The sequence below is a fragment of the Herpetosiphon giganteus genome, assembly GCF_016907925.1.
Taxonomy (GTDB): domain Bacteria; phylum Chloroflexota; class Chloroflexia; order Chloroflexales; family Herpetosiphonaceae; genus Herpetosiphon; species Herpetosiphon giganteus.
In genome coordinates this window covers 229,209-286,879 of sequence record NZ_JAFBCZ010000005.1, presented here as the reverse complement: position 1 = coordinate 286,879, position 57,671 = coordinate 229,209, and the positions used below count along the sequence as shown (strand labels likewise).

The window sequence follows — 57,671 nt, the reverse complement described above, 5'->3', positions numbered from 1 at the left end:
CCCGATGAAAAAGAGCAAATGCAAAAGTTGCTCAAAAAATTGACCATGGGAGTTGAATTGCCCTTGGTGATCGACTCGACCGAGCACGAGGTGATTGACGCAGCATTGCAAATGTATCCAGGCCGCGCAATCATCAACTCGACTTCGCTCGAAGGCGGGCGCGAACAGAAATTCGACAAAACTATGCCGCTCGTTGCCCGTTATGGCGCAGCAATTATCGCCCTGACGATTGATGAAGAAGGCATGGCGCATACTGCCGAAGCCAAAGTTGCGATCGCCAAACGCATGGTTGAGCTGGGCCGCCAAGATTACGGTGTGCAAAATGATGCCTGGCTGTTTGATGCCCTGACCTTCCCATTAACCACTGGCCAAGCAGAATTACGCGAATCGGCCAAAGAAACTATGGAAGGTATTCGCCGCATCAAGGCCGAAATTCCTGGCGCGATGACGGTGCTTGGGGTTTCGAATCTCTCCTTCGGGATTCAGCCGCACGCCCGCTCAGCACTCAACTCGGTCTTTTTGTATCACGCAGTTAAGGCCGGGCTGGATGCAGCGATCATCAACCCAAGCCACGTTATGCCATTTGCCGAAATCTCCGCCGAAACCCGCAAGGTCTGCGAAGATGTGATTTTCAACAGCGATGACGAAGCCTTGCCGCGCTTCATTCAATTTTTCGAAGCTAATGCAGCGGTCGCTGGCGAAGCCAAAGCCGACCCAACCGCCAGCATGAACGCCGAAGAACGCATTCATTGGAAGATTCTGCATCGCAAAAAAGATGGCATCGAAGCCGATATTGATGAATCGCGAGCATGGCGCGAGGCTGGCGGCCAAACCCAAGGCGAAGCAGCAATCGATGTGCTCAATGGCGTGATGCTGCCAGCCATGAAAGAAGTTGGCGATAAATTCGGCGCTGGCGAATTGATTTTGCCCTATGTGCTGCAATCTGCCGAAGTCATGAAGCGTGCAGTTGCCCACCTCGAACAATACCTTGATCGCGTTGAAGGCACAACCAAGGGCAAAGTGGTGCTAGCCACGGTCTATGGCGATGTGCACGACATTGGCAAAAACTTGGTCTACACGATTTTGTCGAACAATGGCTACACCGTTTACGACTTGGGCAAGCAAGTTCCGGTCAATACAATCATCGAAAAAGCACTTGAAGTTGGCGCAGATGCAATTGGGCTTTCGGCCTTGCTGGTCAGCACATCGAAGCAAATGCCCTTGTGCGTGCAGGAATTACACAAACGCAATTTGACCTTCCCAGTGCTGGTTGGTGGCGCGGCGATCAATCGCCAATATGGGCAACGAATTCTCTTCCCTGAGCCAGAAGTGGCCTACACTGGCGGCGTTTTCTATTGTAAAGATGCCTTCGAAGGCCTCGAAACAATGGATAAACTTTCCGATCCAAGCGTGCGCGAAGAGTATATGAGCGTGATGGAAGACGCAGCCCGCGAATCATTGAAAGCGCCAGAACGTGGTCGCACCTTGCTGGAAAAATTGGGCAAAGATAATCCAAGCGGCGCGCGTTCAGCAATTCGCAATGATAACCCCGTGCCAACGCCGCCATTTTGGGGCGTGCAAGTTGCCAAAAAAATTCGGCTCGATGATGTTACGCCATATCTCGACCTGAATACACTTTGGCGCTTGGGTTGGGGCATCAAAAACCTCAAGGGTGCAGAATACGATCGCGTGGTCAACGACGAATTCAAGCCCCGTTTGCGCCGCATGATCGACGATGCCAAGCGCAATGGTTGGTTGCAACCTCAAGCGGTCTATGGTTATTTCCCAGCTCAAGCTGCTGGCGAAGAATTGGTCGTGTACGATCCTAAAGATCGCAAAACCGTTTTGACGCGCTTTGCTTTCCCCCGTCAACCAAGCCGCGAACGCCTCTGCTTGGCCGATTATTTCCGGCCAATCGAGAGCGGCGAGTTCGATGTAGTGGGCTTACAAATCGTAACGATGGGCCATGTCGCAGCCGAGCGGGTTGAAAGCTTGCAAAAAGCCAGCGATTATAGCGAATCGTTCTTCAGCCATGGCTTGAGCACAACCTACGCCGAGGCAGTGGCCGAATTTACCAACAAAATTATTAGCCAAGGCTTAGGATTAAGCTATCAGGCCAAACGCTACTCGTGGGGCTATCCAGCCTGCCCCGATCTCGAGGAGCATACCAAGCTATTTAGCGTCTTGCCAGCCCAAGAAATTGGCGTGAGCTTGACTTCGGCCTTCCAGCTCGACCCTGAGCAAAGCACTGCCGCAATCGTCGTGCACCACCCCGATGCCAAATATTTCTCAATTGGCTCGGTTGCCGAGCGCGCCGAAAGCGACATTGCCGAACTAGCCAATTAATTAAAGGATGAAGGATGAAGGATGAGGGTTGAAAATTAACAGGATGAGCACTTAACGCAGCGGCGCAGAGAAATATTAATTCTCTGCGCCGCTGCATTTAAAGCTAATTCACGAAACGCATCCAAAACGTGTCAGTCTCTATGTTGTATGTTCTCATGCTTCATAATTCATCCCTCATCCTTCATAATTTCCTATGTTCTCATGCTTCATTCTTCATCCCTCATCCTTCATAATTTCCTATGTTCTCATGCTTCATTCTTCATCCCTCATCCTTCATAATTTCGCCTCAAGCGTATGCGTCAAGCCATCATCAACAAAGCTCACGGTAATCGCACCCTCGGCATGCACCCACTCAAGCGGCTGCTCATCAAGCAAAACAGCGTTTGGTGGCAACGAGTGCAAATTCACCACGATTGTGCGTGGTGCTGGCTGCCAAGCACCTTGGCGCGCGGCAATAATCAAGTTAATTGATTGCGCAGTTTCAATGCAGCTAAAATGGGTGGTTGCGCTCAAGCCCTGTTCATACTCAAACGAAATTCCATCATCTTCGTAGAGCGTCCATTCGCTTGTACCGCTGGGATAAACGTCGAGCGTCAAGGGATCAAGCGGAGCCTCCCCAGTATAATTGAGCACTGGGCCAAGCGTCAGAATCGCACCGCCACGCACATACAGCGGCAAACGCTCTAATGGCGCATGTACCAAAATATGCTGCGCCCCAGTAATCCGCTCGCCAGTCCACCAATCGTACCACTCGCCAGCAGGCAAATAGACCGAGCGATATTCAGCGCCAGGCCGAACAATTGGCGCAAGCAGCAGCTGCGAGCCACACAAAACCTGATCATGCAAGGCATGGGTCGCCAGATCAGCAGGATATTCATAAACCAAGGGCCGAATAATTGGCGCGCCAGTCGTCGAAGCCTGATAAAACAACGTATACAAATAGGGCAATAAGCGGTAGCGCAAGCTCAAATACGCGCGGGCAATTGCTTCGGTACGTTCGCCAAAGGCCCAAGGCTCAGCAGGCCGCGTGCCCGAGCACGAATGGCCGCGACAGAAGGGCAGAAATGCGCCAACTTGCACCCAACGTGCCCATAATTCAGGCGAAGCATTCCCGAAAAACCCACCAATATCCACGCCAACAAATGGAATTCCCGAAAGCCCCAAGTTACAAATTTGCGGCAACGTCATTTCCAAATGTTCCCACAACGCCGAATTATCGCCAGTCCACAAGGTTGCCCAACGTGATAAACCAGCAAAACCAGAGCGCGTTAGCACAAATGGCCGCTCATTAGGCCGTAATTGGCGCAAACCCTCATAGGTTGCTTGGGCCATCAACAAACCATACAAGTTATGCACTTCGGCGTGGGTTGTGCGCTCATCAGCAGCGCCTTGGGGTGCGTTTAAGTCAATCGTGCCACCATTGCCGCCGCCTTCACTAAAAGGGCGATCAAAGACGGTTGGCTCGTTCATATCATCCCAGATCCCACGTACGCCTGCATCAACTAATGTTTTATGTAAATTTCCCCACCATGCGCGCACATCAGCCCGCGTAAAATCAGCAAATGCGCTATCATCGGGCCAAACATAGCCACTGAATAACGTTCCGTCAGCTCGTTTAATAAAATAATCGTTGGCAATACCTTCAGCAAAAACCGCGTAATTGGGGTCAGTTTTCACCCCAGGATCAATAATTGTCACGACATTAAAGCCATCTTGGGCCAAATCGTGCACCAATTGGGCTGGCTCATCGAATCGTTCAGGATGCCACGTAAAAACCCGATAGCCATCCATATAATCAATATCAAAGTGGATTGCATCGCATGGAATATTGCGGGCGCGTAATTCATCGGCAATTGCCCGCATTGTGCTGCTTGAATCATAGCCCCAACGACTTTGATGATAGCCAAGTGCCCAATAGGCTGGCAACGGCATTGAACCCAACAATTCACGCCATGCAGCGGTAATATCTGCTGGTGTCGTACCTAAAACCAGATAATAATCAAGATCTGGCCCTTGAGTTTTTAAGCTCAATAACGCAGCATCAGTTGCCCCAACATCAACACTCGAACGAAATGACGTGTTGAAAAATACGCCATAGCACAAATTGGGCTGCAAACCCATAAAAACTGGCATCGTTGCATACATATTATCAATTCGTGGGCCATGATGTGGTTCTGGATCAAGCGTCCAATTTAAAAAATGTTGGCCTGTTTTTTCAAGCCAGCCAGTTCGTTCGCCAAAACCATAAAAATGCTCAGAATTATAAATTTGCTTTGTGACTAGCCAGCCATCAGCGTTGTATGTTGCAGCCGCAACATCACTAAAAAAAGCTTGTTGTTGGCGATTCGTAAACGTAATTCGCCCATCAGCATGTGCAACATTTACCTGTACATCAGTCGTCTCAAGCGTTGTTGTATCGGAATTTTGCACAATTGACCATTCAACAGGCTCCCATGCATCATCAGCCCGATTAACTGCCCACGAACGCCGTGGTAATGGTTGATCATTGCTAAGCGAGACTCGAATCAGCTGTGTGCTACAGATGCTAATTCGCAGGTGTTGGTTTGCCCGTTTAAACAGACAGCTACGCGCATCGCGATGATCAAGTGTAAACATTGATGAATCTTGCAGCATAATTCCTCCAAAATTGGCCAAATCGAAACAAAAAAACTTGACACAAAGCAGAAATCTATATACGATAAGGATATACAGAGTAAGAATATTGAGAATGGCGTGTCGTCAATAGAATAGTATCATTTTCGGAGGCTAAAATCATGGCAGAATTTACACTCTGGTCACCAGAAGAAATGCAAGAACGGGCAAAACCAAAGCGTGCAGTTCAACGTGAAACCCGCGAACGCATTATTGCCGAATATACCGACTATTTCCAAAACGCAAAAGCTGGTTTTGGTGGTCAAGTTGTATTAGGCGATGAAGAAGACAAACGCAAGTTGCGTGCACTTGTGCGCGAAGCTGCAACCCGCAGCAACCTTGTATTACGCTTCCGCCCAATCAAAGACAAAAATCGCATTGAATTTTTGGTGATCGACCCACAAAGCCAACCAGCTCGCAAAACTGGCGCTCGCCGCGGTCGCCCCAAAAAGAAGAGCTAAATAGATTAAAAAGGATGTGGTACATACCACATCCTTTTTTTGATTTAAAAAAACCCCTGTGGAATAATCCACAGGGGCGTTTAATTATTCTTCGGTTGCTGGTTCTTCAGCTGGAGCTTCTTCAGCTTGTGGGTAACCCAAAGCCAAAATCAAGCTTTCAACATCATCGAGGATTTCCACGTTTGCTGGCAAGTTCAAATCTTTAACCAAGATTTGTTGGCCAACTTCAGTCAAGCTGGTTACATCAATATCAATTTGATGTGGCACATCGCCTGGCAACGCGCGAACGCGGACCACTGATTGAGCCAAGTTCAACACAGCGTTGCCACGACTGACCAAATCGTTTTCGCCTTGCAATGCAACGTGAATATCCAAATCAACTGGTTGGTTGACATCAACAACCCGCAAGTCGGCATGGATAATGCGATTGCTGACTGAGTTGCGTTGAACTTCCAACAAGAACGCTGATTGGCGTTTTTGACCAGGGATGCTCAACTCGATCAAGCCGCTATAGCCGGCTTTGTTGATCACTTTGTTGAATTCGCGTTCGTCAACTTGGGCTGAGTAGGGTTCGATCCCACGGCCACAAATCCCAATTGGCAAAATGCCTTGGTCGCGCAAGCCTTGAACCTTTTTGCCAGTAATTTCGCGCGGTTGGAGTTCCAACCGGAGAGTTTCGTTCGCCATTGCTATGCTACTCCATGTAGAGTTAAAATAATCTTAGATCGCTGCAAAACTGCGATAGTGTACCATAAAACAGGGTGTTGTGCAAAAAATCAACCCAACGCCACGTTAAATGCACGTTGGGTCAGCAGTTTTAACCACGTTAGTTAATCAAGATAGCCACGTAATTTCTTGCCAAGGTGTGGGTGACGCAGTTTGCGCAAGGCCACTGCTTCGATTTGGCGAATCCGCTCGCGGGTAATACCAAATTCCAGCCCAACTTCTTCGAGGGTGCGGTAGCGACCATCTTTGAGGCCATAGCGCAATTGAATAATTTTGCGTTCGCGCTCAGGCAATTTTTGCAAAACTTCTTCAATTTGTTCGCGCAACATGGTCATCGCAGCAGCATCAACCGGGGTTGAAACCCGATCATCCTCGATAAAATCGCCCATGCGGCCCTCGCCCTCTTGGCCAACTGGCATTTCGAGCGAAAGCGGATGCATCGAGGCTTCTAAGGTGCGGCGCACTTTCGAAGCGGTTATGCCCATGGCTTCGGCAATTTCCTCAGGCGTTGGCTCGCGTTGCATGGTTTGTTGCAATTTATGCGAGGTGCGCTTCACTTGGCTAATCGCTTCGCCCATATGCACTGGCAAGCGAATCGTGCGGCTTTGGTCGGCAATCGCCCGCGTAATTGCTTGGCGAATCCACCACGTGGCATAAGTTGAGAACTTATGGCCTTTGGTGTAATCGAATTTTTCAACTGCCCGCATCAAGCCAATATTGCCCTCTTGGACCAAATCCATCATGGTCAGGCCATACGAGGTATATTTTTTGGCAATCGAAACCACCAAGCGCAAGTTGGCCTGAATCAGATGTTGGCGGGCAGAGCGGCCAATATCAATATGGCGTTTCAGCGAGATGCGATCGCTATGTTCAAGCAGGCCATCATCTTGCAACAAGGTATCGTTGGCGGCGTGAGCCACTTCCATTTTCTTGGCGAGATCGACTTCTTCAGCCGCAGTTAACAATGGTACTTGCCCAATTTCTTGTAAGTACATGCGCACTGGGTCATCGAGCGCAATATCGGAAAGGTCAGGCAAGGCTCCATCGAGATCGTGGTCGCTATCGAGATCTAAATCAAGATCGAGTTCGGCCACGTTGGGGGCTTCGTCTGCATCAATAACCTCGATGCCGGCTTCTTCGATTTGTTCGTAGAGGCTTTCGAGGGCTTCGATATTCGTCTCTGGCTCTGGCAACACGCTGAGAATATCTTCGCGTTTGATGCGGTTCTGATTTTTTGCCGCAAGCTCCAGTAGCTTGTCAATCATTGAAATGGCTCCTCCGAGGTTGAGTCGCAGGCAAGATGTTGTTATCTAAACTAATGATCGAACGCCGCCCCCCAAGCATCGGCACGAGGCGCGGCGACAGTTTATCTATACAATGCCTGAATGCTAAGGCAAATTGTGGCAATCTCATCGCGGTATTGTGCGTGCTGTGATGCCGTTGCTCGTAAGAACAACAGCATTTAGCCACTCGTTTCACTATAGCATTGTTCCTAGTTGATCGTCAACCCTCTCGAAGTACTTTTTAACTAGCAATCTCCATCTTTTGACTGATCACGTTTAGGAATAATGGATTATTGCACGTTTAAAATAATTCGTCAGCCTCTTGATCAATCAATTCTGGGGTACGTGGCCTGAGACTTGGCCCACGCCGATTGCCCTGCATCATTGCCTCGTAGAAGGTTTTATCGTAGGCACGGGTGCGCATCACCACCGGCATCGGCACAGCATGGCCCAACATCATGGCCTGTTGGCGCGAATCGAGCGAGGCCAACACGGTTTTCAGGCCTTTCGAGCCACCAACGCCCATAAACACTGCGTCAATATCGCGATCATCGTTGAGCAACGCCGTAATCCGCGAACCAAGCTGGCTCATCACTTCGTTGTCAATCGACGATGGCCGTTGATCAACCACCAGCAAGGTCACCGAATATTTGCGCAATTCACGGGCAATTTTGCCAAAAATGGTTTGTTTAGCCAAGCTCGGCGTAAGAAAATTATGCGCTTCTTCGATGGTAATCATTAGTTGCGGTGGCCGATCGCTCGTTTTTTTCGAGGCCAAGAAGGTTTCGGTGCGCCGCACCCATTCATCGTAAATTAGGCGCGTCAGAATGTTTGAAACCAACATATAAGCCAATTCGCTGCGATATTGACCAAATTCGACGACTACATTTTTGCCTGCGAGCAAAGCATCGATAATTTGGCGAATCGATGATTGGCTCGATTTGCGGGTTACAAATTTAAGTTGCTCAAGTTGGGCCAATTTACGCGAAAGCGCCGACATCGACGACATGTTCGCGCCTGTCGATTCAACAAATTCTTTCAGCTGCTCTGTATCTAATTCACGTAGCTTTTGAATCCAATCGTCGCCAAAGCGTTGAGCGCAAATAAACGCCGATTCAGCAGCGGTAGGATTGAGATTAAGCGCATCTTGCAATAATAAAATATCATCAACCCGAACTTCATTCAGGCCAATCGTAATTTCACCATCGTATTTCACGCCGCGTCGCCGCGACGATTCAGGATCGAGGCTGTAAATATAGACTTGGCCAGGAAAGAGCTGGGATAAACCCTTAACTTCTTGAATTTTATCTTCGGTTGTGCCGCTCCAGCCATATTCGGAGTGCATATCGAAAATTAAGTTACTCGCAGCATTATGTTTAATCACACCACATAATAATAATCGTGTTAAGAACGATTTACCAGTACCCGATTTGCCAAAAACGCCATTCGAGCGCTCAACAAAGCGCGCAAGATCGATACATACTGGCACATCCATATCCAGCGGCGTGCCCATTTGAAACTTGCCATCGCCCTCGGCCCCAAAAACCAAGCCAAAATCGTCTTCGCTGGCTTCGTAAATCGGTGCAAAGTGAGCCGGAATCGTTTTAACAGGCCGTGGGGTTTCGAGCGAATCTTCGGGCAACATCAACTGTGGAGTCAATTTAAACGTGCCATAGGTATTGCGCCCAGCCAAGATTTCACGCAACAACGGGTGTTCATCATCAGGCGGATCGGCCAAAATCGAGAGGCTGGTTGCTGCCAACTGCACATCGGTCAACATCGAAAAAAAGCGATTTTGGCGGCCTTGCACCACCATAAATTGACCAACGCGCAAACGCTCAATATCGTAGCGTTCATCTAAACGAGCAGTTAACCCTTCCAGTAACGATCCGCTCGTCACCAGCCCAATCCGTGTTGCTTGTGCCATACTCAAAAACTCCGTACAAACTCGGTAGTTCATTTTAGCACATCTGCGCGACTCCAACAATCCGCGTTTGCTGGTCAGGGGATGCAGAACAAAGAGCATAGAACATAGAGCATAGGATCAGTGGTGATCCAAGAAGGACACGAAGCGTACGAAGCACGAAACCGCGAAGGACGCGAAGGCTAATTTTTTCGCCACAGATTCTACAGATTATGTTTGATTTTGTTCCCAATAGCCCAAAGCCTTTTGCCTTTTGATTTCTGCCTTCTGCCTTCTGCCTTGATTATGTTCTATGTTCTATGCTCTTTGTTCTGCTTCTGACTTGGCTTACATCTTGCTATAAACGTGTGAGCTTTTTTCAAATTTCAAAAAATAGGATGCTTGATCGCTAGGCTACAATAGAGTTAAAGCCGATCAACAAGTTCATAGCAGTATCGCCGCTTGGTGCAAGGAGCAGTTAGCTTATGCAAGCACATGCCGGTCAATCGCTGATTCAACTTCAGCAGGTGACAAAGCGTTTTGGCGATCGCGACGTGGTGCGCGATGTTTCTTGGAATATTCAGCCTGGCGAGATTTTTGGCATCGTTGGGCCATCAGGCTGTGGCAAAACCACGACGGTACGCCTGATGACGGGAGTCTACATTCCCACGAGTGGCTCAGTCAGCGTGCTGGGCAAAGATCCAGCTACATTTAATGCCAGCGATCGCGAGCAACTTGGCTATATGCCACAATTGTTTGTGCTGTACCCCAATTTGAACGTGCTCGAAAATATGCGCTTTGCCGCCTCAATGTATGGTGTTTCATTAACCAAACGCCGCAAACGCATCGACGAGTTGTTGGATTTTGTGGAGCTTGATCAGGCGCGCAAAACCTTGGCTGGCAATATTTCTGGCGGGATGCAACGGCGCTTGCAATTGGCTGCCGCATTAGTCCACGAGCCAGAATTATTATTTGTTGATGAACCAACTGCGGGCATCGACCCTGTGCTGCGTGGCCGCTTCTGGGATCAATTTCAAGAACTCAAGGCGATGGGGAAATCGCTGGTCGTTACCACCCAATATGTCAACGAAGTGGCCTATTGCGATCGGGTTGCGGTGATGCGCGACGGCCAATTGTTACTGGTTGATACACCCGATGGCCTGCGCCGCCGCGCCTTGGGCAGCGATGTGCTGAACATTCGGGTTGATGCCGAAGATTTGCGCAATGCAGTGCGGATTCTGAGCCGCCATCAATTGGTTTTAGGGATCGAACGCCCGCACAATGCCCCGCTTGGCAGCATGATGGTTTACGTTGATGATGCCAGCACCGCTTTGCCCGAATTGATCGCCGCGCTCAATAGCGACCCAACGATCGATACTCGCCAAGTTGGCGAATATAACCCGCCATTCGACGATATTTTTATTACCTTGATGGAACGGCTCGAAACCCCAGTGAGCAAGGAGCACAGCAATGCTTAAAAATCTTGTGCGCATTTTTGCGTTCTGTGCCAAAGAATTAAATGCAATTCGCCGCCAACCCTTACTTTTAGTTGGCTTGATCATCGGGCCGTTTCTGATTCTCTCGTTGTTTGGGGTTGGCTATCAAGGTGAGCAACCAAAGCTGCGAACTGGCATCGTCGTGCCGCCAGGCCACCGCGACGATCCCCAAGTGACTGAATTGCTCAAGCGGATCAGCAACACATTTTTGATTGATCCAGAACGCCATATTTACGAAAGCGAAGCGCCAGCAGTCGCCGCGCTCGAAAACGACGAACTCGATTTGGTCGAAGTGTTTCCTTTGGAGATGACCACGGTCTACTCGACTGGCAAGGCGGTTGATATTCGCTTTATCTATAGCGAAGTTGACCCATTGCTGCGCTCGTGGATTGAATATCTCTCGTATACCCAAATTAATGAACTTAACAAAGGTATGTTGTTCAGCGTGGTTGGCCAAAGCCAGCAGCAAATTGGCACCTTGCGCGATTATGTGAGCGATGCGCGCCAGCAAATTAGCCAATTGCGCGAACAGCTCAGCGGCAACAAGCGCGCCGAAGCCCGCCAAACGATTCGGAGTTTGCGTGAATCTGGGGCATTGCAATTAATTGCCTTATCGATGACCCAAAATGGAGCCAGCGAAACCAGCACTTCAACCCAAAGCCTTAGCTCGTTGCAAGCCTCGCTGGATACCCTTGATCGCGATTTGGCCGCAGGCGGCAGCTTGGAAAAGCAAGAGCAGCAATTAACCGAGCTTGATACGCGACTTAGCGAGCTTGATCAACAAGCGGATCGGGTGCAAGCGATCGATCCAGCGGTGGTCGTTTCGCCGTTGCGTTCAGTTGCCAACAATCTTGCACCAATCGAAAGTTTGGGCGACATCACCAAAGATCCAGCAACTGCCTATGTGCGTTTTTACACCCCAGCAGTGCTTGCGCTCTTGCTACAACATATGATGGTCACCTTGGCGGGCTTATCGCTGGTGCGCGAAATGCAACAAGGCAGTTTAGAAATGTTTCGGGTTTCGCCACTCTCAGCCTTCCAAACCCTCATTGGTAAATATGCCAGCTACACGATTTTATCGGCAGTAATTGTCAGTGTTTTGGTTGCATTGATGGTCTTTGGACTAGGCGTGCCATTCTATACCGGCCAATTGCTCAATTTTGCCTTGCTGACCTTTATGCTGACCATCGCCTCGCTGGGCATTGGCTTTTTCATTTCGTCGGTGGTCAGTACCGATAGCCAAGCAGTGCAATTCTCGATGTTGGTGCTGTTGATGTCGGTATTCTTCAGCGGCTTCTTCATCTCAATTAAATCGTTTTTGCCGTTTGTGCAGAATATTGCCCGTGGCTTGCCCGTGACTCATGGGATTGCCAATTATCAACAGATTATGCTGCTCAACCGTGCGCCAGAAACCAGCACCTACATCTGGCTCGGCGGCATAGCCTTGGTATCATTTTTGCTTAGTTGGTTGATATTCAGTCGTCAATTTCAACGCAAATAGCATAAAACGAGCATCAAGCACCAATACAATGGAGGAAACGCAATGTTTGGACACTTCTTCAAAACCATTTGGATGGCAGGCAAATATTTTCTGTTAGGGTTGGCAACTGCTGCCCTAACAGCACCCCAAACTGGGGCTGAAAGCCGCCAACTGCTGAAAAAACGCATTTTGGGCTTGTTTGATCAAACCCTGCCAACCACACCGAGCACAATTGAACACGACGAGCATGGGGCCGCCGCGCTCGATAAGCAAGAGTATTGGCAAAATGGTGCTGAAAAGCACAGCGTCTTGTAAGGAGGAGCACCATGTTTCCATTAGGCGATGATAACTCCAAACTCCGGCGGCGCGGCTATGTAACCTATGGCCTAATTGCGCTCAACGTGCTGGTGTTCTTCTACGAACTTTCGTTGGGCAGTGAAAGCCAAGCCTTGCAAGATTTTATAATGACTTGGGGTGCAGTGCCTGAACGCATCGCTGCTGGCGATGGCTGGATCACCTTGTTGACTTCGATGTTTTTGCATGGTGGTTGGGCACACTTAATCGGCAATATGCTGTTTTTATTTGTCTTTGGCGATAACGTCGAAGATGCCTTTGGCCATGTCAAGTATCTAGCTTTTTATTTGATAACTGGCTTAATTGCTTCGGCGGCACACATTCTGCTTAACCTTAACTCAGCGAGTGCTGGAATTCCCAGCGTCGGAGCATCAGGCGCAATTTCGGGGATACTTGGAGCCTATATCGTTATGTTCCGCAGCAATTCGGTTAAAGTCTTGCTCGGTCGTTTCGTGCAAACGGTTCCTGCTTGGATGATGATTGGCTTGTGGGCAGTGCAACAATTCATTGCCACTTTCGCCACCATTACAACAACCAGCCAAACTAGCGGCGGCGTTGCTTATGCTGCCCATGCTGGTGGCTTTATCGCTGGGGTTGTGATTGGCTTTGTACTAAGCCGCATTCAACCAGCCCCGCAATTGGCTCAACGCCCGAAAGCCTAATTATTTGGAGGAATTGATAATGAACAACGAACAAAAAAATCACGATGAACCTGGTTTTGGCGAAAAAGCCAAAGATTTTATTCAAAATTTGTTTGATCGCGATGAAACGCCAAATAACGCACCAGTAACCCAAAACGCTGAAGAAGAATCAAACAAACCACGCGACCGTGGCATTGTCGAATATACCAAAGATTTTGTCAGCAACATGTTCGGCAACGATCGCGCTCACGAACGCCGCGAAGACGGCGAAGCCGATACTCCCCACGATCGTGGCTTTGCCGAATATACCAAAGATTTTGCTGGCGGCTTAGTTGGTCGTGATCGCGATGAAAATCCAAATCCAACCGATGCTGCGGCAGAAAAAGCGCGCAATGTGGCAGAAGCAGCTCAAAATGCAGCCCAAAAAGCTCGCGAGCAAGTAGACAAACAAAAAAATCACTAAACTTGATTAACCCAAAACAACGCAATTGTTCAAATGATTGCGTTGTTTTGCGTTAATGGCGTAACAGCAGGTCGATCACATGGGTCGCCATATCCTCGTGAAATGGTTCGCCAGTTACCAACAAACGCAAGAAAAACGGCCCAATCAACATCTCTAGGAAGATTTGGGCATTGGTTGCCGCTGGCAATTCGCCGCGCCCAATCGCCCGCTCCACCAAAACCGCAAATTGCGCCACCCAAATCCCCCAAACCGCTTGGCGCGCCTCAGCAGCTTCGGCCAGATTAGAAACATCAACACACGCGCGACTGAGTGCAGCACCCTCAGGTGATTGCAAATAACGCACCAAACTGGGCAAAAAGCTCAAAACATCATCGCGAAACGCTCCAGTGTCGGGGTTTGGCACATGTTGATCAAACAATGCCAAGACCGTATCGGCCACCAACATGGCTTTGGTTTTCCAGCGCCGATAGATCGAGGTTTCATGCACGCCCGCGCGTTGGGCCACATCGCCGATGCGTAATTGCGCATAGCCCTGTTCGAGCAGCAGCTCGCCAGTTGCTTGCAACACTGCCGCATGGACTTTGGCGCTGCGCCCACCTGGACGTTGGCGATGCAACAATGATTGATACACGGTATCGTGTTCGTGCTCTGCTTCCGATGGCTCTGGTTTCATCATCAACAATCCTTCTATTATTAATGCAAGTTTCTTGCATTAAGCCAAAAATTATTCTATAGTTAGCGCATAATGCAGGAAAGTTGCGTTTACAAGCGCAAGCAATTCATGGCCATACGAGGAGCATCCCATGGATGAATATACAATCAGCGTTCAGGGCACGGTTGGCGCAGAGGCGATTCGGGTTTTACAACGCAGCACTGGCGCTGAGCAATTTATCGCATGGCATGGCATCACCGCTGTAAACCGTTTTTGGCTGTGGGATGCGCTGTGGCCGCATGGCGAAGTGCAACTTGTTGGCTTGCCCGGCCATGGCGCTGTGCCCAATCAACCAAATAAGCAATGGAGCCGCTGGACCCAAGAGCATTTGATTGAAACCGGAATCGCCAGCCTCAAGAAAATTAGCAATGGCCAGCCAGCTACGATTATTGGTCACTCGACAGGCGGCCTGATTGCCTTGGGCATTGCCCACCAAGCCCCCGAATTGGCCAAACGCCTAATCGTCATCTCGCCAGTCGTTTGGTCGGAACTCACTGGAATTGTGAGTTTATGGCAGCGTTTTGTTGGCAAACCAAGCTTGCTCAAGGCGATTATTCATAGCTCGCTGGGCTTGGGCCGCTATAGCCATTGGGCTTTTTCTAAATCGCTGGTTGCCTTTATCAAAGATCGTCAAGGCTTTTATAGTAACCCCAAAGTGATTAAAACGATTCGTGATGGCTATGGCCAAATGCAACAAACGCCGATTGCAGGCATCGCTGGCATCACAACCGTGCTCAAGCATGCCGATTTACGGCCCTTGATTCTGGCCAAACCAACTACTGTTCCGACATTAATTGTGCATGGTCAACACGATCCGATTGTGCCATTTAAGCAGGCCCAATGGCTTAAATTGACGCTTCCTCACGCCGATCTCTTGGCAATTCCCAAAGTTGGGCATTTACCATATGCAGAACAAGAAGCTTATGTCAACCGTGAAGTTGGCGCATGGATCGAAAAAACTGCCTAAACGTGCAATAATAGGCCAGCGTTATTGAGCGTCAGGAGCGTTTATGCGGTGGCTCATGCGGTTATCGGTTTGGGAATGGATTGCGCTCATAACCTTGGGCGGTTGGCTTTGGCAGCGCATCAGCCAGCGCAGCACGTATCAAAGCTCACAACAGCAGCGTTGGTTGATTGATATGTGTGTTGTGATTACCGTGCTGGCGTTAGTTGGCAGCGCAATCTGGCAAATTCGCTGGCTGGGATTGGTGGCGTTTGGTGCGGCGGCGTTGGGCTTGGCGCTTGGCATTCGCAATTGGATGTTGACGATTCGCGGCTGGTTTAGTCGCAAATAATTCAGATTTGGCTATAATACAGCAGGTCTTTTAATTGGAGATGATCGTTGTGAAGCGCTTTTTAGCTGGCCTGCGTCCTTTGATTCAGCAATTGCCTTATAAATTTCCCCGTGCCTATGATTTGCTGGTGCATCATGGGGTTTTTCGTTGGCTGGGAATGGCTGGCACTGAACAAACAGCGCTGGTGGCAAAAGCCTTGCAGCACGACGGTTGGGCAATCGAAGCGCCGATCGGCACTGGCCGATTAACTCTCGATCTGTATGCGCAACGCCCCAATTTACAGGTGGTTGGCATCGATTTGGCCATGCCAATGCTCAAAGCGGCCCAAGCTGAGCTAACAAAAAAAGGCATTATCAATGTGCATTTAATTTGTGCCGATATGACAGCGCTGCCCTTTCATGCCGACCAATTCAGCCAAATTGTGACATTAAATGGCTTGCAGGTTGTGCCACACGCCGAAACATTAATTGACGAATTATTGCGCGTTGCCGAAGATGGCTGCTCAATTGCAGGCACAGCTACAGTTGATATTGGGTTAGAGCCACGCGGCGGTTTGCAGCGATTGCTGGTGCGCAGCGGCATGATCAATAAACTCAATCCTGAGCATTTGCACGAAATTATCAGCCTAACCTGGAGCAAACTGAGCGCCAATCGGCGCGGTGCGGTCTACAACTTCTTGCGCCCACGCCTTGATCGCGCCACTGGCGAGCCAATTAACGACGAATAGAGAGAGGATAATCCTAGAATGATCTTTTTTGGCAAACGCAGTAATGTTGTTGATACATTAAAAACGTTTTGGCATGGCTGCCCAGGCTGTCAATTAAACGTCCCCTTTAATGTTCATTTCATTTACAGCTATATTCATTTATATTTTATTTTTGGCCTGATTACCAGCCATCAGTATGTTGAAACCTGCCCCAACTGCTTGCGTCGCCAAGTTGTGCCCAAAGAAGTGCTGCCGCTTGAAATTCGCCAAGGCCGCTATGCGAATATTACGCATCAATTTGGTTTAGCCGCCTTAGCTGGCTTGATTATTGTGATGGTGCTGATCAACGCCGTTAAGTAAGTCCCCTCACCCCCCAACCCCCTCTCCTTTCAAGGGTAGGTTTTAAAAAAGCGTGGTGGTCAAACATGCCCTCACTCCCCAACCCCCTCTCCCACTGGACGCGGGCGAGGAGGAGCACCCGTTTTCACCACCAATCATGCCACACAACCAAAAGCCCCTCGCCCGCGCCACGGGAGAGGGGTTGGGGTGAGGGCATCTTAACTGCCCACCTTTGAAAGAAGCAGGTTGAGAGCTGAGGGATTCAGTTATGGCAAAATTGGCACTGCCAACACGCGGAATGCTTTATCACCAGCTTTGACCAAGGTTGGCTGGCCAGCAAATTCGAGAATCGCGGCGGCTTCGCTATCGGTCACGACATTGCCTTCGCGCAACTCGGCCTTGAACGTCCACTCTGCGGCAGTTGCCAGCTCTTCGGCAGCTGCTGGCTCCAAGTAAATCGTCACACCTTGGGCTTGATAAGGCTTAGTTTCGGCCTTCATCAAAGTTTCAACGGCTGCCAAAGCTTTGCGGAATTGCACGAAACGACGTTGGCCGTCAGCATTCAAGCCCGAGCGTTGTTCTGAAAAAGCAGCATAGGCTTGGGCACTGCACGAACCATCAGTCAAATTCACAGTCAAGGTGGTTACATTAACATCTGAGATCATTGGTTCTGGATCGCCCAGTGACGTATCGAGACAGAAATCTTTTTCAGCGCCAAGTACATCGCTCAGCAATTGCTTAATTTGGTTCTCGCTGAGGGTGGTTTGTTGCCAGAACATTTTGCCATCTGCATCATAATATTGGTAAATCAACTCGCCATTGCCATACAAGCGAAACTGGGGTACTGCCAACAATTTATTATAAAGTGGGGTCACAAACCCACCTTCATTGCGCAATTCCAAAATTGTTACTGCGGCGCTGGTATCATAAGCATAGGCACTAGTAACCGCAGGCGTTGCGGTGGCGATAGTCTGATTCCCGCCAGCAGTGGTGGGAACGGTGGTTGGGGTGGTTTGGCCACCACAAGCAGTCAAAATCAAAAGGGCAGCAATTGCCGTAATTCGTCGAAGCACTGGAAGATTCCTTTCAACTGATTTGTTTATGCTAGACTAACGCTAGGTGATTCATAAAAGTTCCCAGAACGAAATCTGGTACAATCGAGGCAGCAATGGCAAAACCAAAATCGCAGCCAAATCGGCTTGGCTATGCAATAGGCAGTGGAATTTTCAGTGGCATGATGGCCAGTATGGTTGGTTGGGTACTCAAAATCGATCAACCAGTGCTCATCGTTGTGCTGTTGCTTTCGGTCATAGGCGGGGCGATTATGGGCTACCGTTCGCGCTCGTAGTTAATTGTGAGGATGTTATGTCGTTAACCCCTGAACAAGTGCGCCAAGTCGCACACCTTGCTCGTTTAAAATTGGCCGATGATGAGATGGAGCGCATGCGTTTGCAGCTTTCCTCGATTCTCGACCATATTGAGCTATTGCAAGCAGTTGATGTGACTGATGTGCCGATTACCGCTCAAGTGACCGATTTAACCAATGTCACGCGGGTCGATGCGGTAACATCGAGTTTGCCAGTTGATGCCGCGCTGGCCAACGCCCCCGACCGCCAAGGCGATTATTTCCGCGTCAAAGCCGTTTTCGAGGAATAAAGACTAAGCTCAGCCCCGCTCAATCAATAAGTGCGGGGCTTTATTGGATGGGGAGCACGCCATGTTTGATGCTCAGTTGATTGGCTATACCCTCGCCGTTGCGTTACTCACCATCACCCCAGGCGCGGATACGATGTTGGTGATGCGCAATGTTTTGGCCCGTGGCCGCAAAGCTGGCCTACTGGCAACCCTCGGCGTTAGCTCAGGTTTATTCTTTCATGCAATCCTCTCAGGGCTTGGCCTATCGCTGATTCTTACTCGTTCGGCAATGGCATTTAGTGTCGTAAAATGGGCTGGTGCGCTGTATTTATGTTATCTTGGCTTGCAATCGTTGCGCAGCGCCTTCAACCAAACCCAATCAACCGACGAACTAGCAACCACGAGCGAACCAAGCGCCAACCCATGGCAGGCCTACCGCGAAGGGTTGATAACCAATGTGCTGAACCCCAAAGTTGCCCTGTTCTATCTGGCGTTCTTGCCCCAATTTATTCGTCCAAGCGATACGGTGATGTTGCGTTCGTTATTATTGACCTCGATTCACTTTGTGCTGGGGATTGTTTGGTTGGGCTTAATTACCCTGAGTTTGGATAAAATGCGCAGTTGGATGCTCAAGCCACGGGTGCGGGCTTGGATCGAAGGCAGCACGGGGTTCATTCTGTTTGGCTTTGGCATTCGCTTGGCACTATCAAAACGTTAACGCAACAATTCAGAGCCTGCTACCGTATCATCAACAGCAAACCAAACGGGGGTTTACCCGTTCTAGGAGGTTCTGATGAAAAATCAACGCAATACCATGATGACTGTTGGAACAGTGGTCGTTGTTGTGGTTGCAATCATAGCGCTAATTATGATCGCCAATATCGTTACCAATATTGTTGGGGCGCTTGTGCCACTCGTTACTGGGAGCTTGCTGCTCTTCGGCAATCGCACTGAACTGATGAATCTATTGCGAACACGGAACATGGAGCTTGGGTCACTCAACGCCATGGTTGGGGTTTCGCTGATTCTGTTTGGTGCTGGCACGACGTTATTTGGCGAAAGCTTCTTGCGAATTCTGTTCTATGTGCCAGCCATTGTTGTGCTAGCACTTGCAGCACCCTTGGCCTTTGGCAAAACCAACACTAGCGCAACCTACCGCGCTTGGTGGAATACGGCGCGCAGCAAAGTACGCCGCAAACCAAGCACGCCAAGCGTGATCAATACCGGCTTTGAGCCAGCGGTCAACAACACGCCGCCAAGCAGCCAATCACCATTCGATCCAATGACGGGCCAACGGGTGAATGCGAATCCTGCGCCAAGCCCACAAGCTAATTTTGACCCAATGACTGGCCAACGCACGGTCAAACTTGATCCCAACGAGATCAACAATGCTGGCGTTCGCCAATAACCTCAATTCGCTAAAAAAACCAAGCGCCCCTGATGAACATTCATCAGGGGCGCTTTTTTATCGCTTACCAAGCGCCATCGAGGCCATGCGGATACAAGGCCACTTTGGCAGCCTCGCCGCGTAGCATCAATTCAAACGCGGTTTCGAATTCTTCCAAGGGCAAGTGATGGGTAATAATCGGGCGTAAATCAACCTTATTGCCAGCAACCAAGGCTTGAGTTTGATACCAAGTTTCAAACATTTTACGGCCTGAAACCCCGTAAACCGTCGCACCTTTAAACACCACATGGTTGGCAAGGTCGAAATCGGGCAAGCCGTTTGGTGGCAAGCCCAGCAGCGAGGCAAAGCCACCATAGCGCAACGAGCGAAAGCCCTGATCAATCGCACTCGGATGGCCCGACATTTCCAGCAGCACATCAACGCCCTCGCCATCGGTTGCGGCAAGCACATGATGCACCACATCGTCACGCGAATCTAAGGCGTGGGTTGCGCCCATCGTGCGAGCCATTTCCAAACGCTTGGGATTAATATCGGTGGCGAAAATTTGCTTAGCGCCTGCTGCGTGAGCAATCCCGACTGCAAACAAGCCAATTGGGCCACAGCCAGTTACCAGCACATTGCGGGTCGTAAGATTGGTGGCCAAGGCGGTATGCACAGCATTGCCAAATGGCTCTTGGGCCGCAGCCAATGCTGGCGGCATGCTGGGATCGTTGCGCCAAACATTGACCGCTGGAACGGCAATATATTCAGCAAAACAGCCTGGCCGATCAACCCCAATAATCTCGACGTTGCGGCAAATATGGGCTGCGCCAGTACGGCATTGGTAGCAATAGCCACACACGATATGGGTTTCGGCGGAGACAAAATCGCCAACCTTGACCATCGTGACATCGCTGCCAACTTCGACCACATCGCCAGCCAGCTCGTGGCCAAAAATCATTGGCGCTTTAAAGCGGCTTTGGGCCCACGGGTCCCATTTATAAATATGTAAATCGGTGCCGCAAATTGTCGCAGCCCGCACGCGAATGAGCACCTCATCGCGTTTTGGTTGGGGAATTGGTGCTGTAATGAGCTTGGCTCCAGGAGCCGCCGCCGGTTTTTGCACCGCCCGCATCGTATCAGTTGCCATAGTTTGGTCTCCTCGTTGAAACCCATGGACGATTGTTTATTTGTAGCATTGTTTTACCCAAATAGCATTTGATTCATTGGCAAGAAGGTTTCGGGCAGGAGTTTGACAATTATCAAGACTACTGGCCCCCAATATTCAGCCAAGGTTGATTGTTGGATTGCATCGATGATTCCGATTTGGGGTAAGCCAACACAACCCGCTAAACCAGCCCCTATCAGCACGATTGCTTGGACTAAACCCAAAATCGCGCCAATCACATGATCTGTTCGGCCCAGAAATAACAAGCCAACTTTCAGGCGTAGCCACGAGGCAATCGCACTGACAAGGCCGGTTACTGCCAACAAACTCAGCAAAAATGCTAAGACACTAATAAAGCCAGGAGCCGTCGCAGGAATCAAACTGATCAGCAGATCGGTAACGCTAGGATAGATTCGCCCTGCAATTGCAATTGCCGTAATCAGCCCTGCTAAGGCCAATAACTGGCGAATTGTGCCCCAGTAGTAACCCAACACGGTGTACCACAGCATTATGCCGATCAAGACCCAATCAAGAATCGTCAAGCGTACCTCCTTGGGCTATTTTAGCGAACTGCGACCAAATTGGTCAATTGTTGATTGGCAAATTGTACCCCAGCTTGCAGCAAGGCTTGAACTTGTTCAGCATTGGCAGCTTCGGCGTAAATCCGCAGCACTGGCTCGGTGCCCGAAGGGCGAATTAACAACCAACTTTGGTCGGCCAGCAAATATTTTACGCCGTCGCGATCGTTAATTGATTGCAGGGCAACTCCGGCGATTTCTTTGGGTGCTTCTGCTTTGAGCGCATGCACCAAATCAGATTTTTTAAATGGTTGCACCCGCTGATCAATCCGATCGTAGGCAAATGGGCCGTATTGAGCTTGCAGCTCAGCAATTAATCCGTGCAATGGCTTCCCTGCGCGGGCAACAATTTCCAGCAACAGCAAGCCCATCAAAATGCCATCGCCTTCGGGCACATGGCCCAAAATCGAAATTCCGCCTGATTCTTCGCCACCAATTAATACTGGCTCGGCCAACATCAGATCGCAAATATGGTTGAAGCCAACTGGCGTTTCTTCGACGCGTAAATCGTAGGCCGCCGCCAAGCGATTAACCAACTGCGTCGTCGAAATTGTTTTGACGACAAGCCCACGTTGGCCTTTGGTTTCGATCAAGTGGCGCAGCACAAGGGCAAAAATTTGATGCGGGCTAACAAATTCGCCATGCGCATCCATCGCGCCAATCCGATCAGCATCGCCATCGGTGGCCAAGCCCAAATCGTAGCCATCGCGGCGAATCATTTCGGCTAAAGGTTGCAAATTGCGGCCAATTGGCTCTGGATGCAAATGGCCAAAACCTGGGTTCATTTCGCCATGAATTTCGGCAACCATCACGCCCAATTCACGCAACCAACGAGCAATATAGCCACGGCCAGCGCCATACATTGGGTCGACGGCCACGCGCAACGAGCTACGCGCAATCGCTGAAAAATCGATTAAGCTGCGTAAATGAGCCAAATAAGCTGGCAACGGATCGAAGCGCACAACCTCGCCTGCTTGGGCGGTCATGTTTTCGCGCCAAACTGGCTCTGCATATAAGGCTGCTCGGCCAGAGCTTTGCAAATCGCTAATTCGCGCCTCGATTTGTTTCATGGTTGCGGGCAAGGCTGAGCCACCAAAAGCAGCTTTAACCTTAATGCCATTATAGCGGGGTGGATTATGGCTGGCGGTAATCATCACGCCGCCTTGGGCCGCCAACTGCTTAACTGCAAACGACAAAGCCGGAGTGGGACAATCGGCTTTGCTCAAGTAGACCGCCAAACCATTGGCAGCTAAGACATTGGAAACAGTAATTGCATAACGATCGGAGAGAAAGCGCGTATCAAAGCCCACGACTGCTCGCGTTACTTCGCCTGCAGGGGTTTCGGCTAAAAGTTGTTCAGCAATTGCTTGGGCAACCAAACGCACATTTTCAAAGGTAAATTCTTCACTGATGACTGCACGCCAGCCATCAGTACCAAAGTGAATTGCCACGAGTTTCGGCTCCTTGCTTGGATTTCAATGCCTGTTATCCAGACAATTGCGTCATTGTACCGCGAAATTGGCGCTTGTTGCGATGCCAATTTGGGCGTGGCAAACTAAGCAAGTTCAGTATAATGCTGCCCAAAAATACAACTATATCGCAAGCAAGTTGACAACTGCAAACGATTTTGGTACATTCGTTGGCAAGAAAAGAGAGCAACCTCAGCATTCATCCCTCCTTCCAACCATTGCTCAATTCAAATACATATTCTTAATCAGGAGACGGTAATGTATTTCTTTGAGCTGCTCACAAAATTCCACATAATTAAATAGTATTTGCCTGAACTTCTCGATGGATAAAACAGTTTAATTACTCTATCCACTTTGATAGCGATAAGCACGCATTGAGGTTTGAGAACAGATACTATTTAATCGCATCGATACATTTAGGAGCGGCTTAGTTCTGATAGAAGGCATGGAGATAGCTGAATGAACTATTTTCGCAAAAAAGCGTGGTTTTTGTTACTGATCGGTATTCCACTCTTGCTGCTCTGGACGTGGGAAGGCATTATTGCGGTAACCAGTCCAAGTTCGCCAATTATTGGCGCTTATCGAATTAGCAATTGGCTGATTCCATGTTTGGTGAGCCTTGTGTTTGGCTATGGAATTGCGCAAACCGAGCCAGATCCACGGTTGGCGGTTTTAGGCCTACGCGATCCTCGCAGTTTATGGCTTGAACGCTGGGGCAGCTATGGGCTATTCATATTACTTGGAATTACCGTGATTGTCTTGCTGATAAGCTTCAGCTTTAACGTAGCATTTGCCAAACTCGCCAGCACGACCCTCGTCACCAGTTGCTATGGCATGGCTTGGGCTTGGGCCTTACATATTTGGACAGGCGCGCGCGCCAATGTGATTGCGTGGATGACGCTGAGCATTATGCTGCTGAGTATTATGCTGCCAATTATTATCAATGCGAATCTGGCATGGTCGCTGACCCCAACTCCGCTAGGCTGGCAGCGCGAAAACCCTTTGACCAGCCAACTGTTGCTGCATCATGGCATGATCTTAGCGATTAGTGGCGGTTTAATCGCGGCGGCGCGTTGGCTGCCCAATGATATTCGCAGCTTGGCATGGATTCATGCAGATCGAGGTTTCGATGCTTAATATCGCAAAGCTGAGCCATCGTTATCAGCAAAAAATAGCCTTAGAGCAGATTACGTTTCAGGCAGAGCAAGGAATTATTGGCTTGCTTGGGAGGAATGGGGCGGGTAAATCGACGTTGTTGCGTATTTTAGCCACGCTGCAACAGCCAAGCGAAGGCGAAATTTTTTATCACGATCACGCAAGCATTGAAAACCCCAAAGCATTACGTCAAGCTACAGCCTATTTACCGCAAGATATGGTTTACCCTGCTAAACTAAGTGCCCGCGATTATATTCATTATCTGTTGCGTTTGCGCGGTAATTCGCCGAAAGCTGGCGATGAATGGCTCGAAAAACTAGGCCTTGGTTCAGTCGCGCATAAAACGCTTGGCAGCTATAGCGGCGGCATGCGTCAACGCATGGGTTTAGCCTATATTTTGGCCTGCGAAACCCCAATCATTCTGCTTGATGAACCAACCCAAGGGCTTGATCCATGGGAGCGCGTGCGCTTTCACGAATATTTGGCCGCCGCAACCCATGATCGACTTGTGCTTTTCTCAACTCATATTGTTAGCGATATTGAAGCGATTGCCCATCGAATTCTGATTATTGATCAGGGCAAGTTGGTCTTTGATGGTCATCCACAGGTGCTAACCACGACCTCAGCCGAACCAACTTGGCAAGTCGAGGCCAAGCTACCGATTTATGGTCAAGGCTACACGATTACCAATGTACGGCGTGAAATTGCTGGTAGCGTGCGCATGCGCGGGGTTGGGTTGCCCATTCCGCAGGGCGCAACCAGAGTTGCAACCACATTAGAAGATCAATATTTACGGCTGACTGATCAGGAGCGAATCGCATGATCCGCTACCATTTAAAACGCAATCTTAATTGGTTATTTTTGGTCGTGATCGTCATTATTGGTTTTTTGAGCTGGGTGTATCGGCGAGGTGGCAGTTGGCTTGGTCAAAGCATGAGCTATTATGCTGTGCTGCAATATTGGTCGCTGATTACAACCGTGCTGCTTTTTGGCATCGCGACAACCATGCCCAGCTGGCATACTGATAATCGCGCCTATGATCCAATTAATGTTGCTCGCCCGCAACTCAAGTATCTGATTTTTGATGGCTTAGCGCGTTTGGCAACCGTGTTGCTGCCGGTTGTGCTGGTTGGTGTGCTTGGGTCGCTGTTTTTACAAACGCGGGTTGGAGATATATTGTTTTCAGAATCGCCGACCAAGGCGTTTCCGCCGGCCTTAGATAAACTGACAGTTTGGTTGGTTTTTTGGTTTGGGCCATTGCCTGGAATTGCACTTTGGGTGGCAATTAGCGATTTAATTGCTACATGGTTGCAAAGTAGCATCTGGCGCTTGATTACGCTGGGAACGGTGGCGCTGGCTGATGCAGCCAACCGGATTGGTTTGGCTTTGATCTCACCATCGGGCACAACCTTGGGAATTGCTCAAACCCATTGCTGCGGCGACATCAGCCAAACCGTCCAGAGTAACTACGACTATATTGGTGAGCTAATGGTTCGTCCAGCGCTGTGGGGAGCCTATGCCTATCGCATGGATGGCACGCCCTATGCCGGCCCGCTGACTACTGCCATCGCCCCCAGCCTCTTACAAACCCGCGCAGCTCTAGGCATTGTGGCTATCCTATTAATGATAGCAGCTGCATGGTTACGCCAGCGCCAGCTCAATCGCCTGTTTAATGACGAATAAATGACCTCATAAGCAAGTTTGCAATAATCGAGAGCGTGCTACGAATGAACGTGGCACGCTTTTTGCTTTATAGAGAATCAGGAAATCGGAGTACTGATTGTAAATATCAGTTAGGTAACAAAGGAGTTTATCGTATGACAACCACAATTGTAGGTGTATTCAATTCAGACGCACAAGCTCAAGCCGCTGTTCGCGATTTACATGCCCTGGGTATCACAAACGATGCGATCTCAGTTGTTGCCCGCGATAACAGCCGCACTGTTGATGCCGATGGCAACCTGACTCCTGCGAGTGATGATCATATGACTGCCGGCGAAGGCTTAACTGTTGGCGCAGTCTGGGGTGGATTGGTTGGTTTGGCCGCATTGGCAATTCCAGGGATTGGCCCATTAATTGGTGCTGGTGCCTTGGTTGCCGCACTCACGGGTGCTGTTGCTGGTGCCGCGACCGGTGGGATTGCCGGGGCATTGATCAATGCAGCGAGCGTACCAGAAGACCAAGCGTATGTTTATGAAGAACGAGTCAAAGCTGGTAGCACCCTGGTAACCGTTCATGCCGATGATAGCCAAGCAGCTCAAGTCCGCAGCACATTGCGTCGGGCTGGCGCAGAGCGCTTCCAATGGGATACCGATGATGATGTTGCCTACGACCAAAGCAACGAACAAGCCTACGCTGATAGCAGCAAAATCGGTACTGTTGGCGGTGGCGCTGCTGGTGCCATAACTGGCGCAAGCATTGGCGCAGCTGGTGGCCCAGTTGGCGCGGTTATTGGTGGCGTAACTGGGGCAGTTGTTGGCGGCGCAGTTGGCGCAGCTGGCGATACCGCAGGCGAAAAACTAGACGACACCACGCTTGACAGCGATTACACCAATCGCACTGCTGGCGCTTATGACACCACGAATGCTTATTCAAGCAATGCAACTTACGACCGCATGAACGAAGTCGATGCAACTCGCGAATCAATTGCCAATCGCGATTACACCACGACCAACGATACCCCACTTACCAATCGAATTGAAAACAGTGTCCGCGATGTCACCACCGATGATCAAGGTGACGATACCTTCCGCAATGCCGATAAAGCCTATGATGACAGCAGCAAAATCGGGACTGCTGGCGGCGGTGCTGCTGGAGCGGTAACTGGCGCAGCAATTGGCGCAGCTGGTGGCCCAGTTGGCGCAGTCGTTGGTGGCGTTGTCGGTGGTGTTGCTGGCGCAGCCGTTGGCGCTGTAGGCGATACCGTTGGCGAACAAGCTGATAAAGAAACAGGTGCATTCAGCCCTGATAATCAAGCACAATATCGAGGCACCGCCAGCGCTGTCGGTGACAAGTTACGCGATGCTGGCAACAGCGTCGAACGCAAACTTGATGCTGATATCGACCGCGATGGCGATGTAGGTCGCCGGGGCTAAAGCCCAATTCCTCCAGGTGCTTGGGCAGCGGAGCAAACTTGCTCCGCTGCTATTTTTGGTATTCAGCAACCGTTGTCAAAGCTTGTTGCAACACATTCAAGGCATATGCAACTTGGGCTTGGTTGAGGATAAACGGCGGCGTAAGGCTCAGTACATTGCCATCCATCCCGCCACCAAGCACCAAAACCCCTTGCGCTTGGCAAAAACTTGTCACTTGCATCACTGCACTTGGATTCGGCGTAATGCCATCGGCCTGCACAAGTTCCAGCCCAAGCATTAAGCCGCGCCCACGCACATCGCCAACCAAGGCACAATCTTCAGCAATCGCACCCAAACCCCGCAAAAGCTGGGTGCTTAATTGATTAACCTGATCTAACGTAGTATGTTCAGTTAAAACCCGAATTGCTGCCGCCGCCCCAGCGCATGCCAAGGGATGGCCCATAAATGTGCCAGTATGCAATGGCTCGCCATTAACCTGCCAATGGGCCATATGTTCGGCGCGGCCAACACAAGCAGCGATTTGCAAACCGCCAGTCATGCCCTTGCCCATACAAATCAGATCTGGCTCGATGCCATCGTGATTCACACCCCACCACTTGCCAGTCCGCCCCCAACCAGTAAAAATCTCATCGGCAATCAACAGAATTTCATACTGATCGCACAATTGGCGCAAACCACGCAACCAGCCATCAGGCGGCACAATTTCGCCCTCGCGACCTTGCACTGGCTCGACAATTAATGCGCCAAGTGGGCTAGGGCTAGTTTTAATTGCCTGCTCGGTCGTTGCCAAAGCCCAATCAAGGCAATCGCCCGTGCTGCGCCAACGAAATGGATAAGGATATGGCGCACGTTGAATGTGGTTCGACAGTTGGGGCAAGAACGGTTGGCGAAAATCGGCCCGATTGGTTGCTGCCAATGAGCCATAACTCAAGCCATGATAACCGCCAGTGAAGGCCAAAACTCCGGGCTTTTGGGTTGCCAGCATGGCCGTTTTCAGCGCGATTTCGATGCTTTCAGCCCCGCCACCAGCCAAAAAAACCCGCCCGTCGGCAATTGGCGCATGCTGTTTAATCAATTGCACCAATTCTATCCGCGCTTCATGGGCAAAAACATCGCCCATGCCGTGAATCAAGCGCTGGCTTTGGGCTTGGATAGCCGCTAAAACCGCTGGATGGCGATGGCCAATGCCAACCACCCCAAAGGCCGCCGCCAAATCTAAGTAGCGATTGCCATCAACATCGGTAACGAATGCACCTTCAGCCTCAGCCCAAACAATGCCACCGGGCAAGGTCAAACTAGGAGCTTCGCTGGCAGCCAATTGGGCTAATAGCGCTTGGCTACGTGGCCCAGGCACAGCACTCACAATTTTTGGTAACATGAGATAATTCCATTCTCAATGATGTACAGCATAAAAAAACCCACGGCTGCCAATGCAACCATGGGTATTGTAGCAAGCTTCAGGTTTTACAAACGAGCGCCACATTCAGGGCAGAAAACACCTTGCCCAGTAACTTTAAAGCCACAACTTGGGCATGAACGCTCAAGCGGAATCGCGCCACTATCAGCAGTTGATTCGGCTGCTGGCGGGGCAAATGGTGCTGCTGGAGCCTCATTTGGCGCATAGCTGGTTGGCGGCACATAATTCTGGGCCTCAACTGGCGGTGCGTATGGTGCTTGTTGTGGTGGAACCGATGAGGCATATGGCTGCGGATAAGCTGGGGGCGGCGGGGTTTGCACAGCCACAAATTGCTCATTCTGCGCCCGTTCCAATTCAGCTTGCGCGCCAGCTAAGCGTGCCTGCAAATCGTTGATCAGATTGACCAAACTGGTAACTTCAGGCGCAGTCAAAACGCCTTGTTGATGCAATTCATAGGCGCGTTGACCCAACAAACCATAGTTGGTGGCAATTTGCTGTTGCATATCGCCAATATCGCCTCGAACGCGGCTCGTCCGTTGTAATTTGTCGGCCTCGAACTTGGCGCGGTCTACACCTTGAGAAAGCGTGCCTTTAAGATTGTCGAGAAATCCCATATATTCCTCCTACAATAGCTTGGAAACCATAGCTCTACCGTATTCTAGCGGAAATACTCGCCAAATGCTACCTTCCGCAAGGCTTGGGCCATGGGTTGGTTTAACGCTGCCCAACGCTCACAAGTTGCAGCTGGGTTATACGCCGGTTGGCACATCAACAAAGAACATTTTGACCCGAAAGGTTTGCTCTAAATGCGCTCCCAGCGCCTTCACGCCCAAGGTTTCGGTGTGATAATGGCCAGCACAAATTAAGGGTATATCGGCCTCAATCGCAGGAAACACGGCTGCATAATTGACTTCGCCAGTCAGCAACGCATCGCAACCATCGCGCAGCGCTTGCTCCAATTCGCTTGCCCCATCGCCCGAAATCACGCCCACCCGCCGAATGCCGCGCGCGCCTTGACCCCAAACCTTGATCTCGGCTTCGGGAATTCCCAAGCTGGTTTTGATGTGGGCAACCAGGCCATCAATGCTTAATGGCGTGGTTAGTTGGCCAATAAAGCCCAATGTTTGGCCGCGATAATCGCCAAATGGCTGCACCATTTCCCAACCTAAGAGCTTGAGCAACTGAGCGTTGTTGCCAACCTCGCCGTGGGCATCAAGCGGCAAATGCGAGGTGTAGAGCGAGCAATCAGCACCCATCAAGCGTTTGATGCGGCGACCGAACCAGCCAACCAAGGGCTGTGCATTGCCCCAAAACAGGCCATGATGGGTTAGCAATAAATCAGCATCACCAGCAATCGCCGCTTCAATCGCCTGCATCGAAGCATCAACAGCAAGCGCGATGGTTTTAACTTCAGTGCGCCCTTCAACTTGCAAGCCATTTAAACTAGCATCGCGAAATTTGGTGGTTTGCAAATAGCCATCCAAATAGCGCACGAGTTCAGTTAGTTGCATTCTTCCTCCTATTCGCCTTGGATTCGCGCCGCAACTCGTTGCCGAAATGGTGCCAGCAACAAGCCAAATAGCCAACGAATTGGCCATAGCAGCCAGCCCACCACCGTATCAATCATCGAGGCTAACGGCAAGCCCAAGCGCAAGAATTTTTTGAGTGGTTTCAAGAATGGCAAGCGCGAGAGGCCCACAGTCAAGGCCAAAATCGTCATCGAGATGGCAAATTTGAGCCAATGTGGCGTTTCGACATGCCACACGATCTTAATCACCGATTCAGCGCCAATCGCCAGCAGCAAGGCAAATGCTGCATGCTCAAGGTTTGGCTCCCACTCAATCAAATTGGTGAAGATTTGGGCCGCAAAACGCATCACCAAAATCCCAATTGCCACGCCCAAGCCAATGACCCAAAAGCGTTTTTGCGGGTCGGCACTCACCGCCACCACCACGTTGTCAAGGCTAAATGCAAGGTCAATCATCTCAATAATTAACACTGTTTGCCAGAAGCCCGTCACTCGTTGCTTGGTTGCGCCATGCTCATCAACTTGATCGCGGCGATACAAATGGGCAAAGTGATTGACGCTCAGCCATACCAAATAGCCAGAGCCAATCGCCAAAACCCACGGGTTTTCGGTAATGATAAAGGCTACTGCCAACATCAAACCACGCCCAACATATGCGCCAATCAAGCCAACTTTTAGCGCAGCAGCCTGTTGCATGCCTAGAAAGCGCTCGCCATGACCCCTCATCCATTGCAACCATTTTGGCCATGGAATCGGCTGATCTTGCGGTAGGTGGGCAACCATCGCGCCTAAAACAGCGGCATTGTCAATCGAAAGAATCCCTTCGAGAAACACCAAAAGAAATACAATCTGTAGAATATCAAAAATGTCTTTCCACACGTTACAAATGTCCTTTCAAACGAGCTAATTGAATCACCTAGTTTCAATTATACGCCACATCAATCCTGCACTTGTGAAAAAAATGTTGATTATTGATTAACCAACATACACTTAAACACGAAAATGCTAGCCGTAGCTAGCACCTCCGTTCGATTTGATCAGGTCGGATTGATCAAACCGTTATCTTTTAATGAATCGTCGCGCGCACCTGCTTGGTTGCTGCCAGCATCGCCCGCAATGCAGCCTCAACTTCAGCGTAGGTACGGGTTTTCAAGCCACAATCGGGGTTAATCCACAATTGTTCGGCGGGCAAATACTTCAGCAATTGCTGAATTCGCGCCACCAATTGCTCAACGCTGGGAATATTTGGGCTGTGAATATCGTACACGCCAGGCCCAATTTGCTGTTGATAACGTCCTTCCAAGCCAGCCAACAACGAGCCAGCGCTGCGTGCATCCTCAATGCTAATCACATCGGCATCAAGCGCAGCAATTGCATCAATAATATCGTTGAAATCGCTGTAACACATATGGGTGTGAATTTGGGTGCTCGCAGCGGCCTCACTCGTCGCAATCCGAAAAGCGCGCACTGCCCAATCAAGGTAGGCTTGCCATTCATTGCGCCGCAACGGTAAGCCTTCGCGAAATGCTGGCTCGTCAATTTGAATAATATTGATGCCTGCTGCCTCTAAATCAGCCACTTCATCACGCAGCGCTAAGCCAATTTGGGCCGCAACCTCGCTACGAGGCAAATCATCACGCACAAAACTCCATTGCAACATCGTCACCGGCCCCGTCAACATGCCTTTAACGGGCCGCTTGGTCAGCGACTGAGCATAGGCAGTTTCGGCCACACTCAAAGCTGCGGTGCGATAAACATCACCAGCGATCACTGGCGGACGCACACAGCGGCTACCATAACTTTGCACCCAGCCTTCTTGGGTGGCGATATAGCCCGCCAAATGCTCGGCAAAAAATTGCACCATATCGTTGCGCTCTGGCTCGCCATGCACCAGCACATCAAGCTCCCATTGTTCTTGCAACGCAATCACATGGGCAATTTCAGCCCGAATTGTTTCGGCATAGCCCGCCGGATTGCGCTTGGCTTCGGCGCGGGCTTTGCGCAAGGCCGCAGTTTGCGGAAACGAGCCAATCGTGGTGGTTGGCAACACTGGCAAGTTCAATTTGGCTTGTTGCAAAGCCACCCGTTCAGCATATACCAAGCGCGCAGGCGTTGCAGCACCCAAGGCGGCGCTGCGCTCACGAACCGCAGGCACAATCCGCCCAGCTCCATCAAGCCATTGTTGGCGCGAAGCCAGCGCTGCATCCCAGCTTGCTTGAACACTGGCAACGCCGTTGCGCAAGGCCTGCGCCAATAATTCCAATTCGGCCAAACGCTCTTGGGCAAAGGCCAAACCGCTGCTCACCGCAACTGGCAAATTGCGTTCAGCGGTCACGGTTTCAGGCAAGTGCAACAACGAACATGAACTGCTCAAAATCAAGCGTTCAGGCGCAACAAATTCGCTTAATCCACTAATTTTGGCCTGCAAATCGGCCAAATCACTGCGCCAAACGTTGCGCCCGTTCACCACGCCAGCCACTAAAATTTTATCCTGAGGAAAGCCATGATATTGAATCGCGGCCCAATTGGCTTGGCCTTGCACCAAATCTAAGCCCAGCCCATGCAGCGGCAGGCGGCAGAGTTCGCGATACCACGGCGTAGCATCGCCATAATAGGTTTGCACCACCAGCTTGCCATGCTTGCTCAATTCGCGATAGCAAGCAGCAAATGCTTGCCATTCTTCCTCAGTCACGTCGCCAACCAAAGCTGGCTCGTCACACTGAATATAGGCCACATCGCAAGCGCTCAATTCGCGCACAATTTGGGCATAAATTGGGATCAATTGTTGCAAATGCTTGCTTAATTCTGCCCCCGCCAAGCGAGCCAACCGCAAAAATGTCCAAGGCCCAAGCAAGACAGGCCGTGCTTTTGATCCAAGCGTATTCTGGGCAAAGCGCAGTTGCTCTAGCACCAAATTAGCTTGCAATTCCCAGCGTTCGGGAATTTCTGGCACCAAATAATGATAATTGGTATCAAACCATTTGGTCATTTCGAGCGCTGGCACGCCGTCGCGGCCTCGCGCCATGGCAAAATAGCCTTGCAAATTATTGGTATCAAGCTTGCCAAAACGGGCTGGCACAGCGCCCAACATCAGCGCTGTGTCCAACACATGGTCATACAAACTAAAATCGCCAACTGGCACCAGATCCAAGCGCTGGGCTTGGATTGCTAAACGATCTTGGCGCAATTCGTCGATTGCCGCCCGAAAGTCTGCTTCAGTAAGTTTGCCGCTCCAGAAGCGTTCCAAGGCCTGCTTGTATGGGCGGCCAACGCCAACCCGTGGATAGCCCACAACCGTCGTCTGAAAATTCATGCTTAATCCCATTCTAGGCTGGCCGCTGATTGATATTCAGTGACCCGCGTCTCAAAAAAGTTCTTCTCTTTGGTCAAATCGATCGTTTCACTCATCCAAGGAAATGGATTTTGTGAGCCATATTGCGTCGCCAGACCAATCCGTTGTAGGCGACGGTCGGCGATATATTGCACATAATCGCGGAACATTGCTGCATGCAAGCCCATTACGCCACGTGGTAAACATTCAGCAGCATATTGAGCTTCTAATTCAACTGCTTGGCGAATTAATTGCACAATCTCAGCTTGAAATTCAGCAGTCCAGATTGCTGGATTTTCAGCTTTGATGCCGTTAATTAAATCAACCCCAAAGTTCAGATGAATCGTTTCATCACGCAAAATATATTGAATTTGTTCGCCAATACCCGTTAATACATTGCGTCGATGCAACGAAAGCAGCATCGCAAAACCGCTATAGAAGAAAATACCTTCCATAATTACATAATAGCCAATCAGATTTTTGACGAAGGTTTGCATGCCTACGAGCGTGTCAGTGCTAAACTGCGGGTCAAGCACCGCCGCAGTTAATTGCATCTCAAATTGATCTTTTTGGCTAATTACTGGAATTTCATGATACATATTGAAAATTTCGCGCTCATTCAAGCCTAAACTTTCAACAATATGCAAAAATGCATGGGTATGAATCGCTTCTTCAAAGGCTTGGCGTAATAAATATTGGCGACATTCTGCGTTGGTAATATGCCGAAAGATTGCCAAAACAATATTATTGCCAACCAAACTTTCAGCCGTAGCAAAAAAACCTAAATTGCGTAGCACCATCAAGCGCTCATCAGCCGATAAGGTATTCGAGCGCCAAATTCCAATATCGCCAGTCATGGAAACTTCATTTGGCATCCAATGGTTAGCACAACCATTCAGATAATGTTCCCAAGCCCAGCCATAGTGCAACGGCATTAATTGATTTACGTCAACTTGATTACAATTGATCAAGCGTTTATCGCTGGCATTGAAGCGTCCAAATTGTTCAGTCATTCGAAATTCCTCGCTACTCACAAGCTTCGCAACTAGGGTCGTCGATTGGGCAAACATTATCGGCTAGCACGCTGGCCGATTCGCTCACATTGCGCATCCAACGCGGCTGCACCCCAAAGCGATTAATATCCAAGGTCGATTTCTCAATTTGGGTCGCAGCCAGCGTACGCAGGTAGTAAGTGGTTTTTAATCCCATGCGCCACGCCGTCAGATAAATCTCATTCAAGCGTTTGCCGCTGGTTTCAGCCACATATAAATTCAACGATTGACCCATATCGATCCATTTTTGGCGGCGAGCAGCGCAGGCAATCAGCCATTCGGGGGCAATTTCGAAGGCAGTTAAAAATTGGGCCTTGAGTTCAGCAGGAATTCGCTCAATGTGGCTAATCGCGCCATCGTAATATTTCAATTCGGCCAGCAAATCTGCATCCCACAAGCCGCGAGCTTTGAGCGCAGCAACCAACGCCCGATTGACGGTCGTAAAATCGCCCGAAAGATTGCTTTTAACATACAAATGGCGATAGGTTGGCTCAATCGATTGGCTGGTGCCAACGATATTGGCAATCGTGGCGGTCGGCGCAATCGCCAACAAATTGCTATTGCGAATACCATGCTCCGCCAAGGCTTGGCGCAGTGGTTGCCAATCGTAGTGGCTGCTGTGATCAAGCTCCGGTTTGGTGCTACGTTGGTCAGCCAAAAGCGCCAAACTATCAATTGGCAAAATCCCACGATCCCATTTCGAGCCACGAAAACTTGGGTATGCGCCGCGCTCGCGAGCCAAATCAATCGAAGCCGCGACCGCAAAATAGGCAATCGCTTCCATCGAACGATCAGCAAATTCGACCGCCGCTTGGCTGGCGTAGCTGATATTCAACCCATAAAGCGCATCTTGAAAGCCCATCAGACCAAGCCCAATTGGCCGATGGCGGGCATTGGCTTGAGCAGCTTGCGGGCGGGGATAAAAATTAATATCGATCACGTTATCAAGCATGCGTACTGCTGTCGTAACCGTTGTGCGCAATGTTTCGAGGTCAAGCGCGCCATCGCGAATATGCGCCGCCAGATTAATCGAGCCAAGATTACAGACCGCAATCTCGTCAGCCGACGTATTGAGCAAAATTTCAGTGCACAAATTGCTGCTATGAATCACCCCAACATGATCTTGCGGCGAACGCAGGTTGGCAGCATCCTTCCAGGTAATCCAAGGATGGCCGGTTTCAAACAAGCGGGTCAAAATTTTGCGCCACAAACCGAGTGCTTCGACTTGGCGTGCCGAACGCAGCAAGCCTTGCGCCGCCAGCGCTTCGTATTCTGCGTAGCGCAGCGCGAATGCCTGGCCATACAAATCGTGCAAATCAGGCACTTCATCAGGTGAGAACAACGTCCACGTGCCGTTGCTCAACACCCGTTCCATCAACAAATCAGGAATCCACAAAGCCGTGTGCATATCGTGGGTGCGGCGGCGCTCATCGCCTGTTGGCTTGCGCAAATCAAGAAAATCGTCAATATCAGCGTGCCACGCTTCGAGATAAGCGCAGACCGCGCCTTTGCGCTTACCGCCCTGATTGACCGCAATCGCGGTATCATTGACAATTTTGAGGAAAGGAATCACGCCTTGGCTCACGCCATTCGTGCCATGAATTGGCGCGCCGAGCGCCCGCACAGGAGTCCAATCGTTGCCCAAGCCACCAGCCCACTTCGAAAGCATGGCATTATCGCTGATCGCCCCAAAAATCGCCTCAAGATCATCGCCGACCGTCGAGAGATAGCACGATGACAACTGCGGATGAGTCGTCGCGGCGTTGAATAAGGTTGGCGTGGCCGAGGTAAAGTAAAATTGCGACAGCAGCTCGTAGAAACGCAGGGTTTGAGCTTCGCGATCAGCCTCATTCAAGGCCAAGCCCATTGCCACCCGCATCCAAAAGAATTGCGGCAACTCGCGGCGCAAACCAGCCCACTGAATAAAATAGCGATCATAGAGCGTTTGCAGGCCAGGATACGCCAATAAAGCATCGCGTTCAGGCACAATTGCCGCCGCCAAACGGGCCAAATCGAATTGAGCAAGTTTTGGATCAAGCAACCCTTGCTCAATTCCGGCCTGAATATACTGGATAAATGCCGTTGGATAGCGGGTAGCAACCGCTGAACCTGCCAAATATTCGCCAAAAACCTCGCAATGCAGTTGGCTGGCCAAGAGCGCGGCGGCCACAAAACTATAATCAGGCTCCTGCTCAATCCAGCTGCGGGCGGTCAAAATACAGGCTTGGAGTTGTTCGCCAGCAGTCATATTGGGATAAAAGCCCAAGTTGGCAGTCTGCCAGAGCTGATTCGCGTCGGTTGTTTGGGGATAAGCGCTACAAGCCTCAGCAAGTAGTTGCAAAAGCCAAGTAGCCTGCTCACTAGTCGCTCGTGGCTCAACCTCGATCACATTCATAGAGCATCCTTTGTGGGCTAAATAAAAAAATGCCTGCTCCTTAGCGGAACAGGCATAAACCATTACCAAACCATAGGCAGCAGCCCATGGGCATCAATTGCAAGCGGCAATGATCACCCCCTTTGACGCGAAGGGACATCTCGATCATTTCGAACTGAGTGGGCATTCGGACTTAGCATTGAGCCATACCGTTGCGCGACAGTGCCGGAATCTCACCGGGCTTTCCCCAATTTGCAGCCAAGCTATGACAACTTGGCCTCAGACGAATAAAAAATTGTAGCCAATACTGTAGCAGATGCCAGATCAACCGTCAATCAAGCCTCGTTACTTAACCAAACCAGCTGATTGCCTGATTCCAACGCGCTAAATCTGGTTAATCAAGTTCAAAATTGAGTTGCAAAGTAGCCGATAATCAAGCAAATTGCCGCTTAATTCCGCAAGTCCTAGTACTCAGGGTAGGCCATTAGCTAGCTAGCAGGGTAGCTCAGAGAGCCGAATACATTGAAATGACAGAATAAAACTGAGCCAAGACCATTCTCAAGGGTCGCTGAGGCGATTTGATTAACAACCGAGCACGCTTAATAGACGAGGGATAGTACAAGACTCCTAACCAATTGCGATATTGGTGGGAAAAACCCCAAAAAAAGCTCTTGACAAGTGCAATTTGGTTTTGTACACTCTGAGTACGAATTAACCGCAATTGGCAATCGATGTTTATGTGAAGCAAATAGCATTACAACGTTGCAATAGCTAAATACATGGGGTGAGAGAATGTATTTGGTTAAAGCAGGCACATTCAGTAAGCGCAAAAACCACTAATTGAACAAACTCGTTTCTCGACGGATGCGAATTTCGCTCATTAGGCCAGTTTTTGTAACAACCTATCGCTTTGGTGGCAATAACAATCGATAAACCCCTATTTGGTCTTTTTATACAAAAGCGGTAGTGTTGGGCTGGTGGTGTTAGAAGCAAGCTCTTGCGGAACACAAATAACGTTTGGCAGCCAAGGACAATTCAACTATTAGCAATCTCGGTCGCTCGTCATATCACTCAAACCTAAAAGGAAAGCTTCGGCTAACTACTTTCGTCAGATTGATATAACCAGCAAGCACTACGGTTGTGTGCCACAGTGCAGCCAATTTGGCTCCGAACACACAAGGAGGATTTCTTCAATGGCAGCAGAAACAGTACAAATCGACAAAGAAGTGATGGCACAAGTTGCGCAACGCTTCGGCAAGCTCGAGCAAAACGTACAACAATTGTTCCAAACCCTCAACCAACTTGCCCAAAAAATGCAACAAGATTGGGTCGGGGATGCAGCAGCTAAGTATCAAGCAGAATGGCAAGGCGAAATGACCCCAGCCTTCAATCGCTTGATTCAAGCTTTCAACACCTTCCAATCAACCAGCAACGAAATCAAGCAAACCTTCCAACAACATGAAGATGAAGCTGCGGCAATCTTCAAAGCTTGGAAAATCTAAATTTAGCTATTTTTAATAAGGAGGCCCTCTCATGGCAGAGAAAATGAAGTATAATCGTGCGGCTATGGAACAAGCTCAAGCAACCTTTGGCAAAGCGCACGAACAAGTTCAAGATGTAACCCAAGAAGTTTTGTCAATTGCGAGCACCATCGACGAAGCCCTCAAAGGCGACGCTGGTAGCGAATTCGTTGATGTTTTGACCGGCATGATGGCTCCATCATTGGCTAAATTAGCTGCCAAGATGACCGAAATCCAAGGCGACATCAAGAACGCTATGGCCGCAATGGATGCAGCAGACGGCAGCGCGAAAAGCAGCTTCTAATCGTAATTGGCTCTTTGTATACCTAATTGAGGAGTTTATCCATGAAAAGTTTCTTGATGCGCTTGGCTCGCAAAGTTTTGGAAAGCGTTTTGCAACAATTGATGCAACAATTCAATGTCATTCAAGAACAAGCTTTGGCTCCAATCAAGCAAATCATTGCATCATCACCACAAGTATGGCGTGGTGTAGGTGCTGATCAGTTCCGCGAAGAATTGACCAACTTGATGACCCCCCAAGTTACCCGCATCGGGACTGGCATCACCAGCTACCACAGCAACTTGGGCAAAGCTCGCGATTTGATCGACCGCGCTGATAGCACCGCTCGCAACTTGGTTAACTCAAAATTGCGCAGCATTGCTAAGTTCTACTAGTTTTGACCTTGAATTCTTAAAAATAGATCTTAAGGAGTCCAGCTCATGGCACAAGCATCAGAAATTTATATGCAGGTTGGCGATGTCGCCAAAATCGCTAAGACTATCAATACGGTTGGGCAAGTTTTGAAAACCGTTGCTAAAGTCTTGGAAGTCCTTTCAACCACCCTTAAAGCAACTGCATTCATCGGTTTGGTTGGTGGCGCAGCTGTAGCAAACTACATCGATCAGTTCCGTCCACAAATCGAAAAGATGGCTGAAAAATGTGTTGAAATCACTCAAGATGTCAATACCGCTATTAAGAACTTCCAAAACCAAGACTTCTCGGCATCAGGCCGCTTCGGCTAGTTCCCTATTCAAGTCATTTTACCCAGTATTTCAAACCGATCATGCGCTTGCATGGTCGGTTTGAGTTTAAGCACGAAAAGGCCTTAAATTTTCAGGCATAAAAAAGAGCAGGGCGCAAACCCTGCTCTTCAACCACAACCAAGCCTAAATAATATTCAACTGGTTCAAGGTTACAAAGAAGGTAATCAAAAAGGCGACGGTCAATAAACTAATCACAATAATCAGGATCGTGTTGAGGCTGGGCCAGCGGCTCTTTTTGGCAGTTGGAACTTCACCAAACAGCTTAAGTAATTCCTGGACGACTTGAGCTGCGTTTTGAGGCCGATTCGCAACTTGAACATCGACCATGCGCACTGCCAGCTCAGCAATTGCCCGCACGTCAGCAGTTCGGTTCATATTAACATGATGGTTTTTCAAGACTGCCTGATAGACCTCTTCGTCGCTTTTGAGCTTGAAGGGATAGGCCGGAACGCCAACCAGCATTTCATACAAAATCAAGCCGAGGCCATAGACATCGGTTGCATAGCTTGGTTTTTGCAGGTGCGGCTGCATAATTTCTGGTGCAGTATAGGCTGGCGGAACCATAAACGAATACCAATCGTTGTTGATATTTTGCGGCGTGCTGGCAATACCCAAATCGAGCAAGTGAATGGTTGGCACTGAAGGATTATCTTCAAAATGCACCAACAGCGATTCGGGGTTGATCCCGAAATGCAACACACCTTTGCTTTGCAAGAGCGCAATTGATGATGACAAACGCATGACCAACCAACCAATATGGTTGACCCACATTTGCGGATTTTTGGTCAGCGCGTCGCGCAACGATTCGCCAGCAAAGAAATCTGACAAGTAATAGTAAAAAAGGTGTTCGCCGAGCATCGCCCGCCCGTAGGCCTCAGTCTGGGCACTTACGGTGGCATTGGCATAGGGTGGCCGCCAATTTGGCAAGAACGTATTGCGTTCGTTCGAAACCCGAATAGTTTTTAGAAATTCGGCTTCACGTTTTAAGCGTTCAGTATTTTCGCTGCCAACGTGGGCTACTTTAAGAAATACGCGCTCTTTTTGATGGCTGGCTTCGTATAAAACTGAAGAGCGTAGTACAACAACGGGCCGCACGATTTCAATATCGCCCAGCCATTTTCCATATCCAAGAATTGTTGGCGATTTTTCAGCTTGACAATAAACTTCTTGACAATACAAATTATTATCAAACGATGTTCGTTCACATAACAGACATACCTGTTTCATGGGCGCTTACTCCGTTCCATGGGTAGTCATGGGAAACCAGATTATGGCTCTATCGTACCGTAATCTGGATTGCTAGGCGAGGATTGTTGGCACTACTCTACTCATTTATTCAAAAGCTGTCAACCACTAGCCGAAATAGAGGTTTATATGGTATAGTTGACGCGTTACACCAGCAATGCGCAATTTCTCTCCTCGTGCCACTTTTTAGCGTGTGTTCACATCAGATCCGATCAGTGACTGATCGATGGGCGGAATTTTGGAGATGCACCGATGAAAAACTCTATCCAGATGATAGATCGTCCTCCACGGATTCAACCAGAGCTACCTTTCAATAAGTTTGAAATCCCATCCCCGCCAGAAAATCCTGAGGATGCGATTTCGAAACTGATTCAGTTGGCTCTGCCGATGACGATGATTGTGGGTTATGTCTTCGTAACAATGTTTGGAGGGCGCGGCGGCGGCGGCGCTTTGATTCTCATCCCGATGGCATTATCGGTGTTGGCCTCCACAGGCTTCTCAATCTATTCGTTTATTCGTGAGAAAAACCAACGTTTAGAACGTGAACGCCAATATCATGAACAGATCGTTGAATTAAATAAAGATATGCACGGCTATCACGATTTGCAGCGCCGTTTTTATCGCTATAACTATCCTGATACGCCAAATACGATCAAGGTTATTACCGATGCCAAACAAGATTTAGAAAAGCCTGAACGCACCCTGCGCTCAAATGCGCGCATTTGGGAACGACGGGTTTCTGATGATGACTTCGGCTCGGTGCGGCTTGGCATGGGCACATTGCCATCAACCGTGGTTTACGAGGTTAAGAGCGGTGGCAATTTCAGTAGCCCACTCGCTCGTGAAGCCATGAAGCTTGATGCCGATTCGCGCTATGTCTCTGATATTCCGATTATTATCACCTTGCGCTACAAGCCAGAAGACGAAGGCGGCTCGAAAGAAAAGGCAACGCCGATTACGCCAACCACCCATGCCTTGGGGATTGCAGGCGATCGGGATGCTGTCTATGAATCGATTCGCTCGATTTTGGCGCATTATGCGGTTTTCCACTCACCGTCCGATTCACGTTTGTATGTTTTGGCCTCAAAATATAACGAATGGGATTGGGTCGAAACCTTGCCCCACTGTCAGCCAGGCGAATATGAGCAACTTTGTTTCGTCAGCGAAATTAAAGAAGTTGCTGATGATGCCGATGAAGAAGGCGATGAATTAGATCAATACATGGAAGGCATTCGTAAAATTCTATCGCAACGCAAAATGCGCATGGAAGATAACGAAGAAAATAATAATAATTCGGGCCGTGGCAACCCAGGCTTACCATTTATGTTGCTGGTAGTTGACCTGCTCGATATGTATGAAAAAGCTGGCGAGCGGTTGCGCGATATTGAATCGGATGCAGCACTCTCAATCTTGATCGAAGAAGGCCCACAGCTTGGCGCTGCGGTGATCTTCCTCGTGCCAGAACGCAGCAAAGTGCCTGGCGGCTGTAAGTCGGTGATCGAAATTGAACGAACCACGCCAGCAACCAACAGTAAGCAAGCCCAACATCAACAATTATTCTTCCGCTACGCCGAGCAGGGGGTCAACACCTTCCGCTATATCGGGGCTGCTGATAATATTGTTAATCGCGAAGAATCGCGCAAATTGGCCGAAGAACTATCAACCCTCAATTTGCGCCAAAGCGCTGGGGCCAACCTTGCCGATGGCGTTGCCTTCTTCGACCTGATGGGCTATGGCTCACTTGATGAACTCAAGGTCGATGCGATTAAGAATTGGCAACGCAGCACGCAACCTAAATATGCCAACTGGCTGCGCGCCAAGGTTGGTCGCATGTCGGGGAATAAAACCCGGACTTTGGTTTTCTCATCCAAACGTGATGGTGTTCACGGGATGGTCGCAGGCAGTACCGGTTCTGGTAAATCGGAGTTGCTAATCTCGCTGATTGCGGTGATGGCGGTTACCTACGATCCTTCGGTGATTAACTTTGTGTTGGTCGACTACAAGGGCGGTGGCGCATTCAAAGAATTCGAACGCCTGCCCCACTGTGTTGACATCATCACCAACTTGGCTGGCGATGGCGTAACCCGCATGTTTACGGCAATTAAGTCGGAAATGCAACGCCGCCAAGTCTTAAACAACGAAACTGATACCAAAAATATCGTTGAATATCGCAAGAAGAACTTCCACAATACCCACTATCCCTATCCCTATCTGTTTATCATCATCGACGAATTCGCCGAAATGATCGCCGATCGGGCTGAGTATCGGGGCGAGTTGGAAAGTATCACGCGGATTGGGCGTTCGCTCGGGGTTTCGCTGATTCTCGCCGCACAACGGCCTAGCGGGATCACCGACCAAATGCGTTCGAACATCAAGTTCCGGATTAGCTTGCGGGTGGAGACCCAAGGCGAAAGCCGCGAAATGTTGCGCCGCTCGGATGCAGCCTTCTTGCCAACTGGGATTCCAGGTCGGGGCTATCTGCAAGTTGGTAACGAAGAAATTGAATTGATTCAAGTGGCCTACACTGGCGATCCCTATGTTGACCCCAATTCAGTTTCGCAAGAAAAAGTTATTTGGCCAGATCGCCGCCGCGCTGAAGGCGTTGACCCAGGGATTGATACCCAAGATCAAAGCCCACCAGAACTGTACAAGGTCATCGTCAGCACGCTCGATGCTTTGTCACGTGATAATAACGTGCCAATTCAACGGGCACCATGGCCAAACTTCTTGCCACGCGAACTGGCCTTGACCCAACACTTGATCTCAGAAGATCCGAATGTCAATGCAGTTACTTTTGAAGAATATCTGTTGGGCATCGACGAAATTATGGTTGGCTTGCCCCGCGAGCACGATCTGACCTTGAACCCTGCCTTGAACAAATGGATCAATGGGACTTCGGGCTGGGTCGAAGATCTGAACTGGCGTGATTATGCAATGCGGCCAGTGCTTGGCTTGATCGATAATCCCTATGCAGCGAAGCAATTACCCTTGACCGTGGACTTCCCACGCGGCCATGCAGTCGTCTTTGGTGGCTCTGGTTGGGGTAAAACCACCTTCCTGCGCTCGATGCTGATGAGCTTAGCCGCAACCCACTCGCCAAATCAGATGCATATGTATATTCTCGATTTGGGTGGGCGGAACTTTAGCGTGCTGGATAAATTGCCTCACTCAGGTGCGGTGATTATTCCTGACGGTGAAGGCTACGAAGAACGGGTCGAACAATTGCTGCGCGAAATCAACGATATTGTCGATGCACGCAAACTGCTGCTCAACGATGCAGGGATTGCCGATATTTACCAATACAATGCGGTTAATCCAACCAATACCCAGCCAGCAATTTTGGTTGCAATCGATAACTTTGCCGAATTTACCGAAACCTTTGGCGAAGGCCCAGATAGCAACGTCGAAAGCGTGCTCGATAAGCTGATTTCGATTGCGCGCCAAGCCAAGCCGTATGCAATTCACTTCATCATTACCATTGGCAGCCTGGCCGAGCTATCGAACCAAGTCTTTAGCTTATTTACCGAGCGTTACACCTTGAAACTCAGCGATAACACCGAATATCGGTCGATCGTTGGCGGTCGGGTTGACGATATTAATGATATTCCTGGCCGTGGCTATACCAAAGTTGGCCCACAGCCGCTCAGCTTCCAAGTGGCGGTCGCAGCTGGCATCAGCAGCGATGGCTCGCTTGACCCAACGATCGAAATGAAAGAAATCGATCAGTTGGCCCAATTTATGACTGATTATGCCCGCACCAGTGGCAAAAACTATCTCAAGCCACGGCGGGTTGACGCAATGCCCAAGGCGATTCTCTTCAAATCGATGTTGCCCGAAATGTATGCCACCATGCTCCAGCGCGAAATTCGCTTCGATGCCGATCTACGGCCTCAATTGAATAGCCTGATGAGCGAAGCATGGGAAAATAGCATCAAACCAGAAAACGCCGATTGGCTCAAAGTGACGATTGGGGTGATGTCGGGCAATCGGCCACGCACGCTGCAACTCGAAGCCAAAAAAGATGGTGTTCACGGGATGATTGCAGGCGGTACTGGTGCTGGTAAATCGGAATTGCTGATGAGCTTGATCATCGGTTTGGCCGTGCGCTACGACCCCAGTATCCTTAACTTCATTTTGGTCGACTACAAGGGTGGTGGTGCGTTTGATCCCTTCAAGGATATGCCACACACCGTTGATTTGGTGACCAACTTGAATAAATCGCGCGTGCGCCGGATGTTTACGGCAATCAATGCAGAAATGGGCCGTCGCCAAGCGCTGAATGCGCGTACTGGCACCAAAGATATTGTGGAATATCGTGCCAAGGGCTTCCACCTTGACCCACAATGGGGGCCATTCCCGCATCTATTTATCATCATCGACGAATATGCGGAAATGATCAGCGATACGCCTGAGTTCCGCGATGAGTTGGAAAGTATAACTCGGGTTGGACGTTCAATTGGGGTCAACCTCTTGCTGGCCTCACAACGGCCAATCGGGGTTACCGACCAAATGCGCGCCAACATCAAGTATCGGATCTGTTTGCGGGTTGAAGATATTGAAACCAGCCGCGAAATGTTGCGCCGCTCGGATGCAGCCTTCTTGCCAAGCGGCATGCCTGGTCGGGGTTATCTCCAAGTTGGCAACGAAAATCTTGACCTGATTCAAGTTTCGTACACTGGTGAATCATACGATTATGCAGTGGCTGCCGACGGCACTAAAGCCAAGTTCTATGAATTAATCGTGACGATGGCGCAAAATTTACTCCATCCACGACCACGGCCTCAAACGCCATGGCCAGCGCCATTGCCCGATGCAATTACCTACGAACAACCGCTCAACCCACGGTATGTTGATAAAACTTATCTACCATTGATGACCCTTGGCCGTTCGCAACGAATCGCAATCAATGCCTTTGTTGGCGATTGGTTTGAGAATAAAGGTCAGTGGTTTGGAGTCGATTGGAATCACGTGGCAATGCGCGCGGTCGTTGGGGTGCTCGACGATCCAGGTAATGCCCGCCAAATGCCATTGGTGCTCGACTTCAACAAAGGTCACGTAGTGGTTTTCGGCGCTTCTGGTTGGGGTAAAACCACCATGATTCGCTCGTTGGTGTTGAGTTTGGCAGCAACCCACTCGCCCAACGAATTCAATGCCCATGTGCTCGATCTTGGTGGCCGTAACCTTGAAGTCTTGCGCTCCATCCCGCACGTCGGGACGGTGATTCTGCCAGACGAACAAGGCTATGAAGAGCGCATTCAGCAGCTTTGGCGTGAATTGAATAACGTTGTTGATGAACGCAAGAAACTGTTCAGCGATGCCGGGGTTTCAACCCTTTCTGAGTACAACAGCCAAAACGCTGCCAATCCAAAGCCAGCAATTTTGGTGGCAATCGATAACTTCGGCGAATATATCGAAACCTTTGGCGATGATAAGAATAATGATGCCAATAACTTGCTTGAGGTCTTTGTAGCCTTGGCACGCCAAGCGAAAGCCTATGGCTTGCATATTCTGATCACTGCCAGCCGCTTGAATATTCTGTCAAGTAAGCTGTATAGCCTCTTTACCGAACGCTTGACCTTCAAGATTTCTGATTCAGGCGACTATTCGGCCATTGTTGGCGCACGGCTCTTAGAAGTTGAAGAAATTCCTGGGCGTGGTGCGGTCAAAGTTGGCCGCGATGCGCTGAGCTATCACATTGCCTTACCACCAGGCACGATTGGCAAAGCCGATGTCTTGGGCGCTGACGGCCAACCACAAGTGACCGAAAAACTGCAAATTCGCGGTGAAGCTGGCCAAATTCGGGTTATCGGCAAGCATATGAATGCGCATATCGCCAATAATCCTGGCAAATACCAACCACCGTTGGGGATTGCCGCCTTGCCCAAGAGTTCGTCGTATCGCCAAGTGCTGCAAGAAATGCACAACATTGGCCGTGGCGACCGGCCATTTGTCGAAGAACTCAAAGAAGCAACCGCCAAAACCTGGGAATACAACGCAGGCACTGGCAAACAAGCTGGCTGGTTGGCTGCATGTTTGGGGATTGTCTCAGGCAATCGGCCACGCACGCTGCAACTCGAAGCCAAGCGTGACGGTGTTCACGGGATGGTTGCAGGGGGTACTGGTGCTGGTAAATCGGAATTGCTGATGACCTTGATTGTGGGTCTAGCGCTGAATTACTCGCCTGATATTCTCAACTTTGTCTTGGTCGACTTCAAAGGTGGCGGTGCCTTCAAGCCATTCGAAAACATGCCGCATTGTGTGGACATCGTGACCAACTTGAACAAGTCGGCAGTTGATCGTATGTTCACCTCGATTGATGCTGAAATTCGTCGCCGTCAAGCACTCAACGCCATGACTGGCACGAAGGATATTGTGGAATATCGCGAACGTGGCTTCCACAAGAAACCAGAGTTTGGCGCATACCCACACTTGTTCATCATCATCGACGAATACGCCGAAATGTTCGATTCGAACCCTGAATATCTCCCATCGTTGGAAAGTATCACCCGGGTTGGTCGTGCCCAAGGGGTCAACCTCTTGCTCGCTTCGCAACAACCAAAGGGTGTTACCGACCAAATGCGCGCCAATATCAAGTTGCGGCTCTGTCTACGGGTTGAACAGCCAGATACCAGCCGTGAACTCTTGCGCAAACCAGACGCAGCCTTCTTGCCCAACGGCATGCCAGGCCGTGGCTACTTGCAAATTGGCAACGAAAATCTTGAACTGATTCAGGTTTCATACACTGGCGAAAGCCAAATCGACGATCGCGAAGTGGCTGTGCTCTGGCCAGAACGTGAGCCAGAACCAGTTTCAACCAGCGAAGATACACCGAAATTGTTTGATACCGTGGTGCAAATTTCACGTGAGTTGGTCAATTTCCAACCAACGCCAAAACCATGGCCAAATTTCTTACCCGAGCGCGTAAGTTTGCAATCGCCGATTATCAATGCCAAAGACAATAGCATTATTGTCTTCCAGCCAGCCGTAACCGATTGGATCAACGGTGACACTGAACATCTCTGGCCAGGGGTCGATTGGGAAACCGAGGCCATGCGCACCGCAGCCTTGTTGGTTGATGATCCAAATGAAGCAACCCAATTGCCATTTGTCTTTGATTTCAGCACCAATCACTTGGCAATTTATGGTGATTCTGGTTGGGGCAAAACTTCGTTGTTACGCTCGATCATCGCCGGTTTGGCAGCGAGCCACAGCCCCGATGAACTCCACGCCTATGTGGTCGATTTGGGTGGGCGCAACTTCCGTAGCTTGCGCAACTTGCCGCACGTCGGAGCATTAATTTACGCCGACGACGAGACCTTTGAAGAACAAATGCTGCGTTTATTCAGCAAGATGGAACGTTTGACCCGCGAACGCCAACAAATCTTCAGCGATGCAGGGGTCAACACCATCTATGAATACAATAAGCAGTTTCCAGATCAAGCCTTGCCAGCGATTGTGGTTGCAATCGATAACATTGCCATCATCCACGAGAATTACGACGCGGTTGAAGAATCGGTCTTGATTCCATTGGTTCGGCGCTCACTGAGCGTTGGGATTGCCTTTATCGTTACGGCCAACTTCCCAACCAATATGTCAAGCCGCTTTAACAGCTTATTTGGCGAACGGATTACCTTCAAGCAAGGCCAACAAGATCGCTATATGGATATTGTTGGGCGGGGCGCAATTGAATTTGGCGATGTGCCGGGCCGCGGCTATATTCGGGTTGGAAAACGGCCATTGCTCTTCCAAGCAACCTTGCCAGTGGGCTTAGTTGGGCCTGATGGCCGCGACCATCGCAACGAAGCTGAAGAACTTGATTTGATGGGGATGATGATGCAGGCCAAGGTTGAACAACTTGGTGGCATGCGCACCACACCTGATCCAATTCAAATTCTGCCGCAAATTGTGCCATTGCGCGAAATGCTCGATGAAACCAATAAAGTTGCTGAAGGCAAAGTCATTTGGAGCGTCGTTGGCCAAAGCAACAACCTGATGCCAGCCATGTACGATCTCAAAAAGATTGGGCCACACGCAGCGATTGCTGGGCCACCAATCTCTGGTAAAACCACCTTGCTCTACAACTGGGTGCTTTCGCTGGCCGATCGCTACACGCCTGAACAGGTGGCGATGGTCTTGATTGATACCCGCGGACGCTTCTTCAAGTATGGTGGCAAACGCAGCCTTGCTGATTTGCCGCACGTCTTGCAAACCGTCAGCGAAATCGATCAAATGGGTCCATTGTTGGAAAATCTACAAATCGAGTGTCAGGCATTCGCCCAGCAAGCGATTAACCGCCCAGTCTATATCTTCATCGATAACTTTGAAGATTTCAGCGACGAAGCAGAAAGCAAGCGTTCAGTGATGAACGATATGGCAGTGCTGACTCGGCGCTACGGTGGCGAAGGTGTGTTTGTCATTATTGCAGGCACGCTCGATGGTGGGGTCAATGATCTGCGCCGCCGCGTTATGAGCGCCAACTTTGGGATTGGTCTACGGACAGCCCAAGCGGTGGAATCATTACGGGTTATGCGCACCCCAAGCGAAGTTCGGGGCAAAGAATTGCCAATGGGTCGGGGCTTTATGGTCAAAGCAGGTCAAACAACCTTGATCCAAGTGGCCAGCCCGTATACCGATGGCAGCCATATTGTCACCGAAGATGCCAGCGATGAAGCCGAACGGATCATCACAGCCCTTGACGGCTGGGTTGAAACCATCAGCGAACGCTACCCAGAACGGGCAGCCTGGTCAAGTGGGGCGATTACGATTGGCGATAAACCAGTCAGCATGGAACAAGACCCGACAGTTGCTCGAATGTCGGCGCTGATTCGCCAAGGTATCCAACGCTTGATGCCACGCATCAAAGAGGCAAACGGCGATAGCAATATTGCTGAAGCGATTATGCAAAACTATATTTCAATGGATTTTGCAAGCTGGAATAGCTCCGAGCGCCTGCGATCGATGCTGCACCAAATGTTGGTCGATCAGCATATGCACGATGGCCTCGATCTCGAAACCGCGACAATGATGGCCGACATGACCAGCAGCGATGATGAATCGTTGATTTTGACCTTCGAAGGAACCTTAGAAAGCTAAAGTAATGGGGAGCGATCGACGCTGTTGGCTCGCTCCCCAAGCATAGTACCGTGTGAGGAGTTACTTTCATGGGTGCCAAACAAGCCCGCTTTGAACTTTTTATCGATGTCTATGAAAAGAAGCAACAAGTTGCTCAAACACTCACCAACATTCCTACCGGAGAGCTTGTTGAATCGATTTTGAAGGAATTTCGGCGTGACTTCGATTTTCTTGGTCAAAATCCCGATGCCTATTGCTTGATGAAGCAAGATGGCAGCGTCTTAAGCAATAATCGCACACTCGATAAACAAGTTTCGAATAAAGAACGCTTGATATTTAGTGAAGCAATGCCAAATATGCCAGAAGATGGCCAGCCAATGGCACGTCGGATTTACTTACGTGAGCATCCAACGGGCAATAGTTATCGCCTCCACTGGCAACCAGCAATCGTTGGCCGCTTCGACAATCAAGCAAGCAACGATCTATTGGCAGTTGATTTGGGCAGCCACCCTAATGGGTTGCGGGTTTCACGGCGGCAATTTGAAATTACCGAAACTGGCGGTCATTTCTATATTGAAAGCCTCTCGCCAAACCCAACGACGATTACCGATTCGACGGGTCGGCCCATTCAGGTTGATCGCCGCCAAGTCTTACAGCATGGCGACTTGATCACGCTGGATCGGAGCCAAATTACCTTTAAAGTCATTATTTCGGATTAAACTATTCGCCGAAAAATCAATATGCAGTTAAAATAGCGCTTGGTTCACACCAGCGCTATTTCTCTGCGCAAATTAATACTCAGGAGGATGTATGAGCGATTTAGAACACCTACAAAGTTTGGTTGAAGACGCATTTATGGAAGCACCATTAATGTATACCAATGGTTTTATCAATGGTCTAGGTTCAACCGATGCCTATACCGTGTTACAAACCAATGGCCGCGCGGTTGCCGTCGTCAATATGTCATTGCCAGTTGCCAAAACGCTTGGCCAAGGGCTTTTGGCCATGATTGCAGCCTATGAACAACAAACTGGTGAAACCGTAGCAACCCTCGACCAAATCCACGGACGCTAAACCACAACTAGCTCAAACGAGATATTCCGACTATTGCTAGTTGCATCTCGTTTGAGCATTTCAAGGCCGCAAATGAGTTAAAAAATCCATCAAAAGCCCCTCTTGTAAACCAGCAATCCATCGAGTATGCTTGCAGAGTCAATTGTATTTCCTTGGTAAGGCTGCGCCTTTTATTGTAGTCTTAACTGAGAAGAATAGGTGCTTAACCAAGGTTTAACCTGATTAAGCATCAAGCATAATCATTGGCTAGTATTGCTAGCAATGATAAAACTTCTGTTCTTTTTATACCCGATGGAGTTTGTGTCATGCCTCAAGAAACCGTTCAGGCGAAGTACGATGTGTTGGATCAGGTTGCCAGCCGTTTTGGCAAGGCTGCTGATACAACAACTGCTATTTTCAAATCGATTGAAAGTATTGCAGCCCGCTTAGAAGCTGGTGAATGGCAAGGTGATGCGCAAAAGGCATTTAGCGCTGAATTTCGGGGCGAAGTTCAACCTGCCTTCACGCGCTTGACCACGTTGTTTAACCAAGCCCAAAGCACAACCGTTGAAATCAAAAAAATCTTCCAACAAGCAGAAGAAGAAGCTGCTGGGTTGTTCAAAGGCTCATTGATGGGCGGTGGCAACGGCAACGGCAATGGTAGCGGCAATGGCAGCGGCAGCGGCCAAGCAGGTGATGGCAGTGGCCAAGCCGGCAATGGCGACAAACAAGGCAGCGGCCCAACCGTCAAGGGCAAAGTTAAAATCCATACCTACGATTACAAAACCAAAACCGGCGAAACCAAGCCACAATTGAAGCTTGGGGTAAGTGGCGCGTTGCTCGAAGGCAAAGGCGATTTACTTAAAGTCGACGGCCCAATTCCCTATACCCTCAAAGGCAAATACCAAGTTGGCTATGGCGAAGTTGGGATTGGCTTAGGCATGAATGGCGAGAAAAAATTCACCATTGGGCCATACGGCGAAGCAACCGTTGCTAAAGGCGAATTAACTAATGTCTATGGCAACAAAAACTTAGGCTATACCGAAACCCTCGAAGGCAAAGCGCTTTCAGTTGAAGGTTTCGCTGGCATCAAAGATGGCTCACTTGGCGCAACCGTTGGTGGCACCTTGGTTTCGGTTACCGGAAGCAAAGGCGTAAACGTCGCTGGGGTTAATGTTGGGGTGAGTGCCGAAGTTGGCCTCAAGGCTGAGCTTGGCTTTAGCATTGGCAAAACCACCAAAGTCAAGTTGCCATTTGTTTCATTTGGCATCTCGTTTGGCGGAGCGAAGTAACATAGAGGGGTTTTAACCGATGGATGGACTTATTCTGGAGCGCAACGAGTTTTTGGTCTTACTCGAAGCTGCCCGCACCAATAAAATTATTGGCTTAGATAATGAAAGCTTGATTCCCCACGATCAAGCAAGCCATCTGGCCGCCTTGAATCAAGGGGTTCAAGGTTTGGTTGCCAAAGAATTAGCGACGATCAGCGACGATGAAACCGTCATGATCGAACGCGAAATCTTAGAATTCTCACAAATTGTGGCGTTTCCCGATGTTGCCTTTATCACGACCCGCGAAACGCCCGATACTGGTGGCCAGCTCTTTTTGCACTATGTCAACCAATTAGGCATTGTTGAGCAAACTCTGCCAACCGAGAATCAACATCGCTTGGCGTTTTTGCCTGATATGCTGGTGCTGTTTGATCGTTTGGCGTTTTTGTTGGAAGTGCAACCAAGCAAAGCCTTCGAAGCCAGCATGCGCCTCAGCCAAGACGAATTCTTGGCGATCAAAGGCTTGGCAGAAGATCGCGCTGATGCCCAAGCCTTGAACCGCTTAACTGCGGCTGGGCTTGAGCAACAAGCTGCCCAAAGCCTGATCGAGGCAATTCAAGCGCCAGTGTTCAGTGCTTCGTTGGCAATTGTGCGTTGCGAAGATACCGAAATCGTCGATGCGATTAATCCAGCAATTCTGCAAGGGCCAAGTAGCGCTTGGGCAATTCAGCTCGACGAAACTAACCCTGAAGTGTTTGAAGTGCAGTCAATTGATCAAGCATGGTTGCGCGAGCATATTCAGCGTTGGTTTGAACAATTGGCCACCGCAGCGTTATAAATTGGCCTTCATGAAGCTATTCTAGCAAACCAACAAACCATCCACAAACTAGCGCTCGTAGCCAGTTTGTGGATGGTTTTTAATTTTGATCGTTGTTCAAAAGGTAGGATTTTGGTATACTGAAATTGGAGTATTGGAGTGTTGCTACGCCTCATGGGTTATTTTCTCTTTAATCAATTTGGTCTTTTTATTGGCTCCCAAGCTCATGAGCAGCCCACCCTAGCACTCTAAATCGACTATCAACCCCATTACAACCTAGGAGCAGTGTCATGAGCAAGGAAGTTGTTCAGATACAGTATGAGCAAACCGCACAGGTGGCTCAGCGTTTCGGTCGCCTCAAGCAAAACGTTGAGCAATTGCAAACGACAATTCGCAATACCGGCCAACAATTGAACGACAGCTGGAAAGGCGATGCCAGCGTTGCCTTTGCCAAAGAACTCAACGACGAAATCTTCCCAACCTTCAATCGCTTGATCAACGCGTTCCAAACAGCCCAACAAGTTACCCTCGAAATCCAAAAAATCTTTAGTCAAGCCGAAGAAGAAGCTGCTGGTTTATTCAAAGGCTCGTTGCTCGGCAATGCTGAAGGTGGCAAGGGCGGCGGTAGTTGGCTCGATAGCGTTGGCGGGTTCTTCAGCAGCGTTGGCAATGGGGTCAAAGATTTCTTCGTTGGCGCAGGCAAAGAACTCAAGGATATGGTGGTCGGCGTTTGGAATATGGTCACCAATCCAGTCGAAACGGTTAAAGGTATTTGGCACGCAGTAACCCATCCAAGTGAGTTCTGGGAAGCATTCAAAGCGCCCTATGTCGAAGCTTGGGAGAATGGCCGCCCATGGGAAGCAATTGGCCGTGGCACGATGTTTATCGGCTCGATCTTAATCGGCACCAAAGGCGCTGATAAGGTTGGTAAAGCAGCTAAGCTCAGCAAAGCAGCGACCGTTACCGATGCAGCCGCTGATATTGCCCGTGTCAGCACTCCGCTCCAAGCAGCTGGCGATATTGGCGCACTGGCCAAAGGCGGCAGCGCAGAAACCGCCATGGCTCGCTATATTGCCAATCAATCAAGCCATGTTGGCACAGGCACAGCCTTGACTGATCGAGTAGTATTAGGGGCATTCAAAGCTGACCCAGCGTCAGGCTTCCTTGGCTATATCGGCGAAGCGAATGCGCATGGCGGACGCTATTTCAGCACCACCGCCGAAGTTTGGGATGCGCTCAAGCCAATTGCTGAAGGCGGCAATAATCGCATCTGGCCAGTCAACCGCGAATTCTTGCAATCGCAGCTTGAAAGCGGCATTAGCCGAATCGATATTAAGGGCAGCTCGATTGACGATATTTTGACCAAGCGCCCTCAATCGTATAGCGCGATGGAAGTGCGCTTTATGCAAAGCCAAGCCTACCAATATGGCTACCGCCAAATTGGCGATAGCTGGATCAAGACTGGCGACTGGCGCGCAAGCACTGGCGGACGGGTGGCTGGCGGCAGCATAGGCCCAGGCGGCGAAGTTTTGCAAACCAGCCAATCCTTGAACGATTAAGAGGTTTTCTGTGAGCAACGATTGTGGCCAGTGCCAAGGCTATATCAGCTATGTTGAGCAACAATTGAGCAGCTATTTGGAGTTTGGTCAATTTCGCCGCGTCCAATGTGATGCCCAAAACAACGGCTTGGAATGCTTGGCCTTGTATCATTCGCCAAGCTGCCAACTGTTGATTCAACGCACCGATGGCGCTGATTATTGCGCTTTAGGCACATTTGATGCGCCATTTTTGACCGATCAAATTCTCGACGTTGATGGCTCGCAAGGCTGGTTCAATCTGGTCTATTTGTTGGAGTATCGAGCCAACAAAAAAATCATGACCCAGCGGGTAATTGAACAATTTTGGGATGGCAGCCTCGATTATCATCAATGGCTGGCCCAATTGCTCGCAGGCCAATTTGAGCAGCTGTTGGCGATGTTCGCGCCTGGCGCACCAGCCACATGGCTCGCTGATTATATTCAATTTATGCAGCGGCAGCGCTACTACGGCGCATAAACGGCTTGCTGGCCTGCAAACCAAGCAAGCGGTTGTGGGCCAGCAAGCGTTCGGTAGAGGAACATCGATGGATTCGCATTGTGCAGCATGTCAGGGCTTTATCAACTACGCGGAACGCTGTCTCCAGCGCCATTTGCAAGCCCATCAATTTGTGCGCCAACAGTGCGATGCCCAGCATGGTGGCAGAGAATGTCTGGTTTTATACCATTCGCCCATGTGTAATGCCTTGCTCATGCTTTCTGATGGCGAGTACAGCGTTGCGCTTGGTCGACATACTGCCCCGTTTCTGACCAACCAACACCTTAAACTCGATGGCTCCCAAGGTTGGTACAATGTACTCGATTTGCTTGATCGTCAGGCAAACCAATTGCAACGCTTATGGCACAGCTTCAATCGCCATAAATCCAATGATCTTGCATGGGTGGCAAAGCAACTTGATGGAAAGCTCGCCCAACTTATAACGCTCTTTAACTAAGATGATCATGGCTATTCCAGCAAGGCTACGATTGCACATGCATGCCAAGCATTGGAGCACATCATCAAAACCAATCTCGTAGCGTTAAGCAGCCCATGACAATTCATGAGGATGGTCATTTTACCGAAGAGCTGGTCGCATCATCATCACGTCTAGCGCGAATTCCTGAGTGAGTTGTCTGAACTAGTATCGAGGTGGCCCGAATGAATCGTTTTGTACTCACCCAGGCAGAATTAGCGATTATCCTCCATTATCTGGTTGGCGAAGCACTCGCCATTCATAATACAACCAATGATCTGGCGGTTAGTGCTGAACAGCTGCAAACTGCCGAAGATGAGCTGTATGATCGTGGAATTTTACTGCGCGATCCCTATAGCAACCAACTCACGATCACGGGGGAATTAGCGCTCATTTTGGAGGCAACCCTCCAGCCAAGCACGCTGGCAATTTTGAGCATTACCGAGCGTGAAGGCACAGGTTTACCCAAATACTTTAGCTTTACCGATGAATTAATCGTGCTCAATTATGTCGACTCACAAGGCTTGCAAACCTTTCTCGAATTGGGTACACTCGATCATGTCATTAAACAGATTATCGAACTAACAACTCAGCCAACCATGGGCAATGCCAACAATCTACCATCCACCGCCGAACTCACCGCATTAATGCCCGAGGCTGATAAAGCCGCTTTACTGCTGATCATCAAGGAGCCAGCCGCCGCAACCAGCCAACCAACCAGCCTTTCATGGTTGATGGCCCACGCCGCACTGTGGTTGGCCAACCCACAAGCTGCCAAACCAGAAACAACACCAGCGCAGCAGATTGATCAAGCGATGTTAAGCGACCTGTTACATACAACAATCAGGGCGCATCTTGTTCAACCCCCATCCTAATTAGCCTACAGTACTAAGGGATGGTATACTGCGCCGTATCCTTAATTGGTCAAGCCGTTTTTAGTTGCTGGAATGAGTGTTAACCATGAGAAAGCATAGTTGGTTCACCATCATCGCATTGCTCAGCCTCTTGTGGGTTGTGCCTGCGCCTGCCCACTCCCAAGACGATAAACCTGAAGTCGTGATTAATCACACCGTGGTTAAGGAAGAAGCGACGCTTAAGGTTGAGACCTACTTTAGTGTCCGGTTTCCAAATGGCGAGGCTGTCACAGTCGATAAGATTGCGGCAACCAATATCGTTTTGCCGGTGAGTCAGCAAACTATCCCGGCAACTCCAATCGACCCAACTACCCCCATCAAAATTGCGATTGTGCTTGATCAAAGCGGTAGCATGGCCGACTATGTTGGCATCGTCAAAGAAGCTGCAATGCGTGCGGTTGATGAGGCTCCTGCAGGCGCGCTGATTGGGTTATTTACCTTCACCCGCATCGGGAGCAACGATGAATATCTGCCTAAAGTTGATTTTACTGAGAACCGCAATGATGTAAAGAATTACATCCGTGATAGCTACATTTCAGAACCAGGTGGCGAAACCTGTTTGTATACCGCCGCCTATCTGACAACCAACTTTATGCTCAATCGCTTGCAACGAGACGAACGACGCGCGGTCATCCTCTTTACCGATGGCAAAGACGAAGATCGCCAAGGCAATCAATGCAGCGACAAGAACGTGATTGACGTGACGACTAAGGCAAACCCACGGCCTGGAACGATTACGCCAATTTACACCATTGGGCTGTGTGCCGCTGGTAATTGTGCCCGGATCAATCCGGAAATTCTTGACCAAATTTCCAAAGAAACCTATGCCATTTCGTTCCAAGGCGCTCCCGATCAAATGGCCGATGGCTTCTTTCGAATCATGAATAGCATCAAAAACCAGAAGATGGCGCGGGGTGATTTGCGACCTTGTGGCGATACCCAAGCTACCTTGCGCGTCGAACTGGTTGATGGCACCGAGGTTGCAAATACGATTTCCTTGGGCCAAACCAAGTGTTATTTGCCGATTGCCAGCAAAGCCAAAATTAGCAATATTCAAGCGCTACCACTTGAGCAAAAATATTCATTCAATTTCACGGTTACTAACAATAGCCCGGTTGAAATGAATAAAATTGAGGTTAAA

50 protein-coding genes and 1 riboswitch (2 of these 51 cut by a window edge) are annotated in these 57,671 nt (G+C 49.7%); of the genes, 33 read left to right on the top strand and 17 right to left on the bottom strand.

The genetic code is table 11. From position 1 onward, the window contains the following. A protein-coding gene (gene metH / locus JOD20_RS06940) for a methionine synthase (protein ID WP_204754560.1) crosses the window boundary here: on the top strand, positions 1–2,346 show its 3' portion. Its footprint begins 1,197 nt before the window's first position; the window shows 2,346 of its 3,543 coding nt (coding positions 1,198–3,543); its start codon lies off the left edge, out of view; the stop codon is at positions 2,344–2,346. Between the two features lie 273 nt (positions 2,347–2,619). Here metH and JOD20_RS06935 read toward each other — a convergent pair whose 3' ends face one another. Next, positions 2,620–4,980, bottom strand: a complete 2,361-nt coding sequence (locus JOD20_RS06935; RefSeq protein WP_239583753.1) for a TIM-barrel domain-containing protein — start codon at positions 4,978–4,980, stop codon at positions 2,620–2,622. Positions 4,981–5,120: 140 nt separating this feature from the next. On the opposite strand from JOD20_RS06935, the gene JOD20_RS06930 reads away from it, so the two are divergent. Next, entirely contained in the window at positions 5,121–5,459 is a 339-nt protein-coding gene (locus tag JOD20_RS06930; RefSeq protein ID WP_110517265.1) for a hypothetical protein, read from the top strand. An 84-nt stretch (positions 5,460–5,543) separates the two neighbouring features. Here JOD20_RS06930 and JOD20_RS06925 read toward each other — a convergent pair whose 3' ends face one another. The 3 genes from JOD20_RS06925 to JOD20_RS06915 form a co-directional block, all read right to left on the bottom strand. Continuing rightward, complete coding sequence (locus JOD20_RS06925) at positions 5,544–6,146, bottom strand: 50S ribosomal protein L25 (RefSeq protein WP_204754559.1); 603 nt, start codon at positions 6,144–6,146, stop codon at positions 5,544–5,546. A 143-nt stretch (positions 6,147–6,289) separates the two neighbouring features. Then, positions 6,290–7,450 (bottom strand): RNA polymerase sigma factor RpoD, encoded by a 1,161-nt coding sequence (gene rpoD, locus JOD20_RS06920; RefSeq protein ID WP_054532485.1) that lies wholly within the window; start codon positions 7,448–7,450, stop codon positions 6,290–6,292. A gap of 319 nt (positions 7,451–7,769) precedes the next feature. Then, entirely contained in the window at positions 7,770–9,395 is a 1,626-nt protein-coding gene (locus JOD20_RS06915) for a helicase HerA domain-containing protein (protein ID WP_239583752.1), read from the bottom strand. A gap of 461 nt (positions 9,396–9,856) precedes the next feature. Here JOD20_RS06915 and JOD20_RS06910 point away from each other — a divergent pair, with 461 nt between their 5' ends. From JOD20_RS06910 to JOD20_RS06890, 5 genes are read left to right on the top strand one after another with little or no spacing between them, the layout of a single operon-like run. Next, positions 9,857–10,849 carry an ABC transporter ATP-binding protein gene (locus JOD20_RS06910; RefSeq protein ID WP_204754558.1) on the top strand — a complete coding sequence of 331 codons (993 nt, stop codon included), beginning with the start codon at positions 9,857–9,859 and terminating at the stop codon, positions 10,847–10,849. Beyond that, the gene (locus JOD20_RS06905; protein ID WP_204754557.1) at positions 10,842–12,368 is read left to right on the top strand and encodes an ABC transporter permease; all 1,527 of its coding nucleotides are present in this window, start codon (positions 10,842–10,844) and stop codon (positions 12,366–12,368) included. Before JOD20_RS06910 ends, JOD20_RS06905 begins: the two co-directional genes overlap by 8 nt. A 42-nt stretch (positions 12,369–12,410) precedes the next feature. Further along, positions 12,411–12,662: a hypothetical protein gene (locus JOD20_RS06900; protein WP_204754556.1), complete on the top strand. Its 252-nt coding sequence runs from the start codon at positions 12,411–12,413 to the stop codon at positions 12,660–12,662. An 11-nt stretch (positions 12,663–12,673) separates the two neighbouring features. Further along, a complete protein-coding gene (locus JOD20_RS06895) occupies positions 12,674–13,363 on the top strand; it encodes a rhomboid family intramembrane serine protease (RefSeq protein WP_204754555.1) in 690 nt (229 codons plus the stop codon). Positions 13,364–13,382: 19 nt separating this feature from the next. Further along, positions 13,383–13,805 (top strand): hypothetical protein, encoded by a 423-nt coding sequence (locus tag JOD20_RS06890; RefSeq protein ID WP_204754554.1) that lies wholly within the window; start codon positions 13,383–13,385, stop codon positions 13,803–13,805. Between the two features lie 52 nt (positions 13,806–13,857). On the opposite strand, the gene JOD20_RS06885 is transcribed toward JOD20_RS06890, so the two are convergent. Then, entirely contained in the window at positions 13,858–14,481 is a 624-nt protein-coding gene (locus JOD20_RS06885) for a TetR/AcrR family transcriptional regulator (protein WP_204754553.1), read from the bottom strand. A 127-nt stretch (positions 14,482–14,608) separates the two neighbouring features. Here JOD20_RS06885 and JOD20_RS06880 point away from each other — a divergent pair, with 127 nt between their 5' ends. From JOD20_RS06880 to JOD20_RS06865, 4 genes are read left to right on the top strand one after another with little or no spacing between them, the layout of a single operon-like run. Then, positions 14,609–15,484, top strand: a complete 876-nt coding sequence (locus JOD20_RS06880; protein ID WP_204754552.1) for an alpha/beta fold hydrolase — start codon at positions 14,609–14,611, stop codon at positions 15,482–15,484. Positions 15,485–15,527: 43 nt separating this feature from the next. Further along, on the top strand, positions 15,528–15,812 hold the full coding sequence (locus JOD20_RS06875) for a hypothetical protein (protein WP_204754551.1): 285 nt from the start codon (positions 15,528–15,530) through the stop codon (positions 15,810–15,812). A gap of 49 nt (positions 15,813–15,861) precedes the next feature. Next, positions 15,862–16,539 (top strand): methyltransferase domain-containing protein, encoded by a 678-nt coding sequence (locus JOD20_RS06870; protein ID WP_204754550.1) that lies wholly within the window; start codon positions 15,862–15,864, stop codon positions 16,537–16,539. 18 nt (positions 16,540–16,557) lie between these two features. Beyond that, entirely contained in the window at positions 16,558–16,878 is a 321-nt protein-coding gene (locus JOD20_RS06865; protein WP_204754549.1) for a hypothetical protein, read from the top strand. A gap of 245 nt (positions 16,879–17,123) precedes the next feature. On the opposite strand, the gene JOD20_RS06860 is transcribed toward JOD20_RS06865, so the two are convergent. Continuing rightward, a complete protein-coding gene (locus tag JOD20_RS06860) occupies positions 17,124–17,930 on the bottom strand; it encodes a hypothetical protein (RefSeq protein WP_204754548.1) in 807 nt (268 codons plus the stop codon). Between the two features lie 95 nt (positions 17,931–18,025). Here JOD20_RS06860 and JOD20_RS06855 point away from each other — a divergent pair, with 95 nt between their 5' ends. From JOD20_RS06855 to JOD20_RS06840, 4 genes are all read left to right on the top strand, one after another. Continuing rightward, positions 18,026–18,205: a hypothetical protein gene (locus JOD20_RS06855; RefSeq protein ID WP_204754547.1), complete on the top strand. Its 180-nt coding sequence runs from the start codon at positions 18,026–18,028 to the stop codon at positions 18,203–18,205. Positions 18,206–18,222: 17 nt separating this feature from the next. Further along, positions 18,223–18,513: an Asp-tRNA(Asn)/Glu-tRNA(Gln) amidotransferase subunit GatC gene (gene gatC, locus JOD20_RS06850; RefSeq protein WP_204754546.1), complete on the top strand. Its 291-nt coding sequence runs from the start codon at positions 18,223–18,225 to the stop codon at positions 18,511–18,513. A 61-nt stretch (positions 18,514–18,574) separates the two neighbouring features. Next, positions 18,575–19,210 (top strand): LysE family translocator, encoded by a 636-nt coding sequence (locus JOD20_RS06845; protein ID WP_204754545.1) that lies wholly within the window; start codon positions 18,575–18,577, stop codon positions 19,208–19,210. 75 nt (positions 19,211–19,285) lie between these two features. After that, positions 19,286–19,900, top strand: a complete 615-nt coding sequence (locus tag JOD20_RS06840; RefSeq protein ID WP_204754544.1) for a hypothetical protein — start codon at positions 19,286–19,288, stop codon at positions 19,898–19,900. A gap of 64 nt (positions 19,901–19,964) precedes the next feature. Here the strand turns inward: JOD20_RS06840 and tdh are convergent, their stop codons facing one another. From tdh to JOD20_RS26860, 3 genes are read right to left on the bottom strand one after another with little or no spacing between them, the layout of a single operon-like run. Further along, on the bottom strand, positions 19,965–21,029 hold the full coding sequence (gene tdh / locus JOD20_RS06835; RefSeq protein WP_204754543.1) for an L-threonine 3-dehydrogenase: 1,065 nt from the start codon (positions 21,027–21,029) through the stop codon (positions 19,965–19,967). A gap of 53 nt (positions 21,030–21,082) precedes the next feature. Further along, a complete protein-coding gene (locus JOD20_RS06830) occupies positions 21,083–21,589 on the bottom strand; it encodes a CvpA family protein (protein ID WP_204754542.1) in 507 nt (168 codons plus the stop codon). 20 nt (positions 21,590–21,609) lie between these two features. Beyond that, positions 21,610–23,076, bottom strand: a complete 1,467-nt coding sequence (locus JOD20_RS26860; RefSeq protein WP_204754541.1) for a phosphohexomutase domain-containing protein — start codon at positions 23,074–23,076, stop codon at positions 21,610–21,612. Between the two features lie 477 nt (positions 23,077–23,553). Between JOD20_RS26860 and JOD20_RS06820 the strand changes: the two genes are divergently transcribed. The 4 genes from JOD20_RS06820 to JOD20_RS06805 all read left to right on the top strand — a co-directional run bounded on the left by JOD20_RS06820 (position 23,554) and on the right by JOD20_RS06805 (position 27,344). Further along, positions 23,554–24,231, top strand: coding sequence for a hypothetical protein (locus JOD20_RS06820; RefSeq protein ID WP_204754540.1), 678 nt, complete (start codon positions 23,554–23,556; stop codon positions 24,229–24,231). Then, positions 24,224–25,072, top strand: a complete 849-nt coding sequence (locus tag JOD20_RS06815) for an ATP-binding cassette domain-containing protein (RefSeq protein ID WP_204754539.1) — start codon at positions 24,224–24,226, stop codon at positions 25,070–25,072. The genes JOD20_RS06820 and JOD20_RS06815 overlap by 8 nt, the downstream gene beginning before the upstream one ends. Then, positions 25,069–25,932, top strand: a complete 864-nt coding sequence (locus tag JOD20_RS06810; RefSeq protein WP_204754538.1) for a hypothetical protein — start codon at positions 25,069–25,071, stop codon at positions 25,930–25,932. Before JOD20_RS06815 ends, JOD20_RS06810 begins: the two co-directional genes overlap by 4 nt. Before the next feature lie 134 nt (positions 25,933–26,066). Continuing rightward, a complete protein-coding gene (locus JOD20_RS06805; protein ID WP_204754537.1) occupies positions 26,067–27,344 on the top strand; it encodes a general stress protein in 1,278 nt (425 codons plus the stop codon). Between the two features lie 49 nt (positions 27,345–27,393). Here JOD20_RS06805 and JOD20_RS06800 read toward each other — a convergent pair whose 3' ends face one another. The 7 genes from JOD20_RS06800 to JOD20_RS06770 form a co-directional block, all read right to left on the bottom strand. Then, positions 27,394–28,722 carry an aspartate aminotransferase family protein gene (locus tag JOD20_RS06800; RefSeq protein WP_204754536.1) on the bottom strand — a complete coding sequence of 443 codons (1,329 nt, stop codon included), beginning with the start codon at positions 28,720–28,722 and terminating at the stop codon, positions 27,394–27,396. 86 nt (positions 28,723–28,808) lie between these two features. Further along, positions 28,809–29,375, bottom strand: a complete 567-nt coding sequence (locus JOD20_RS06795; protein WP_204754535.1) for a zinc ribbon domain-containing protein — start codon at positions 29,373–29,375, stop codon at positions 28,809–28,811. Positions 29,376–29,510: 135 nt separating this feature from the next. Further along, entirely contained in the window at positions 29,511–30,272 is a 762-nt protein-coding gene (locus JOD20_RS06790; RefSeq protein ID WP_204754534.1) for a Nif3-like dinuclear metal center hexameric protein, read from the bottom strand. An 8-nt stretch (positions 30,273–30,280) separates the two neighbouring features. After that, positions 30,281–31,168 carry a TerC family protein gene (locus JOD20_RS06785; protein WP_204754533.1) on the bottom strand — a complete coding sequence of 296 codons (888 nt, stop codon included), beginning with the start codon at positions 31,166–31,168 and terminating at the stop codon, positions 30,281–30,283. Between the two features lie 187 nt (positions 31,169–31,355). Next, a complete protein-coding gene (gene metE / locus JOD20_RS06780) occupies positions 31,356–33,602 on the bottom strand; it encodes a 5-methyltetrahydropteroyltriglutamate--homocysteine S-methyltransferase (RefSeq protein ID WP_204754532.1) in 2,247 nt (748 codons plus the stop codon). Positions 33,603–33,604: 2 nt separating this feature from the next. Then, the gene (locus JOD20_RS06775; protein ID WP_239583751.1) at positions 33,605–34,633 is read right to left on the bottom strand and encodes a ribonucleotide-diphosphate reductase subunit beta; all 1,029 of its coding nucleotides are present in this window, start codon (positions 34,631–34,633) and stop codon (positions 33,605–33,607) included. 13 nt (positions 34,634–34,646) lie between these two features. Further along, positions 34,647–37,067 (bottom strand): ribonucleoside-diphosphate reductase subunit alpha, encoded by a 2,421-nt coding sequence (locus tag JOD20_RS06770; protein ID WP_204754530.1) that lies wholly within the window; start codon positions 37,065–37,067, stop codon positions 34,647–34,649. Positions 37,068–37,207: 140 nt separating this feature from the next. Next, positions 37,208–37,344: riboswitch (cobalamin riboswitch) on the bottom strand. Between the two features lie 895 nt (positions 37,345–38,239). Here JOD20_RS06770 and JOD20_RS06765 point away from each other — a divergent pair. The 4 genes from JOD20_RS06765 to JOD20_RS06750 are packed head-to-tail and all read left to right on the top strand — an operon-like array spanning position 38,240 to position 39,589. Continuing rightward, positions 38,240–38,548: a WXG100 family type VII secretion target gene (locus JOD20_RS06765; protein WP_204754529.1), complete on the top strand. Its 309-nt coding sequence runs from the start codon at positions 38,240–38,242 to the stop codon at positions 38,546–38,548. A 31-nt stretch (positions 38,549–38,579) separates the two neighbouring features. After that, positions 38,580–38,870, top strand: coding sequence for a WXG100 family type VII secretion target (locus JOD20_RS06760; RefSeq protein WP_204754528.1), 291 nt, complete (start codon positions 38,580–38,582; stop codon positions 38,868–38,870). Between the two features lie 41 nt (positions 38,871–38,911). Then, positions 38,912–39,241 (top strand): hypothetical protein, encoded by a 330-nt coding sequence (locus JOD20_RS06755; RefSeq protein ID WP_204754527.1) that lies wholly within the window; start codon positions 38,912–38,914, stop codon positions 39,239–39,241. A gap of 45 nt (positions 39,242–39,286) precedes the next feature. Beyond that, positions 39,287–39,589, top strand: coding sequence for a hypothetical protein (locus tag JOD20_RS06750; RefSeq protein ID WP_204754526.1), 303 nt, complete (start codon positions 39,287–39,289; stop codon positions 39,587–39,589). Between the two features lie 144 nt (positions 39,590–39,733). On the opposite strand, the gene JOD20_RS06745 is transcribed toward JOD20_RS06750, so the two are convergent. After that, positions 39,734–40,837 (bottom strand): serine/threonine protein kinase, encoded by a 1,104-nt coding sequence (locus tag JOD20_RS06745; protein ID WP_110517191.1) that lies wholly within the window; start codon positions 40,835–40,837, stop codon positions 39,734–39,736. Positions 40,838–41,242: 405 nt separating this feature from the next. On the opposite strand from JOD20_RS06745, the gene JOD20_RS06740 reads away from it, so the two are divergent. The 10 genes from JOD20_RS06740 to JOD20_RS06695 all read left to right on the top strand — a co-directional run. After that, positions 41,243–49,948, top strand: a complete 8,706-nt coding sequence (locus tag JOD20_RS06740) for an FtsK/SpoIIIE domain-containing protein (protein WP_204754525.1) — start codon at positions 41,243–41,245, stop codon at positions 49,946–49,948. A gap of 68 nt (positions 49,949–50,016) precedes the next feature. Continuing rightward, a complete protein-coding gene (locus JOD20_RS06735; RefSeq protein ID WP_110517187.1) occupies positions 50,017–50,646 on the top strand; it encodes an FHA domain-containing protein in 630 nt (209 codons plus the stop codon). Between the two features lie 91 nt (positions 50,647–50,737). After that, the gene (locus JOD20_RS06730) at positions 50,738–51,001 is read left to right on the top strand and encodes a hypothetical protein (protein ID WP_204754524.1); all 264 of its coding nucleotides are present in this window, start codon (positions 50,738–50,740) and stop codon (positions 50,999–51,001) included. Positions 51,002–51,306: 305 nt separating this feature from the next. Continuing rightward, positions 51,307–52,272 (top strand): WXG100 family type VII secretion target, encoded by a 966-nt coding sequence (locus tag JOD20_RS06725; RefSeq protein ID WP_204754523.1) that lies wholly within the window; start codon positions 51,307–51,309, stop codon positions 52,270–52,272. Positions 52,273–52,291: 19 nt separating this feature from the next. After that, entirely contained in the window at positions 52,292–53,089 is a 798-nt protein-coding gene (locus tag JOD20_RS06720; RefSeq protein ID WP_204754522.1) for a type 2 periplasmic-binding domain-containing protein, read from the top strand. 269 nt (positions 53,090–53,358) lie between these two features. Further along, positions 53,359–54,627 carry a WXG100 family type VII secretion target gene (locus JOD20_RS06715; protein ID WP_204754521.1) on the top strand — a complete coding sequence of 423 codons (1,269 nt, stop codon included), beginning with the start codon at positions 53,359–53,361 and terminating at the stop codon, positions 54,625–54,627. 10 nt (positions 54,628–54,637) lie between these two features. Further along, positions 54,638–55,123, top strand: coding sequence for a hypothetical protein (locus JOD20_RS06710; RefSeq protein WP_204754520.1), 486 nt, complete (start codon positions 54,638–54,640; stop codon positions 55,121–55,123). A gap of 67 nt (positions 55,124–55,190) precedes the next feature. After that, a complete protein-coding gene (locus JOD20_RS06705; RefSeq protein ID WP_204754519.1) occupies positions 55,191–55,598 on the top strand; it encodes a hypothetical protein in 408 nt (135 codons plus the stop codon). Between the two features lie 203 nt (positions 55,599–55,801). Next, complete coding sequence (locus JOD20_RS06700; RefSeq protein WP_204754518.1) at positions 55,802–56,491, top strand: hypothetical protein; 690 nt, start codon at positions 55,802–55,804, stop codon at positions 56,489–56,491. A gap of 85 nt (positions 56,492–56,576) precedes the next feature. After that, positions 56,577–57,671, top strand: partial view of an FHA domain-containing protein gene (locus JOD20_RS06695; protein WP_204754517.1) — the start only. It continues 1,257 nt past the right edge of the window; only the first 1,095 of its 2,352 coding nucleotides appear in the window; the start codon lies at positions 56,577–56,579; its stop codon lies off the right edge, out of view.

What these genes read in the sequence shown, in the direction of transcription:
- JOD20_RS06935 (WP_239583753.1), bottom strand. Translation starts at nt 4,980, where the DNA reads ATGCTGCAAGATTCATCAATGTTTACACTTGATCATCGCGATGCGCGT.
- JOD20_RS06930 (WP_110517265.1), top strand. Translation starts at nt 5,121, where the DNA reads ATGGCAGAATTTACACTCTGGTCACCAGAAGAAATGCAAGAACGGGCA.
- JOD20_RS06925 (WP_204754559.1), bottom strand. Translation starts at nt 6,146, where the DNA reads ATGGCGAACGAAACTCTCCGGTTGGAACTCCAACCGCGCGAAATTACT.
- rpoD (WP_054532485.1), bottom strand. Translation starts at nt 7,450, where the DNA reads ATGATTGACAAGCTACTGGAGCTTGCGGCAAAAAATCAGAACCGCATC.
- JOD20_RS06915 (WP_239583752.1), bottom strand. Translation starts at nt 9,395, where the DNA reads ATGGCACAAGCAACACGGATTGGGCTGGTGACGAGCGGATCGTTACTG.
- JOD20_RS06910 (WP_204754558.1), top strand. Translation starts at nt 9,857, where the DNA reads ATGCAAGCACATGCCGGTCAATCGCTGATTCAACTTCAGCAGGTGACA.
- JOD20_RS06905 (WP_204754557.1), top strand. Translation starts at nt 10,842, where the DNA reads ATGCTTAAAAATCTTGTGCGCATTTTTGCGTTCTGTGCCAAAGAATTA.
- JOD20_RS06900 (WP_204754556.1), top strand. Translation starts at nt 12,411, where the DNA reads ATGTTTGGACACTTCTTCAAAACCATTTGGATGGCAGGCAAATATTTT.
- JOD20_RS06895 (WP_204754555.1), top strand. Translation starts at nt 12,674, where the DNA reads ATGTTTCCATTAGGCGATGATAACTCCAAACTCCGGCGGCGCGGCTAT.
- JOD20_RS06890 (WP_204754554.1), top strand. Translation starts at nt 13,383, where the DNA reads ATGAACAACGAACAAAAAAATCACGATGAACCTGGTTTTGGCGAAAAA.
- JOD20_RS06885 (WP_204754553.1), bottom strand. Translation starts at nt 14,481, where the DNA reads ATGATGAAACCAGAGCCATCGGAAGCAGAGCACGAACACGATACCGTG.
- JOD20_RS06880 (WP_204754552.1), top strand. Translation starts at nt 14,609, where the DNA reads ATGGATGAATATACAATCAGCGTTCAGGGCACGGTTGGCGCAGAGGCG.
- JOD20_RS06875 (WP_204754551.1), top strand. Translation starts at nt 15,528, where the DNA reads ATGCGGTGGCTCATGCGGTTATCGGTTTGGGAATGGATTGCGCTCATA.
- JOD20_RS06865 (WP_204754549.1), top strand. Translation starts at nt 16,558, where the DNA reads ATGATCTTTTTTGGCAAACGCAGTAATGTTGTTGATACATTAAAAACG.
- JOD20_RS06855 (WP_204754547.1), top strand. Translation starts at nt 18,026, where the DNA reads ATGGCAAAACCAAAATCGCAGCCAAATCGGCTTGGCTATGCAATAGGC.
- gatC (WP_204754546.1), top strand. Translation starts at nt 18,223, where the DNA reads ATGTCGTTAACCCCTGAACAAGTGCGCCAAGTCGCACACCTTGCTCGT.
- JOD20_RS06845 (WP_204754545.1), top strand. Translation starts at nt 18,575, where the DNA reads ATGTTTGATGCTCAGTTGATTGGCTATACCCTCGCCGTTGCGTTACTC.
- JOD20_RS06840 (WP_204754544.1), top strand. Translation starts at nt 19,286, where the DNA reads ATGAAAAATCAACGCAATACCATGATGACTGTTGGAACAGTGGTCGTT.
- tdh (WP_204754543.1), bottom strand. Translation starts at nt 21,029, where the DNA reads ATGGCAACTGATACGATGCGGGCGGTGCAAAAACCGGCGGCGGCTCCT.
- JOD20_RS06820 (WP_204754540.1), top strand. Translation starts at nt 23,554, where the DNA reads ATGAACTATTTTCGCAAAAAAGCGTGGTTTTTGTTACTGATCGGTATT.
- JOD20_RS06815 (WP_204754539.1), top strand. Translation starts at nt 24,224, where the DNA reads ATGCTTAATATCGCAAAGCTGAGCCATCGTTATCAGCAAAAAATAGCC.
- JOD20_RS06810 (WP_204754538.1), top strand. Translation starts at nt 25,069, where the DNA reads ATGATCCGCTACCATTTAAAACGCAATCTTAATTGGTTATTTTTGGTC.
- JOD20_RS06805 (WP_204754537.1), top strand. Translation starts at nt 26,067, where the DNA reads ATGACAACCACAATTGTAGGTGTATTCAATTCAGACGCACAAGCTCAA.
- JOD20_RS06800 (WP_204754536.1), bottom strand. Translation starts at nt 28,722, where the DNA reads ATGTTACCAAAAATTGTGAGTGCTGTGCCTGGGCCACGTAGCCAAGCG.
- JOD20_RS06795 (WP_204754535.1), bottom strand. Translation starts at nt 29,375, where the DNA reads ATGGGATTTCTCGACAATCTTAAAGGCACGCTTTCTCAAGGTGTAGAC.
- JOD20_RS06790 (WP_204754534.1), bottom strand. Translation starts at nt 30,272, where the DNA reads ATGCAACTAACTGAACTCGTGCGCTATTTGGATGGCTATTTGCAAACC.
- metE (WP_204754532.1), bottom strand. Translation starts at nt 33,602, where the DNA reads ATGAATTTTCAGACGACGGTTGTGGGCTATCCACGGGTTGGCGTTGGC.
- JOD20_RS06775 (WP_239583751.1), bottom strand. Translation starts at nt 34,633, where the DNA reads ATGACTGAACAATTTGGACGCTTCAATGCCAGCGATAAACGCTTGATC.
- JOD20_RS06770 (WP_204754530.1), bottom strand. Translation starts at nt 37,067, where the DNA reads ATGAATGTGATCGAGGTTGAGCCACGAGCGACTAGTGAGCAGGCTACT.
- JOD20_RS06765 (WP_204754529.1), top strand. Translation starts at nt 38,240, where the DNA reads ATGGCAGCAGAAACAGTACAAATCGACAAAGAAGTGATGGCACAAGTT.
- JOD20_RS06760 (WP_204754528.1), top strand. Translation starts at nt 38,580, where the DNA reads ATGGCAGAGAAAATGAAGTATAATCGTGCGGCTATGGAACAAGCTCAA.
- JOD20_RS06755 (WP_204754527.1), top strand. Translation starts at nt 38,912, where the DNA reads ATGAAAAGTTTCTTGATGCGCTTGGCTCGCAAAGTTTTGGAAAGCGTT.
- JOD20_RS06750 (WP_204754526.1), top strand. Translation starts at nt 39,287, where the DNA reads ATGGCACAAGCATCAGAAATTTATATGCAGGTTGGCGATGTCGCCAAA.
- JOD20_RS06745 (WP_110517191.1), bottom strand. Translation starts at nt 40,837, where the DNA reads ATGAAACAGGTATGTCTGTTATGTGAACGAACATCGTTTGATAATAAT.
- JOD20_RS06740 (WP_204754525.1), top strand. Translation starts at nt 41,243, where the DNA reads ATGACGATGATTGTGGGTTATGTCTTCGTAACAATGTTTGGAGGGCGC.
- JOD20_RS06735 (WP_110517187.1), top strand. Translation starts at nt 50,017, where the DNA reads ATGGGTGCCAAACAAGCCCGCTTTGAACTTTTTATCGATGTCTATGAA.
- JOD20_RS06730 (WP_204754524.1), top strand. Translation starts at nt 50,738, where the DNA reads ATGAGCGATTTAGAACACCTACAAAGTTTGGTTGAAGACGCATTTATG.
- JOD20_RS06725 (WP_204754523.1), top strand. Translation starts at nt 51,307, where the DNA reads ATGCCTCAAGAAACCGTTCAGGCGAAGTACGATGTGTTGGATCAGGTT.
- JOD20_RS06720 (WP_204754522.1), top strand. Translation starts at nt 52,292, where the DNA reads ATGGATGGACTTATTCTGGAGCGCAACGAGTTTTTGGTCTTACTCGAA.
- JOD20_RS06715 (WP_204754521.1), top strand. Translation starts at nt 53,359, where the DNA reads ATGAGCAAGGAAGTTGTTCAGATACAGTATGAGCAAACCGCACAGGTG.
- JOD20_RS06705 (WP_204754519.1), top strand. Translation starts at nt 55,191, where the DNA reads ATGGATTCGCATTGTGCAGCATGTCAGGGCTTTATCAACTACGCGGAA.
- JOD20_RS06700 (WP_204754518.1), top strand. Translation starts at nt 55,802, where the DNA reads ATGAATCGTTTTGTACTCACCCAGGCAGAATTAGCGATTATCCTCCAT.